Origin of the sequence: Leptospira tipperaryensis (assembly GCF_001729245.1) — a bacterium.
In the GTDB taxonomy this organism is placed as follows: Bacteria; Spirochaetota; Leptospiria; order Leptospirales; family Leptospiraceae; genus Leptospira; species Leptospira tipperaryensis.
On the sequence record NZ_CP015217.1, the window covers coordinates 2,732,501 to 2,790,171 of the forward strand.

Here is a 57,671-nt window from a genome sequence, read left to right on the forward strand (position 1 = left end):
GACTCATTCTCCAAAACAACGGTTCGGATTCCCTGTCTATTGTTTCGAATGGATCGTTTTCATTTTCCAATTCGTTAAACTCCGGCTCTTCCTACAATGTCACCGTGTTTCAAAATCCTTCGACTCCTTCGCAAATTTGCTCGGTCAGCAACGGGGCCGGTTTGATCGCCTCTTCTTCCATCTCTAATATATCTGTGGTCTGCTCAACGAATTCTTATTCTATCTCCGGAAATGTTACTGGGTTAGCCGGCGGAAGTCTCGTTTTGAAAAATAACGGAACGGACGATCTTGCAATTTCAGCTAACGGATCCTTCTCGTTTCCGACTCCGATCGCAAGCGGTTCTACCTACTCAGTCACCGTGGCGCAAAATCCGAATTCTCCTTCGCAGGTTTGCTCAGTGGGTAACGCTTCGGGAAGCGTGAGTGGTTCGAATATTACGAATATTGCAATTGCCTGCGTTGACAGCTATTCGATCGGAGGATCGGTCACAGTCGAAGGTGGTGTGTTAAATGGAAATATCGTTGTAACTAACTCTACGAACGGCGATTCAAAGACCGTATTAACGACTTCTTCTTTTCCTTATAATTTCACAATGTCGTCGTCTTTATCTTCCGGCTCGGCATACAATCTAAATGTATCCTCTCCTTCGGGTCAAACGTGCAGAATCTCCCTGTTTAAAGGAGCCGTCGTTTCTTCTAACATAAACAATATTAGAATTCATTGTTTGAACGGAAACAAGGGCGCTATCGTAGGAGGTCTTTCGATTCAAGGAAATATGTCCGGACTCACTGGAAATATGGAAGTCGCGGCTCCTTTTACAAATACGATTTTTGCCGGTGTCGTTTCCGGCAATCTTGGAATAGCCGGCGCCGCAGTGGACGGATCGGTCGGAAACTCAGCATATTTTGACGAACCCTACGGGATGGCTACGGACGGAAATTCTCTCTACGTCGCCGATTATCACAATCATCTCGTTCGAAAAATTGATATCGCGACAAGAACGACTCGAAACCTTTTCAGCGTGGAAAATGTTCAGGGCATTGCGACTGACGGTGTTTTTGTTTATGCTTCCGGCAAAGAAACCAACACGATCGTAAAATACGACTTAGGGACTTCCACGTTAACCGTCATCGCGCCGATGGTTTGGACCGGATCCAGTTACAGAAGCGGTTACGCGGACGGCCCGGCAGGAACGACTGCGAGGTTCAATTGCCCGATCGCACTTACAACGGACGGAGTCAATTTGTACATCGCCGATTCGGCAAATCATGTCATCCGAAAGATAGACTTGAATACGAATATAGTTTCCACCGTCGCCGGAATTGCAGGAAGTCCTCTGAGCGGGCCAAGCGATAATGCGATCGGAACTTTAGCACAATTCAACAACCCATCGGCCTTGATCCTTGATGCCGATGGAACCTCTCTGTACGTATCCGATACTTCCGCAAATAAAATCCGACTGATCGATCTTTCGATAAGCGGAAATCCGGTTACCACGATCGCGGGTTTCACTACGGGTGCAGCAGGCGCTTCTTCTTTGCCCCGTTCCGGCTTGAGCACAAAATTTCATGAACCCTTAGGAATTGTCTCGGACGGAAGTAATTATCTTTTTGTTTCGGACGCTTATAACAATCGAATCGTTAGAATCGCAAAAGCATTTCCGAATACCGTTACGTTTCTATCGGGAAGCGGAAGCTATAGCGTAACTTCGGGCGTCGCTACTGCCGCGGGATTTTACACTCCTTGGGGAATAGCCTTTGACGGACAAAACTTATTCATGACAAATATGGGGAATGTTGTTAGAAGAATGGAATGATTGTGATTTTGATTTGCTAAATTTTGGGAAATACTCCATCGATCGAAAATTTTTGGTCGATGGAAAAAATCAAGAAGAACGGTTTCGATTTTTATATTTTGAATCGATTTGAGTTTGTTGTAAAATTTCACCTCTGACGATTACAAAAATCGAAACCATAGACCGATCCTTATCCCTTTCTTTTCGTCATAAGAGACAAGAACGAAAGTAATCTTTTATTCGGATTATCTATTTGGTTTTTAAAAGTCAATGGAAAGCGAATGAAAAGACGGTCAGAGATTTTACAAACTTCCGCTCCATTTCCAAAAATCCAATAATCGGATTTTAAAGTTAAAACAAATTGAAGGTAAGCGAATGATCACTTTTTTTTTCTTTGCCGGGTGTTTTTCCCTGCTATTGGCCTTTGCACAAATTGTAAATTCTTTCGGTAAAAAGAATTGGATTCTTTTTGGAATTTTCTTTTCTATGAGCGCATTCCTTTTCAAGGGAGCGTTTCTACTTACAAATCAGTTCTTAGAATACTCACATTTCTTTTTGATCGAAATTGTGTTTATGTTTTTAATCGGGCCTCTTCTTTATTTTTATTTCAATTTACTCATCAACGATCTCTCGATCAAACGTAGCAAGGTATTTCTACATCTGTCTCCGCCGATTTTATTCGGAACCCTCTTAAGTTTGGATACGATCAGAATTTGGTTAACGGATTCTTCCTTTTCAGACCTCCAGGAAGATTATATAGGTAGATACGAATACGTATATCGTTTCGCGGCGGTCTTCCCCGCCGTTTATATCACCGTCCTTGCGAGAAAATACTATCTCATCTTTCACAATAGTTTTTTGAAGGACAAGTGGCCTCTTCACATTCAAATTATTTTTATACTTTCTATTGTCTCTAGTCTGATGAGCCTGCTGATGGATCTGCGGTTTTTGCTCGGGTTAGAGGATCATTTTGAAGCACTCTATAAAATTCTTCTTTTTACCCTGACCCTAATCGTCATTTACACTTTCTTTATCAGTCAAAAATATCCGAATACTTTCAACCTGATCTCGAATACGATCAAACAGATTCAATACGAAAAGAGTACATTAGTAAATATAAATATTTCAGCCGTAGACAAAAAAATAAACGAATTGATCGAAATTGAAAAAGTGTATTTGAATCCTAAGTTAAACCTCCGCAATTTCGCAAAAAAATTGGGAATCACTCCCCATCAATGTTCGGAATTTCTAAACGTCAGATTGAACGTAAATTTCAACACATTTGTGAACCGATTTAGAATCGAAGAATCCCAAAGACTTCTTTCGGAAAAAAAAGAATTGGGAATACTGGAAATCGCGTTTGCTTCCGGTTTCAACTCCCTTTCTTCTTTCAATGCCTGTTTCAAAAAAGAAGTAGGAATCTCGCCCAGATCGTTTCGACAAAAAAAGGCGATGAAGAGGAACGGAATCTAACGTCAAAAAAAAGTAAAATTCTCGTTCAGATTGAAAAATATAGGATATACTTGATTGATGAAATTCCGAGTTTCAAAAAGCTGAACGTATGAGTTCTTATTTTACACCCGGAGACGAATCTTTCAAAAGAGACAATCATCTCCTCCCGAAACCGGGGAAAAAATCCACTGCGCTTATCGTCGCGGGAGGCGGGATGAAAGGTTCTTTTGCCGGCGGAGTTCTCGCCGCTCTTCACCAATACATTCCTTCCACACATTTTGATCTTATCGTCGGAGTTTCCTCCGGTTCTTGTTCTGCTGCCTACTACGCTACCGGATACGAACAGAGTTATGAAGAATCTCTTAAGATCCTGGATATTTGGAAAAAAGAACTCATCGGAAATAAATTTATTTCTTTCTTTCATCCCTTCAAAGGCAAAACTCTCTTAGATCAGGAATATCTCATCGATTATATCTTTGGCGAAAAATACCGTCTTCCTTCGGAGAATTTTGACAAAAAGGAAGCCCCTCCACTTTACGTAGTCGTGACCAATCTCGCAAAACTTCAGGCCGAATATATAAAGACATCGGCGTCTAACGCACTCAATCTTCTCAAGGCTGCGACATCCCTTCCGATCGCAACCAGAGGTAAATGGAAATTGGACGGACAATTTTACGGGGACGGTGGAATCGCCGATCCGATTCCTCTTGAGAAGGTGATCGAAGCGGGTTATAAGGATATTACGGTTGTCTTAAATAACAGCCAGGATGAATTCTCAAATCCGATTTCAAAGCTGGAAGGTTGGCTCGCGTATCCTTCCAACAAAAGACTACACCACATGATCACCAAGGTTCATCATACGATGTACAACCGCGCGATGCAGATTATCAAACATCCGCCTAAAGACGTAAGAATCAAGGTGGTAGCCCCGACTTATCAGGAACTTACGATGGTTACGACGAGCGCGGAAAAACTCACTCGTTCCGTAAACCGAGGCATCGAAGCCGGATTCAAGGCGGTAGCTTCCATCAAAGAAGAATTCTCCCACTTTAAAACCAAACTCAAGGATAAGGGCTGGAGAATTTTATAATCTAAGATTTGAAGACCGTTTTTCAAACCGTTCTATTCCTAAAAAAGAATAGTAAATTATAAAATTCTAATTTAGAGACGATAGTTCGGGATTTACGGGATCGATTCCGATTTGAGAAAGCGCGATCGGTTTTCGTTTTTGTATATCCATAAGAAACCAATGTGCGATACAAACCGCCACGAGCTTTCCGTCGGAAAGACGATAAGCATACTGATCGTGAAATCCTTTTATTTTTCCTTCGAATCTAATTTTAGAATCGATACGGATCTTTTCCGGATACGTCAGTTCGTTTTTATACTCCAATTCGATTTTGGTGACTACCGGGCTGATATGTAGCTCTTTGAGTAAACGATTCATATCCACGCCGGATTGAGTCATAGCCCGGAACCTCGCTTCGTCGAAATATCCAAGAAACACGATGTTGTTTACGTGTTGGTTCTGATCGATTTCTTGCCAACGCACTTCGGTGAAATATTCCTGTGTTTGAAGAAGTCTCGATTCTATTTTAGAATTTTGCATGTTTTCCCGTTTGACGACCCACCTTTCTTCCAAATACAACAAACTCCCAAACCCTAGTTGCCTGCGATACAGAAAGCGGAAATGGATTTCATTCCCATATATTGGCGATTCGTTCCCTATTTTCTCGACGGATTTCTCTTGAGTTCAAACGGGATTCCATGGAATAAAAAAATCTGAATCCTATCGGAAATATATGACGGATTTAGGAGACTACTTTAGAAGGTCTGCATATTCTGTATCCATAAAATACTCTCACACAACGAATAACATTTTACCTCTTTCGAGGAAACGGAAATCTTCAACCTAGATAAGGAGGAGATTATATGAACAATAAAACAATCCGTTTGAGAAACGCATTCTCGATCGGAGCCGTGGCGGGAATTTTGGAGGGACTTCTTGTGGGATTTGCGGACCCGAACGTGGGAATTTGGATTTTAGTTCAATCCATTCTTTTTTGGTTTTCCTGCGGGGTAATCGTAAGTTTTGTGGAAACCGGATTTTCGAAATTTTGGAGCGCACTCATTCTTACCGAACTCATGAATCTTCCCTGGTTCATCTCGCTCGTAGTAATCCCCGGAAATTATTCTCACTTGATTCCTCTGATCGTTGCGAGTTTGATCTTCGGTTCAGTCATCGGAGGTTTGAACTTACTTTTGAAAACTCCGGAACTTGAAATTCGATAGAAGATTTTATTCTTCCGGCCCGAAAGTTTTATAGGCTATATAGAGGTGGTTCGTAATCATTCCACGGAGTTGCGAGAGAACCCCTCTTTTTTCCTTTTCGTCCATCATCGACGTTAGTCGCAACGCGCTCCCGATCGAATCGCAGATAAGAACGCAGAGTTCCATCAGTCTTTGTTTTTTCATCCTGGGAACAAAACACTCGATCGAACTAACGATGATTTCCGCATTCCTCTTTGTATCTTCCAGGTCCAATTCTCGAAGCGCCGGATAGGCTTGTGAGCCGCTCCAGACGATCTGAAAAACGGGATCGCTCGAATAGGCCTTTTCAAATAGTTCTAAGATTTTTTTGATCACTCTCTGAAACTGAATCTCGTCCGGATTTTTTTCCCGATACTGAGCGAGTTCGTTTTGAAGATCGGACCGAAGGCCCTCGAGATGAGACTGAGCGATGGCTCTCAAAATCGCGGGCTTTCCCGAATAATAACGATAGATCGTCCCGATCGGAGAACCGATATAATCGGCGATTTCTTGTAGAGTAAAACGGTCGGGACCAACCTTTAGAATCAATTCTCTGGCGGAATTCAAAATCGATTCCTGTTTTTCCCGTGCTCTTTTTTGGACCGGATTGGCCCTCGTAAGCAAAACTGACTCCCCTTCCATTCTGCCATCCTCTATTCTTTCTTTTTTCATTCAATCAAATCATTCTTGACAAAAAAATGAGCATCCCTCACAATTCGATTGAGCTAAAAAATGAGGATTGCTCACTTTTATTGTATGCAAGGGAAAGTTTAATGAAACAAAAAATTATCATCGCTCTGCTGTGCGTCATCGCCGGCTTTATTCTTATTCTTTGGAGGTCGTTGTCGTATCCTGTCATCGGAATTTATCCCAAAACCGATTTTGTTTTGGATCATGTGCGAGTTTTTGATCCGGATCGAAAAAGTTTTTCACGACTCAGTCTCGAATTTAGGAACAATCGAATTTTCAAAATCAGAAAAGGCAAACAAGAGAGCTCCGCGGAATTTTCCGGCATGACGGTCACTCCCGGAATCGTAGATATGCACGCTCATCTTCCTCCTCACAATCTACTGGATTTGATTCCTTATTTTTCTCTCCTCTATCTTTCGCACGGAGTTACGAGCATTCGAATCGCGGGCGACATCGACGGAACCGCGGTTCCCTACGCAAAGAAAGGAATCGAAGAAGGAACCTTTTTCGGGCCTAAGATCGTTTCCTGCGACGCATTTGTCACCTCCGGAGTTCCAAGATGGAAGAATTCGATCATCGTAAATTCCCCGGAAGAAGCCTCGGAAGCGGTTCGTGCCCTCAAAAAGAAAGGTGTCGATTGTATCAAATCCTATGAGAACCTGAGCGTCTCGATGATTCGCGCGTTAGTCGAAACTGCGAACAAAGAAGGTTTGCCTGTGATCGGCCACGTTCCCTACGGAATGACTTACGAAGAATCCAAGATCCCCGACGTTCAGCATTTTTTTGGAATTCCAAGGCCGCAGTCCTTAGAAAAAGACAGCGTTCTAAACCGAGGAGCGGACTGGGGCGACGTAAACGAAAAATTGTTAAACGACATCGTAAAATTTTCCATCGAAAACAAAATCGCAAACACGCCTACGTTAGTCGCCTCCGACAGACTTTTGCTTTTTTCGGATTACGAATCGGCCAAAAAGGATTCCGCCGTAGCTCTGATGCCCCGGTTTTACAGAGAAGTGGTCTGGAATCCGGAAATCGGAATTCCGGCCTATCGAGGTATCAAAAAAGAATATCTAAAAGATCACGTGCAGTCCGCAATTTTGAAAAAAAAATCTCTTCTAAGAAAACTTTTCTTAGCGGGAGCGACTCTTCATCTGGGCTCGGACGCTCAACAACCCTTCGTGGTTCCGGGAGCGAGCCTGTATCAAGAGATGAATCTCTTTCAAGAAGCCGGAATTCCGCCCTACGACGTTTGGAAGATGGCGACCGTAGACTCAAATCGTGCGATCGGCAACGAGGCTTCGTTTTCCATTCAAGAAGGAGCTTCTCCCGATCTTTTGATCTTTCGAGAAGATCCGACGACCGATCTTACAAAAACTTCAAGTCTCTACGCGGTGGTTTCTCAAGGGAAATTTTATCTAAAAAAAGATTTGGATTTTCTCGTGCAAGAATTCAGAGAACAACAATCAAAACTGCTATTCGAACAACTTTCTATGTTTCTCGGAAAATTAGCACTGGAAAAACAAACGAAGGAGTTTAAACACTGACCATGAAAAAGTATTTTATTCTTGCGTTATCCGTTCTTGCTCTCGTCCTCTTTCTTACGTTAGTTCGGACTTTTTTAGTAAAATCTTTTCAAACCAAGATAACGCCGGTTCCAAAAGAAAATCTTCAGCTCGAAGCCGCGCTACAACGGCTTTCGGCGGGAGTTCGTTTTAAAACGGTTTCCTCACTTTCGGATACAAACGCAAATTCGAATGAGTTTACGGCATTCAACGAACACATCCGTAAAAGTTATCCGTCCCTGGAATCCAAACTCAAAAAAACAAAAGTGAGTAACTTTTCTTTTTTTTACGAATGGGAAGGTAAAAATCCAAACTTAAAACCGATTCTTCTCTGTACACATTCCGACGTTGTGGACGTGGATCCGTCGACGATTTCCCTCTGGACGCACAAGCCGTTCGGAGGAGAAATTCGAGACGGTTTTGTCTGGGGAAGAGGAGCCTGGGACGATAAGAGCAGCGTTTTTGCTATATTAGAATCTGTTGAAATTCTTATAAAGAAAGGATATGTTCCGGAACGATCCATCTTTATCGCGATCGGACAAGACGAGGAAACGATCTACGGAAAACTCGGGGCCAAAGCGATCATGGAAATTTTTAAAAAAAGAAACATTCGATTTGAATATGTTTTAGACGAAGGTCAGATCATCGCGGAGGGATTGATTCCCGGTATCGAAAAGCCGATCGCATTGATCGGAATCGCGGGGAAAGGTTATCTTTCTCTCGAACTCGAAGTGGATCTCAAAGAAGGAGGACATTCTTCCATGCCTCCGAAAGAAACCGCGATCGGAATTCTAAGCTCGGGTCTTTCTCGAATGGAGGAAAATCCCTTTCCTCTTTCTCTGGGAGAAGTTCAAAGGACGACCTTTGAATGGCTCGCACCCGAGATGAATTTCGGATCGCGTTGGATCATGAGCAATCTCTGGCTCTTTGGTCCGATTCTGAAATCGCGTCTGAGTGAGAAGAATTCGACGAGGGCTCAGCTCCATACAACTTCGGCGGTGACAAAAATCTCCGGAGGTTTTAAGGACAACGTCCTTCCCGCGAGTGCGGAAGCAACGGTGAATTTTAGAATTCTTCAGGGAGATTCCCACAGAGGAGTTTTGAATCGAACCGAAAAGATTTTAAACGACGAAAGAATCCGTTTGATTCCTCCCGATACGATTTTCGAACCCTCTTCCGTTTCCAGCGTTCATTCCGTCGGGTTTGAAACGATTCGACGTTCGATCCAGGAAACGATTCCGGACGTTATAGTAGCTCCCGCGATCGTTTCCGCTTACACGGATTCTCTTCACTACGGCGCGGTTGCGGATAACGCGTATCGTTTTTTTCCAGTTCGAGTCAAACCCGACGACGTAAAAAGATTTCACGGAATCGACGAAAGGATTTCGATTTCGAACTACGAAGAGATGATTCGCTTTTATCTCAGGTTGATTTTGAATTCTTCCAATTGATAAACGAAGTCGATTAGGTAGTAAAAAATTCCACTTCGGATTTGAGTTTTCCGGCTTGTTCGTTTAATTTGACCGCGAGTTCGTCGATTTCGGAAACAACCTGATTTAAGAATTCGGTAGTCTCCGAAATGGCGACGATCGTTTTTGAAAACTCGGTCGATGTCTGAGCCTGTTCCTGCGTATGATTTCGAATTTCATCGGAAGAAATGGAAAGATCCGCAAACGCCGATTTCACCTGTTCACTCGCGACGAGTTGAGAATCCGAAAGTTGTGCGACTTCGGAAACGCGATCGAGAGTGATTCCCACCGTATCTCCGATTCTTTTAAAAACGGTTTGAGTCGATTCGATGACTTCTCTTCCGCTTTTGGTAGCGTTTAACGCTTCCGAAATTGCGGAGGTGATTCTTTTTGCGTTATCCTGAGTCTGTTCTCCCAACTTTGCGATCTCTTGAGCGACTACCGCAAATCCTTTTCCCGCTTCGCCCGCTCTTGCGGCTTCGATCGCTGCGTTTAACGAGAGTAAGCCGATCCGGTCCGTGATCTCTTTGATTACGTTTACAGTAGCTCCCATTTTAGAAGTGCTTTCTTCGATCGCTTCCATGGCTTTCTGAGTTCCTTGTAAAGCGTCTTCTCCACTTTTGGTTTCGGTTTTCATCCGATCCGCGTCGACCTTGGTTTCGAGAAGAGCCATGTGAACCTGGCGGATTCTTCCTTCGAGTTCTTCCAGAGAGGCTTGAGCTTTTTTAGCGATCTGAGTCTGCCCTTCCGCACGGGACGCCGTAGAATGAATCGAAGCCGCAATCTCTTCGACTCCGGAACTCATCTCTTCCGTAGAAGCGGCTTGATCCTGCATCTTTCTGGATAATTCTTTTGTGTTGTCTCCGAGAATTTTCGAACTTCCTGAAAGTTTCTCGGCTTCTCTTACGACGCTTTTTACGATGATACGAAGTCGTTTCACAAATTCGTTTAGAGCGCGGCTGTTGGAACCCAATTCGTCGCTCGAAACCATCGGAAGAATGTGGGTCAGATTTCCGTTGGACATTTCTCCAAAAATACGAATCATGTTTTCTGAATTTCTTCGGATCGTAAGTGAAAGTTGATAAGAAGCAACGACTACAGCGATGAGCATAAATACGAGAGTTAAGATCAGAGGAATGGTTACGTCGCCGAGTTTGATCCAACCGGAAGTTTCTTCGAATAAAAGATAACCGAGGATGATGACCGGTAAGATCGCGATCGCAATGATCGTACTAAAAATTCTCGCAAGAACTCCCACCATACGAATTCGATTGGAATCGGTTTGCACTTCGTTGAGACGATCCGATTCTAAGATTTCGACAAAGCTAGATTCCGTGAGAAAAAAATGAGAAACGCCTAAGATAGGATAGATGATGAAGGGAAGAAAGGTAAAGGGAAGCGATTCCAAAAACGTCGGATTAAAAAAGAAACACATGATCCACCAGGCGAAAGGAATTCCCAAACTCCATTGAATCAGATAAAAAATAGAATTGTAAACGGGAAAGTTTAGAATTGTGGTTTTTACTTCAATCCTTTCCTGAGTGTTGAGAGGAAACCAGTTCGTATCTTCCAGTTTTCGAAGAATTCTTCCGAGATAAAAAAAACGAACGGTAGGAACCATATAAGAAGTCAGGGTGGAGGTCGTCGCCGCGATAATCAAAGCAATGGCTTGATCAAAGTCATAACCTCCGGCCGAAATAATAAATAACACCGCTAAAGGAACCGCCAAAATTGTAGTGAGCAATTCCAGACCGACCGTTAATTTCCAGCGAAGTTTGCGTGATTCTGACTGATTCATTTCTTACTCTTTTTTAAAATTGGAACGCCCAACGTATAATAAGGATCGAACTCATCTACATTTTATCAGACGATACTATTTTTTTCTGCAAACAAGCGGGGTAAAATTCCTTTGAGAGAAACCGTTCCTGCTTAAAAAAGACAGGATTCTGACACAAAGTTTCTTGCCGGTCGAAAAAAAAGAAATCGGGGAAAGATTCGATTCTTACTTTCAATCTCTTATATCGGAAGGATCTTTTTCAAAATGAATTCTGTTTATAAGAATCATTCTAAATTAAACCACATCGGCTTGGGGCCCTGAAATCCCGTCCTGTTCCGAATCGATCCCGGCTCTTCTTAGGCTATGCATTGTTTGGTGATAAAGCCTTTTGATGACGTTTTCGCTCCATCCAAACCAGAAGGCGATTTCGAGGTGGGTATAAATCGTATCCGTTTTTAAAAGTTTTCTTTTGTATTTTTCTTTGAGCCGGGAGGAGATGAAGTTTGCGTCTTTTCGTTTCGTAAAGAGGATCTGATGTGAGGATTCTAATTTTTCCAAAAGGATGAGTTCTCGGTTTCGGGATCGAAAACGTTTTTCTTTTCTTTCTTTTAAGAATTCCGGAATCGATTTTCCGGAGACGAGAAGAATACTTTTGAGAAGGAGAATCTCGTTTCTTTCCAGATAAAGATTGTGTTTTAATTTAAAGATGAGAATTCCTCTTCGATCCCCATTCTCCAAAGCTTGCCGGAGATAGATTCGATCCGTGTCGATCGACGCTTCATAATCGGGTTCGAAGACTACGGATCCTTCCAAACGATCCGGATCCAAAAACGTAGCCTCTTTTTTTGAGAGTCTTTTTTCTTTTTTCCATTGATTGAATACGAGGTGTTTCCAAAAAACAAAAGCGAATGCCGGGAAATTTCGATACCCTTTTATCTCGTAAATTTTCGAGAAGGTTTCGATCCTTTGAATAAATTTGAGAAGAACTTCTGCCCTTCCATCCTCGTCCAGTAAATATTTACGAGTCGCAAATCTGCGAATCCAAAATTCCGCCTGGTTTAGCAAAACATCGGGTTTTCCCGTTTTTTTATATTCTAAATAAGAATTTACTAATATACGATCGATGTCCGTCTTTTGATTCATGGTCAAAAAAAGGAGGATCGGCGCGTTCTTTGTCTAAAACTTTTGTAATTTCGATATTCTACCTTTGATCAAAATCAATCTTTCTTTGGATAAAATTCTCCATTTTTTGATTGGAAAATGAACTCGGGGAAGATACACTCTTTGCAAAAGAGAAATAACATGCAAAGACTGATTAAAAAAATTTTGGTTCCTGTGGACGGTTCCGAGAGTTCCAAGAAGGCGTTGGAGATGGGAATCGCGCTCGCAAAAGCGTCCAGCGCGAGTTTGACGATCTTAGAAGTTGTAGAAGAATTCGGTCCTCTTCCCGGCTATTATGAGAAAGCGCCCGAGGGAAAGGATCGAGTCAAATGGATCAGCGAACAGAGATTTGAAAAAATTCATTCGACTTTGGACGAATCTCCGGAAATCAAATGGGATCGCCTGGTTCTGGAAGGATATCCTGCGGATACGATCGTAGAGACCGCCGCGAAAGGTAAATACGATATGATCGTAATCGGATCCAGAGGACTTTCCGCAGTAGGTAGATTTTTGGTGGGCTCCGTTTCGGATCGAATCGTACACCATGCGTCTTGTTCTGTGACCGTGGTAAGATAAGAATTAGAATACGTCGCGTCGTAATAAAGGGAATCGTTGGAGTTCCTACAAAGTTGTGCGAGAGAATTTTACTTGCGAAAAGTAGAATTTTCTGATAGAGGAAAGTCTTGCGACTTTTTCCCGCGGACCCGCCTCCTCCACCCAATCAGGGCGGGGGCGCGACTTTCACGGAAAAATTGTTGGAGTTCCTACAAAGTTGTGCGAGAGAATTTTACTTGCGAAAAGTAGGTTTTTCTGATAGAGGAAAGTCTTGCGACTTATTCCCGCGGACCCGCCTCCTCCACCCAATCAGGGCGGGGGCGCGACTTTCACGGAAAAATCGTCGGAACTACGACAAAGCCCCCCCTTTCTTCTATCGAAAAGATCTTTGCTTCGGGGGAGAATTCGACTTCTTACGGCTCGGAGAAGAATTAAATCTCTGTGGAGGTCTTCCACCCGAATTTGATTTCGGTTTAATCCTTCCGGTAAAGTGCATTACGTTTTCCGAATGGAAGGGTTGTTGTTGATTGACTGGAATCTTCTGACCGATCACTCTTTCAATATCTCTAACAAAAGCCCTTTCTTCCATGTCGCATAACGAAATCGCGACCCCTTGTGTTCCCGCTCTCGCGGTTCTCCCGATTCTATGAACGTAACTCTCCGGAATATTCGGAATCTCGTAATTGATCACGTGAGAAATTTCGTCGATGTCGATTCCTCTTGCGGCGATATCGGTCGCAATAAGAGAGCGGATTTTTCCGGCTCTAAAATCTTCTAAAGCCCTTTGTCTCGCGGACTGAGATTTGTTTCCGTGAATGACGTCCACGGAGATTCCGCTCTTTCCCAAAAGTTCGGAAACACGATTGGCTCCGTGTTTTGTCTTTGTAAAAACGATCACACGTTTGAGTTCCGGATTCTTAAAAAGATGTTTTAAAAGATCTTTTTTCTTATCCGAATCCACAAACATTACGGATTGCTGAATTAGTTCCACCGTGGAAGAAACCGGAGTCACTTCGATACGAACCGGTTTGACGAGCATTGTCCCCGCGAGCTTCTCGATATCGGGAGGCATGGTCGCTGAGAAGAAAAGATTGTGACGTTTTTTTGGTAACATCGCGATGATCTTTCTGATCGAATGAATAAAACCCATATCGAGCATACGATCCGCTTCGTCTAAAACGAAAACTTCAAGTTCGCTTAAGCTTAAGAATCTCTGATCAATCAGATCCACAAGCCTTCCCGGCGTAGCAACCAGAACGTCCACGCCCGAAGAAAGACTTTTTACCTGAGGACTCTGACCGACTCCGCCGAAAATCACTGCCGATTTTAATTTCAGATGTTGACCGTAGACTTTAAAACTATCGTGAACTTGGATCGCGAGTTCTCTCGTCGGAGTGAGAACTAAAACTCGAGTTTGTTTCGGAGCCGCTTTTCTTGGATTTGTAAAGAGTCTATGAAGAATCGGGAGCGCAAAAGCTGCGGTCTTTCCCGTACCGGTTTGGGCGCAGCCCAAAAGGTCCTTCCCCTCGAGTAAGGGAGGAATCGCCTGAATTTGGATCGGCGTCGGTTTAGAATATCCAACGTCTTTGATGGCTTGTTGGATGAGAGGAGCTAAAGGAAGATTCGAAAAATTTTCTATTGGATTGTGCAATGGGAACCGGCTTGTTTCATCCAGATTTTGAGAGATCCCTAAAGAGAATAGAAGAATAAGTTTCCATTTTTAAGCCGGCATCACGTCCGGACCGAATTCAGCACCTGGAAGCAAAGTAACGCCGGGAAGATTCCTCCAATCCGGGTGATCACCGATATGTCGGTAACGATGTTCCCAGACGATACGGTCCTTTACAACGAGAAAGGCTCCGGGCATCTGCAGAGGATTCCTTCCGGGAATCCCATAAAAAAGACCTTTGAGAGTGGCCCTTGCCGTACCCAACAAAACTTCCGGACCGGCCAGTTGAACCAGACTTGCATTTTTTAATCCGAGCTCCTGATAGAACTGAGTTTTAGAATCGGCGACGACAACGGCGTCTTCCCAAACTCCGTCAAAAAATTCTTTCGCCTCCTCCACATCTCCCGGAAAGAAAAAAAGAATCGGGGGAAAGGAAAGACAAGTCTCCGAAATTTCTCTCAGATCTTGCACTGCTTCCTTACTAAAAATACAACCGGAATGTCTTAAAAAAACCAAAAGGCTCAAGCGAGGAGGAAGACAAGGAAGAATCGTCTGGGCACGCAGATGAATTCCATTCACCTCTTTGGTTCGAAAAACTTCCGGAAGAAATTCCATACTTCCAGTATGACCTCTTAAATTTCCTTGTAAATCGATTGATTTCTTCGTTTTCGAAAAATTAACTGCATTTGCATGGAATTCCTAACTCCCGATAAGATCATCGCAATACTTACCTTAACCTTGATGGAAATCGTCCTCGGAATCGATAACATCGTATTTCTTTCCATCGTCGCCGGAAAACTTCCCAAAAATCAACAAGCCAAGGCGAGAAACTTAGGACTTACCCTCGCCCTCGGTTTTAGAATCGGACTTCTCTTTGCGGTCACTTGGATCGCTTCTCTTACAAACGCGCTTTTTACCGTATTTGATTTTGCGATTTCCGGAAGAGATCTCATCATGTTGGGTGGAGGACTTTTTCTCATTGCAAAGAGCACGAGCGAAATTCACGGAAAGATCGAAGGAGCGGAAGAAGGGAATTCCGGATCTCAGAAAGAAAAAATTTCCTTCTGGGGAGTCATCGTACAACTCATCCTTTTGGACATCATCTTTTCGGTGGACTCCATCGTGACCGCGGTCGGACTTTCCGGACATTTCGAAGTCATGGTAATCGCCGTGATTCTTTCGATGATTGTAATGTTGATCTTTTCCGGGGCGGTAAGCGATTTTATCAACGAACACCCGACGATGAAAATTCTCGCGCTTTCCTTTTTGATCATGATCGGAGCGATGTTGTTTGCGGACGGACTTCACTTCCACATTCCGAAAGGATACGTCTATTTCTCGATGGCCTTCTCTCTCGGCGTAGAACTCATCAATTTAAGAATTCGGAAATCCAGTTCTAAGAGACGCTGATTCCGGCCTTCTGATTCCAGGAAGACCATTGCAAATTGTAAAACGGAGCAAAGGCCTTCTTGGGACGTTTTTTCTTTAATTCGTTTAACAAATTCGCGTTCCAGAAACGATATTCCTGAAGAGCGACCCTCGCCGCCTTTTCGCTCAAAAGATCGATCTCTTTGGAAGGATTGGAATTTTTTTCCAATTTGGAAAGTTCATGGAACCATTCTTCTTCCAGAGAAGCGATTCTCGGTTCGATCAACTTTTTAGCGTCCGGATAAAAACGTTGAATCTCTCTGTAAAATTTTTCGTGGGTCCACCAGAGAGAAGTATCCAGGGTCGCACCCGGTTGTTCGAAATTCTTCTCTAAAAAACTAGTCCCGGAAAAACCGGCGGGAAGAAAAAGAGAAATCGAAGGAATCGCGGTTCCCGTAAACCAGAAACGATTTTTAGAAACTTCATTCCTAAGCTCCGCGACAAAGGAACCCGTAGTACCGTTAGGCGTAATAGGTCCCGTCGCGTGAAGACAAACCGAACCCATATCGGAAGAAGAAGGATAAAAGGAATGAAGACTTTTCGGTTCCCCTTCTTGTCTGAGAATTTGCATCGCGCCCCGCGGATCCAAACTTCCCTTTTTAGATTCTCCCATAGAACCGGTTCTTGCCCGGCGCACCTTACACTTACTAAAAAAGGTAAAGAAAGAATCCGAGAATGCTTTACGAAACGAAAAGGATTCTCCTTTTTTCAGCCAACCTTCTTTCAGAGCAAACTCGATCGCGCGGGGATGAATCGTGTCGTAGTCTTCTTCGAGGGTAAGACCGTTCGAGATCGAATAGAAACCTTCGATTCTTTTCCAAGCCCAGAACTTACCTGCGGTTTCGAGAACAAAAGCGTTCTGAGAATCGGCGATCAAAAAACTATTGTGATAGTAAAAGGAAGAATTAGAATAACCGCCGCAAGCGTCCTGACCAAACTGTTCCAAAAGTTGAAGAATGGTTTCTCTTGCGGTCTCCGCATTCTTACTTCTTTCCAGAGCCAGACGAAGAAGATCCATTCCCGTAAGACCCTGATTCTTTTTTTCAAAAGGAATCTTTGTAAAAACGGCTTCGTTTCCGATCACAACACCCGAAGCGTTAGCGCCCATCTCCGCGCCCCACATCTGAAAGGGTTTGGACAAAATGACTTCCTGCGTTTCTTTGACGCTCGGAACTTTGATATAAGTGCACTTCGTTTCTTTTTCACCCGAACGCGAAGGGACACGAAGGAGCGCTTGTGCCTCGTTCGGCTCTCGATCCGAATTCTTTCCAAAGATCATAGAACCGTTTCCGGTAAAAGAAGGAGTCGCTAGAAATGTATCACACATGACGAAAGAAACTCTCCGTTTTGCGGAGCTTAGCAAGTCTTTTTAAACTGCGTCCACGGAGCAAAAATCAAGAAGGGTTCCTAAGTTATAAGAATTCCTACGCGGCTTTTTAGGATCTTCTCCCCCTTTCGGAAGCGGAAAATCCCCAATCTTTCAAAAAAGGCGACCTCTTGGGGAGAATTTTGGATTGACAGAATACTTCAAGTTTAAACTATTAGACATTAAAGCAAATACTTCAAACGTAAAGTATTGAAGGTTGCAAAAAGGAGAATCATTATGTTAGAAACACTTTTTTCCACAAGTTCCGACCTGGGGCCTTTCGTCTTGAGAGTTGTATTGGGAATCGTAATCTTTCCACACGGAGCTCAAAAACTCCTCGGATGGTTTGGAGGTTACGGCTTCAAAGGGACCATGGGATACTTTACGGGAACAGCAGGCCTGCCCGCAATCGTAGCATTTCTCGTGATCATTGGAGAATCGCTCGGATCCGTCGCGCTCGTGTTCGGACTTTTCACACGTTTTACCGCGTTGAGCATCGCGATCATTATGCTCGGGGCTACCCTTTTGGTTCACAGAGAACACGGATTTTTTATCAACTGGTTTGGAGCGCAAAAAGGAGAAGGTTATGAATTTCATCTTCTTGCGATCGGAGCCGCATTGGCTTTGGTCTTTACCGGCGCAGGGGCTTATTCTCTGGACACTTGGATCTTAAGCCTACTTTAGAATTCCATTGTATAAAAATCACGTAATGTGAACAAGTTTTAGGAAATTCTAAGAAGAGTGTCCGTTTTTTTAGGACACTCTCCGAATTTTTTAGGTTTGTTTTAGGAAGACAAAATTTTAAAAAAAAGTTCTTCCGGTTTTCTGGAGAAATGAGTATTCAAATTATTATCTTACAAAGACTAAAAATAAGAATCGAGTCCGCTTCCAAAAGAAACATCGTTTCAACGTCTTAGATTCTTCCGCGCAAAAGCGTCTCACCCTTTCTCCAATTTGATATAAGAATCCATCATCTTAAAAAGAGTAAAAATTTTTTGAGGAATTTATTTCTTAATCTCCCAAAAATTCTTTCTTCTCAAAGGGATCGAACTTTCCGTTTTGAAATCAGAAAATTCAATCCGCTTTTTAAGATCAAGTTAGGTTTGTCCTTGGAAAAAAAGAGTCTTGTAGACTTCCGGAAGTTGTGTCGGTTTTTGAGTAGCAAAGTTGAACCAGAGAAATTCTCCCTTTGCGGTCGCCACACATTCTCCTTCTTGATTCCACATCGTGCAAGAAATGTGAAAGGAGCGAGAGGTTACCGAATCTACTTGTAAGGTGATCTCTAAGATCTCCGGATAACGGACCTGTTTTCGATAATCGACTTCGATATGAGTGATCACGGGTCCGCCTGTCGATGGACGATCCGGTGAATCCCAGAGTTTCAAATCGGAAAAATAATTGGCCCTCGCATTTTCAAAATACTTGGCATATACAACGTGATTGACGTGCCCGAAGGCGTCCATGTCTCCCCAAGCGACTTTCTGGGAGTAACTGTATTGATAACGAATCGGTTTTGGCATTCTTTCTATTCTTCCTAAGAGTGATCGTTGATAAGATCCAAACTCATTCTTTGATTCTAAGCTCTTAAAACACGCGATAAACAACTTCAAAATTTTTTGCGTTTAGGCGAGGTTCATTTAAACGTGCGAATTACTCTAAAAGACAAACTCCCGTTTAGGCGAGGTTCGTATAAACGCGAGACTTCCACTGAAATACAAACCCCCATTTACACGAAGTTCGTATAAACGCAAGACTTCCTCCAAAAGACAAACTCCGATTTAGGCGAAGTTCGTATAAACGCGAGACTTCCTCCAAAAGACAATCTCCGATTTAGGCGAGGTTCGTATAAACGCGAGACTTCCTCAAAAAGACAATCTCCCATTTACGCGAAGTTCGTATAAACGCGAGACTTCCTCCAAAAGACAATCTCCGATTTAGGCGAGGTTCGTATAAACGCGAGAATTCCTCCAAAAGACAATCTCCGATTTAGGTGAAGTTCGTATAAACGCGAGACTTCCACTGAAAGACAAACCCCCATTTACGCGAAGTTCGTATAAACGCGAGACTTCCTCCAAAAGACAAACTCCGATTTAGGCGAAGTTCGTATAAACGCGAGACTTCCTCAAAAAGACAAACTCTGATTTAGGCGAAGTTCGTATAAACGCGAGACTTCCTCCAAAAGACAATCTCCGATTTAGGCGAAGTTCGTATAAACGCCGATAAATTTCCCAAAAACAAAATCATCCCGCCGAAGTCGCTTCGCTCCTCCAGCCAAAAGTTTAAATTCTAATCTACATTCCATTCTTACCCGCAGCGCCCTTCACGACTGCAGGCAGAAGTTTCATTCTTCATTCAAAAGTATTTCTGCGCATTCTGCCTGTAAGCCGGATTCTGTCCTCTCCGAAGAGATGGATGGCCATTTATCTTGCTCCGAAAGTTACCGATCGGAGTCCTTGCTCTCTACCCGCAACCCCGCAGAAACAGCTAAAGGTTGCCTATTTGAGATTGCACCCGGGAGGGTTTACCGTTCCCGACTTCTTTCGAACTCGGAGGTGGGCTCTTACCCCGCCATTTCACCCTTACCTCTACCGAATCGCTTCTGTAGAGGCGGTATTCTTTCTGTTGCACTGTCCATACCCTAACCTCGGAGATTCCTCTCCAGGGTTAAAATTCCGGGAATTACCCGGTCCCGTGTTTCCTGGTGTCCGGACTTTCCTCACCCTTCTTCGAAAGCGAAGAAGCAGCGCGACCATCCGGCAGAATGCTTGGATTAGACAATTTTAGAAGCCCTTCCCAAAACCAGAAAAAAAAGAAAGAATCCGAGCTTCTCAGAGAAAATTGGCACGGCACTTGCATATATCTATACAGATGACGGATTTAGGGGTGATAAGATGAACAAGTTTATAACAGTTGCTCTCTTTTTAAGCATTTTCACTGGACTTTATGCAATGCCAGAGGCCCAAAAGGTCGAGGAAGAGCTTATTAAGTTTACACCAGAGAATGAAATCCAACTTGCAAACAAGCTGAGCGCTCTCGGAAGTCTCAAACAAAAAGTAAGAGATTACAGCTCTGCCATCGAACTTTATAACCAATCCCTCACCGTTCGTGAGAAAATGGGAGAAAGAGAATCTTCTGGATACGCTCTGGTTCTCTATCTCAAATCCATCTCTGAGTTTCGCCAAGGAAAATCCTGCCAAGCTCTTGAGAATATCAAAAGTGTAATTTCAATTTATCAAAAAATCGGGGATATCGACGCGGCCCTCAATGCGGAAGAAGAAGCCTATAAAAAATACCAAGAAGCTTGTTCCATCCACACGGAGAATGTTGCGAACGCACAATAACTCAAGTGACTTGAGCCCATTAATTCATCCCATCTCTAGTTCTAACTGACTTGGCCCGCCCGAAAGGGCGGGATTTTTTTTGATTTGACTCTTCTCCTTTCAAGACTAACCTGAAATTCCGGATCTTGGCGTTTTCTGACTCCTCTCTTCGTCTAAATTGGTCCGGTAGAAAAAAAAATTCGGAGCAGCCTATGAAAATAAATTATAATTGGAAGAATGTAGATCATTCGAAAGCAGCCGAAGAATATGCAGATAGTAAATTGGATCGTGTTTCAAAATATCTCCATTCCGTTCAGTCGTTCGAGATCTCTTTCGAAATGATTCACGGAGAAGTGAGCGCGAATCTGAATCTGCACGGAGATGGAAACAAGTTCAACGCACAAAATTCTAACAAGGATATCTACGCTTGTATAGACGGCTTGGAAGATAAGATCGTAAAACAAGTCAGCAAACATCACGATAAAAAAGCCACTCACTGATCCTATTTCGAAAGTTGTCACAACCATCCGGTGGATCTCCGCCGGATTCCAATCCAAAGAATAATTCTCAATGTCCTTTTCCAGAAAATTAGAAGAAGCGAATCAATACCTTTCAGACGGAGATTTTGAAAAGGCAAAGAAGAATTTTGATTCTCTCTTAAACGAAGATCCCGAACATCCGGAAGTAATCGCCGGATTCTTCATAGCCTCTTATTGGGACAATCGACTCGATCGGATTCACAACGCAAAGGAAGGAAGAGAAAGAAGTCATCTCCTCGTTCAGTATTTTTCCGATTTTCAAAACGCATTCGAACTCAAAAAATTTACGGGAACTTCTTCGTTTCGTTGTATCTCGGAATCGGTTTTATCCGAAGCGGTGGATCAATTGAAAATTTCGGTGCAGAGAGAAGGTTTGCATTTTCAAGATCCATCCGCGCTCTTGGGACTCATCCGCGAACTGATTCGTTTTCGAGATTATAGAAACGCACTTGAGATTTTGAACTACGCTTCTTCGGTGGAAAGAAATTCTCCGGAGTTTCTCTATCTTCGCGCGGAATCCCTTTTTCAAACCGGAGAAGAAAGAAGAGCTCTCATTTTATTCCGCGAAGCCTTCCTCAAAGATCCGACCGCCGCCCCGCTCTCCGTCTTAAAATCGGAACCCATTCTTTCCTGGATTGAAACTCTGAAAAGCTCCTACCAAGAAGAATCGGACCTCAAAGAAGTGCTCCCCGTCGTTCTCGCGGAAAGAGGAATTTTCGAGGAAACCAGAAATTATTCCGAAAAAGAACTCTTAGAATATTATAAAAATTTAATCCGTCTCAAAGACACTCTGAACTCCCGAAAAGATCTCTACGATTTTAAGATTCGCTGTAGGATTCTTCAGCACGCGTGTTTGATTTTGGACGTCTGCAGAGGAATGCAATACAGCGAAATCTATCAGGAATCCAAGAGAATTTTGGATACGGTAGATCCCGGATTCTTTCAAAGACGCCAAGACGGAATTCGAAAATAGAATTTCGAAAGTGTGAGTTCCTACATTTCTTTACAAAGTAGATTTCACTCTTCGAAAGTGTGAGTTCCTACATTCTAAATACCACGATAGACCGGATCAAAACCGAGATTCTCGATTCTTAAAAAATAAACGGGTGGAAAGAAGGTTTTGAGGAAATTTGCCGTTCCTAAAAAAGAACGGCAAATGTATCGAGGGAGAAGGAAAAGGCTAAAGGGGATTTATTTTCCTTGAGTTATCTCAAGAATTTTTCCCAATTCTTCAGCAGTTCTTAGATCACCTTTTTCGGAAAAATATCTCTGAAGAGAATCCAAAGTTTTCTTAGCTTCTGCGTTTCCTGGGATTTGTTTGAGAAGGGCTTCGTCCATCGGAGATTGAAAGGAACCGGAAGAAGGAATGTCCTTAAAGTTTCCCGTTTCATTCTGACCAAAAACGGTTCCGGATCTTTCGGTTAAAACCGGAGAAGACGAAGACTGGAAACGATTGTAAGATACGAATACGATTGCTAATGCCAGAACGGCAGAGAAGGAAAGTTGCAAACCTCGGTTGGAAAGGACGTTCTCTCGAATTCTTTCCCATCCTCTTTCGGGTTCGGGTTGTATTTGTTGAAGTTGATTTTTCAATCGAAGGGAGAATTCTTCACTCAACATAATGGAGCTGAGTTCTTTTTTTCTGAGTTCGGACATCGTCTTTACGAGAGAATTCTCAATCTTGAGTAAATCCCCGTCCTCTTTCCTTAAAAAGAGCGGAACCTTGAATTTTGAATGTAAACTTTTCATCTTTTTCTACCTGAAGTATCCTTCGCCCTTGCCGTCTTGTAAAATCAAATGTTTCAAAAATTCTTTTGCCTTAAAGAGCCTGCTCTTTACGGTTCCTACGTTCGTTCCCAGAACTTCCGCGATTTCGGCGTAGGACATTTCTTCGAAATATCTGAGTTCGATTACCTCTTTGTAGAGATCTTCCAACTCGTTGATTTTGCTAATTAGATAGTTGGACTCGTCACTAAGTTCAATTTTTTTTTCGAATCCGACTCTCTCATCAGTTACCTGGTATTCCTTATCATCCATGGAATTCTCTTTAGCTCGTTTCCGTTTCGCTAACAAGTCCTTGGATTTGTTGACGACGATTCGATACAACCAGGTGTAAACGCCGGATTCGGCTCTAAAATTACGAATGGAACGATATCCCGAAATCAATGCGTCTTGAACGATATCTTCCGCATCATCCCCGTCTTTTACCATGGAGATGGCCTTTCGATAGAGTCTCTCCCGGAATGGATTTACGAGCTGAATATAGGCTTCGTCATCCCCTTCCTTAATCTTCTTAAGAAGGCCGATTTCGATTTCCCGCAGGGTCGGTTTTTTTGGAGTGATTTGTTTTTGGTCCATGCTTGTAGAAGTTGAATCCTGAATTCAAGGATCCTTGAGTAAGCGGATATGGCAATCCGGAAAATAAGAAGTAAGAAGAATGGTTTATGGATCTTGCAAGGAGAGATTGATCAAAACTAGAGTTTCAGTCAGAATCATAGGCGATCGAAAACGAAGTCCATATACGTATCGTAACTTGTGATCGATCGTCTCCTGTCCGAACCATACGATATCGCCTTCAAATTCCAAACGTCTGGCGGTTTTTTTTTCTATTACGGATCCGTAAACGGGTTCCGTTGGTTCCAGATCTTCCCCGTTAAAAATCAAACAAATGCCGGTTTCGGAGATGTTCCCGAGTTTTGCGTGGAGCGTGATTAAACCAAATTCGATTTGTATGATATAGTCTGCGTAGATACCCGGATAGTATCGATGGCTCCTCGGTTGTTGATCAGGGTTTCCGGACATCCAGATCAGAGTTACAGTGGAATGAATGTTTGTCGAGAAGGATTTTACTTCTGGGATTCTTTGGCGATTCTATGGCAATCCACCACCAAACTACGTTCATAAACGAAGAAGTTTTGTTAGCCGAAGTCGCTTCTTAAATGATCAAAATTGAAAGTAGATAAACGCCTTTTCTAAATCCGGAGTCAAAAGCGCGAGTAGGACGGCGATTACCGGATACGAAGCAAACTCAAACCAGACGGGGGGCTCCCAGTGTTTCTTTTTTTCGAAGATCAAATAGCCGAACCAGTTTCCGAGAATGATAGTAATGATCACAGGGATTCCTGTCTTGAACATATAAGGACGCAAACCGCCTTCGGTATATACGAACATCCTTTTCAACATAATCCATTCCTGACTCAAGGATTCGACTCGAAAGCAGGTTCCCACAAGGATCGCCAAAAAATTTACGATAAAAATCTGCAAAGGGATCGCAAGTTTTTCAGGAAGAAGTCTGAAGTTCGGAAAACGATCCTCTTTTAACTTTCTATAAACGGCCTCGATCAAAAGAAGACTACCCTGCGCGCTTCCCCAAACAACGAACGTCCAATTTGCTCCGTGCCAAAAACCCGCGACGAGCATCGTAAACCAGAGATTGAATCTATGTCGAAACAATCCCGCGCGATTCCCGCCTAACGAGATATAGATGTAATCCCGAAGCCAAGTAGAAAGAGTGATATGCCATCTTCTCCAATACTCGGTTACGCTCCTTGCTATAAACGGCATCCTGAAGTTTTCGGGAAGTTCGTATCCAAGCAGCAAGGCGGCGGAGTAAGCCATATCCGTATAACCGCTAAAATCGCAATAGATCTGGATAAAAAATAAAGTTGCAGCCAGCCAGAGCGCGGCAGTTCCGAAGTCTTGAGGATTCGCGTAAATCAATTCTGTGATCGGGGAAACGTTATCCGAAAGTACAACTTTCTTAATATAACCGAGAATAAAAAAGCGGATCGCTTTTCGAAACGGAATTTCCGTCAGATTTTTGATCGTATTCATCTGAGGAAGAAAGGTTCTCGCGGTTACGATCGGACCCGCTACGAGCTGAGGGAAGAAGGAAACAAAAAGTGCAAATCTCAAAAAACTCTTCTCGGGGAAAATCTGTCCCCGATATACGTCGATCGTATAACTCAAAGATTGAAACGTATAAAACGAAATTCCGACCGGAAGAATAATATTCAAGATCGGAAGAGAATTTCCAACCCCGAAAGTTCCCAGAAATAAATTGATCGAGTTTGCAAAGAAATTATAATATTTAAAAAAGCCGAGGATAAAAACCAGATTGAGAACCAAGCTGATCGTGATGAGGACGAACCTTGTTTCCTTGTTATCGGTGGCGTGAATTCTATCGGCCAAAACAAAATCGATCACGGTGGAAAGAAGAATCAGTCCTCCGAATCTCCAATCCCAGCTCATATAAAAATAATAGCTTACGACGAGAAGAAAACTATGGGTGATGGTGAGGGCTTTCGCGTCCTTCCCGAAGAAATAGGGAATTACATACCAGTAGATCAGGAATACGAAGACAAAAAATACAAAAAATTCTAAAGTAGGAAAAAGCAAACTTCTACTCCCGATGTTCCTCTCATGTTTTTCCGAACCTGGATCCGGTCAAGGAATTATGATCGTTCTCCCTTTCCTCTCGCGCTCGAATTTCTCTCTTTTGAAAAAAGAAAAATCTTGCATAATTTTCGATTCAAGGATTCAATTCTCAGAAATCTGACCAAGGAGTTGTTTTTCATGCAACAAAATAAGTTTCGTAAGTCTCTCGTCGTTCTCCTCATTCCGATGATCACCCTGCTCTCTTTTGCAAATTGTTTTGGTAAGTTTGCCATCGTTAAAAAAGTGTATGACGTGAACGAAGGATTTAACATCGGAAGCGGACTACTCGCAAAGATCATCAAAACTCTCGTAATGTATTTTCCTTTTAGCATTCTCTACGCAGTGGGCTTTTTCTTTGACATCATTCTTTTTAACCTGATCGAGTTCTGGTCCGGAAGTAATCCAGTCGGTTACAACGAATATGATAAAGATGGAAAATACGTAAAAACATTCGAAGACCAAGGTGAGAAACTGACTCTGACTTATTCTAATTTCGGAAGCAGATTGGATCTTCAGGTTGAAAAAGAAGGAAAATCACAATTCCTTTCCACTCTTCGTTCCGAGCCTGGAAAGTTTTTCGTTGAAAAGAACGGAAAGCTGGAAGAAATCGCCGTGAGCGCTGAAACCATCGGTTCTAAGACCATTCTTAAAATGGCGGAACAAGGTAAACTGAAGTCCACAAAAGTGATCGAAACCAAAACGTTAAACGAATTGGAAGAAAAGCTGACCGCAGAAGCTCTTTAAGAATTTTAAAAGTAATCAGGGAATTCTTCCCTGATTACTGAACCGCCTTTACTCGATCCGGAATTTTTAAAACTCCGAACTTGCCGATTTTTCTTTTTGCGAACCACCCTTGATTGACTTCCAGCGCGTACAAAGCCTTTTCACTCGAATGATAGAGTTCCTTCGTTTGATTCGGTTTCATATCGTGAATGTCCGTGATTCTTTTATCTCGATTGAAATACGCAATGCTCAGAGGAATCCAAGTATTCTTCATCCAAAAACTCAAATAGTCAGGTTCTGAAAAAACAAAAAGCATACCTTCGTTTTCACCCATTGACTTTCGATACATCAAACCGCGGGCTCGATCCCTCGGCGTGTTTACGATTTCGACGAGAAGAGGATGTTCGTCCACGTAGATCGTGATTTTTTCAATGTCCCTCGCGTTTACGTTGTATGAAACCGCAAAGAGAAAAAGGAGAATGGGTAGGAGTTTAGATCGAAGTTGGAACATATTTTCGTTTATTTCTTTGAATTACACCGCTGATAACGACGAACACAATCGGATTCTTGATTCTTCTTTTGTGAGTTGTCGGAGTTCCGACGACTCACTCTTAGGGAAATTTATCGTTGCAGAAAATGCGATTCTGTGATAGAAGAAATTTCCCGATTTTTCCCGCCGCCTCTCCCCTCCACCCGATTCAGGGCGGGGGCCGCGAGCGTTTTCACAGTGAACGTCGGAACTACGACAAACGTAGCGCCTTCGATCTTTTTTTCGCGATTTCCGGACGACTAAAAGTTTGCCGGTCTTTTTTCTAAGAACGCGGTCATTCCTTCCTTGGATTGACCACCGTCAAAACAAGCACCGAAGGCTTTTTCTTCCAGAGCGATTCCCTCTTTGAGAGAAAGATCCAGACCTTCTTGGATCGTTTTTTTCACTCTCTCGATCGCCTCCGGTCCTTTTTTAAGAATGGAATTCGCAATCATTTTACAAACTCCTAATAGATCATCCCCTTCCTTCACGAGCTTGTTGAGAATTCCGATTCTATATCCTTCTTCCGCGGTGATCATATCTCCGGTTAAGACGAGTTCGATCGCTCTTCCGTATCCGATCAGTCTCGCGAGTCTCTGGGTTCCGCCGAATCCGGGGATTAGTCCGAGAGAAACTTCGGGCAAACCTAATTTCGCTTTCTCCGATCCGATTCTTAGATCGCAAGCGAGAGTCAGCTCCATGCCTCCGCCCAACGCGAATCCGTTGATCGCAGCGATGGAAACGATTTTAGATTGATGCAGTTTTTGGAATACTCCATTGCCGAGTTTGGAAAAGTTTTCTCCTTCCGCGATCCCGAGTTCTTTCATCTCGGCGATATCGGCTCCGGCTACGAAGGCCTTTCCTTCTCCGGTAAAAATCATCACTCGGATGTTTTTATCTTTTTCCAAAGAATCGATTTCCTGACCGATTTGAGTAAGGACTTCTTTGTTTAACGCGTTGAGCGCAGACGGTCTTTGGATTGTAAGAATTGCGATTTGCCCTTCTTTAGTTACGTTGATTAATTTTTCACTCATTCTTATATTTACTCCACTTCCACGATGAGAAAGAGGGTGTCGTCCTCCAGTGTTACGTTTCCAAAAAACTTCTCAACCGCCTTCTGCACGTTGGCCTTAAAGACGATCAGATCTTTTTCGGATCGATTCTCATTCAATATTTCTAAGAGGCCTTCCGTTCCAAGCTGTTTTCCTTCTTCATTTTTGTTTTCTATCAACCCATCGGTATATAAGAAGAATCGATCATCTTCAACGAGCGGAAGTTTGATTTGTTCCGCGATCGGTTTTTTGATTCCGAAGCCGAGAATCGCACCTTCGGTTTCGATTTCTTGAAATTCTTTTTTAAAAGATCCGTGGATCAGATAAGGATGTCCCGCGTTGGAAAACGTAATCTCCTTTGAAATAAAATCCATAAACATATAGATCGCGGACGCGTGATAGGATTGAAATTGTTTTTGCAAAGATTCGTCTATGTAATCCATCAAACGAGAAGGATGCACTTTTAAAATATAAGGCATCGTCGAAACCATAATTTTCACCATGGAAGCAACGAGAGCCGACGCGATTCCGTGCCCCGCGATATCGGTTAAAAAGATTCCCGTGTTTCCTTCCCGCAATTGAACGAAATCAAAAAAATCCCCTCCGATATGATTCGGAGTGATCCTCATCACTTCGTAACGGATCCCTTTGATGCTAAGACGTCCCGGAAAAAGATTCTCCTGTACCTGTTTTGCGACCGTAAGATCTTGTTGGATGTATTTGTATTCCAGATCCAATTCGGAAGAGATCGAAATCAGTCGCTTAACAATAATTACCGAAGAAGTTCCGATGACGATACAAAGCCCGTAGACTACGTCGGGAACAAAAAGAATTCTCGGAAAATCATCCAGACCGAGTTCGATTCTTTTTATGGAAACAAAAAAGATATGAAGAGCAATCGCAATGACCCCGGTCAAAAAACAGGATCCTTTTTTCAGACGAAACATCTGAAAGATCACGATGAGAGAAATGAGCAAAAAGTAATTATTATAAATCTGTAGGCTTTCCAAATCCTGAAAACTGTAAAAGGATTCGTGAAAAAGATTCATCATCAAAAAGATGATCGCTACGTTCGATATTTGAATCACGGAGGAAAGAAATTTCTCCTGAAAGGAAAGAACCAAACTCATCACGTTGATCAAAAAGATGATTCCCAAATAAAGAACTCCCCTTTCCGAGTTTCGAACCTCCGGAATCGCAAGGGTAGGATACATCGTGAAGTGAAGAAGGAACGCGAGACGGATAAAGGACTGATCGATGCGAGTTTGATCCTTCCAAGCTTCGGCTTCGCTGTAGTTGAATTCCCTATCAAAAAAAGTAAAGGGATTCAGAAAGCCGGATCGAAATTTACTGAATCGTTTTATCCAAGTCATAACGAGTGATTTCCGATCCCGAAAGATAAATTTTTATGTTCCAACCCGACTCCAAATACTTGTCTAGTTTTTCCGAAATTTCCAACGCTTCCTTTTCCGTATTCACACGAATAAAAAAAGAACCGGAAGTCGATTTATAGTTATAAGGAAAGCGTTCGCTTAACAAAAGTGTGACTCTTAAATGGTCTCTCCGGGTTTCGATCACGATATGTGAAACGTGTTTTCGGTTGATGATTCTTTCATTGATAGGAAGGCTCCATGGATTCGTTTCCGCACTGGAAGATAGAGCCATAAAAAAAAACGCAGGCAAAAGGGAATAAAACTTCATCGTTTCCAAATTTCCCTAGCCTGGGAACTTTGAGTCCAAATTTACAAGGCTCCTGGAATTGCGCAAACCATTCCGTTTACTACCTCCTTTTTTTTCGGAATAAATATGATTCCGGTTTCGGGTTTACTTTTTTCCGGGACTTTGGAAAAATCTTTCCTATGCATTTATTTCCCAGCTATGTCTTGGAAAAACATTTACGAATGTTATGGATAGGATCCGTCTTTTTGGGGTTTTTCTTTTGCAAGCCCTCCCCGCACTCAATGGGAAATAATCCTTACGCAGAACTCTTCTCAAATCATAAAATAACAAGAGTTGAGCGTTATACGCTCTACAAAGGATGGGAGAATAGAGTTTTCAGTTTGGATCCTGACGAACAAAACTTCATCCAGGAGATGAATCGAATCGACGGATTTCAAGATTCTCCCGAGCCGGATTCAAATCTGTCTCTATGGAAGAATCGCTTGCGCGCTGTTAGAAAAAATCTTCCGGATTCCGTAAATTCGATCTTAGACGATTCTCTTTATCGAGTGATCCTTTGTAAGAATTTAGGCGGCACGGGGCTTACCGGTTTTGTCTATGACTCTCATGGTCCGGCCGGAGGAGTGATCTTTTTGGATACGGAAATGCTGACTCAGACCGCAAACGAATGGATCACCAAAAAGGAGAATTCTCCGTTTCGTTCCCCAAACACACAAATCGCCGTTCAAATCGAATCGGAGTTAGGTGATAGTATTGAAAGTGCGACGGAATACATTCTTTTACACGAAGTGGGTCATCTCGTTTCCGTTCGGGAAAAGATCGTCCCCGACTTTCGTGAAATTAAAAGAGACTTTAGTACTTTTGAATTTTCTAATGGAATTTGGTCGAGTGAACTGGAGAGTTCCTTCGATTCCCGCTTTCCCCTGCGGAAAAAAGTTCGTTTTTACACAAACGATCCGATGGATCTCGAAACTCATTGGAACGAAATCTATCCGGTCTTAAAAACAACACCGTTTCCCACCCTTTACTCCGCGAACAACGGAGACGATTTTTTTGCCGATTCCTTTGTCTCGTATGTGCATACGGAGTTACAAAAAAAGGTATGGCGTTTGGAAATTCTTCAAAACAAAAAAAAGGTTTTTGAAATGAAGAATGGAATTCAGGAAGAACGTTGTCTCAAACAAAAAAAATTCTTGGATGGTTTGTTTCAAAAGAAACGTTAGGAGTCGTTTACTCTGAATTTTAGAGACTAAACGTTCGATATCCGGCTGCGATCCTTGTCTTTTTTATTGAAACTACCAATCTAAAGAAAGGTTTGTCACAAAACGAGTCCATTCAGTCGTGAATGCGGCATGGTTTTAGAATCGCCGAAGTATCATAAATTCTCCCGGATTACAAATTTTTCAACAACCAAACGTTTTCTTTTGCGGGACATTTCCCTTTCATTCCGCCCGGAACTTCTCTGGTTTCCATTAAATTCAAATGATAATGATTGGAATAGTGCTTTCTTACTTCGTCGTTCTGGATCGAAAAAGGAGGACCGTTTATCATACTTTGATCATATTCGTAACAAACTAACAATTGGGGTGCGTTTTTTGTGATCTGGATCAAGTGAGTTGTATACCGATCGCGCATTTCTTGCGGTAACGCTACCAAGGCCGCTCTGTCGTAAATCCCGTCGACCGTACCAAGAATCTCATTCGATAAATGGAATATATCACCGACAAAAATGTCAATATTATCCGCGCTGTATCGGTCCAACTCGCCCACACGCTCTATTTTTGGCTTCACTCCAAGTTCCGAAAATAATTGTTCGATTGCAATTTGACTTAGCTCTGCACCGGCGACCCGATAGCCGTTTGAAAGCAACCAAGGTATATCCAGGGTTTTCCCGCATAACGGTACAAATACTCGGCTTCCCTTTGCCAAAGACAGATCTTTGAAATAGCCGATTAAATATGGATTCGCCTTACCTTCGTGAAAAGCGATCTCATTCTTACTCCATCTCTGATGCCAAAAATTCGCGTCCATAACAACCTCTCTGTCAGTTGATTTGAAGAGAACTTCGAATTTTGTCACTCTTAAAGCGGATTATCGACGAGGAAATTCGAACACGAAGGTGGTCGTTACCCTATTTTGACATTTCATTCGCAATCGCTAATTTAGAATGAACACAATGGAGATCTTTTGATAACAAGTAGAACTTGCGCCGTCTATTTTACAAGGCTTGTAGGAAGCGGTATTCAACATCATTCCTGCGGATTCGTTAAAATCGGAGTGATCGCAGCTATTTGCTGATAGACAATAATTTTCTAATATACCATCCGTATTGACGATTACATACGTATCGATCACGCATCTCTTGATATTTTTTTTAATCGCCGAACGTGGATAAGAGTCAATCGTCATAGGAGCCAACACCTGTACGATCGGATATTCAAAAGTGGCGTCGGCGAGAGGAAATTTTTTCTCGATCAATTCTTGGCAAGAAATTCGATTTTTACTGATACCGTAAATAAAACCGATATCGGAAAGTTTTGATTTCTCTTTACGAACGGCAAACAACATACTTCCGAAGAAAAAAACTACAATCAATCCGATTTTAAAAAATTTCAAAGTATTCGATCCTAATTATCGAATACAACAAGTGAAAGAAGAATTTGAGGCTCATCTTTCACTAGTTAGACGATTAAAATCAGATTTCTTTCGTTTCTGAAATTTTGAACTTATCAATCAAACGAAGTAGTCCTTCGGATTGAGTATGCATATTTCCGGAAAAGCCCGTGAGATCGTCCGCGCCGCTCGCAATTTCTTGAGTTCCGTCCGAAATGCTTACGATCGTCTTCGTAATTTCTTCGGACGCGCGTTTTTGTTCTTGGACGGCTTCTTCGATCTGAAGACTAAAACTCATAAGAGAACTTGCGCTCTGGTGGATCTTCTCCGTATTCTTTTCCTGAGTGTTGACCGATTCCAAAACGTTCTTTGCGGAAACGCCGAACATATCCACCGAACTTCTTAACTTAGCGAGAATTCCGGACGCTTCTTTTACCTTGCTTGTTCCGTTCATCACTGCGCGGTTTGTGGAATCGACGAGTTGACCGATTTCCTGGACGCTATTGGAAGTCTGAGAGGCGAGTTTGGAAATTTCTTCCGCGACGACTGCGAAACCCTTTCCTGCTTCTCCGGCTCGGGCTGCTTCGATCGCTGCGTTTAACGCGAGTAAGTTGGTCTTTTCAGAAATGTCAGTGATGATGGAAAGAATTTCGTTGATCCTCGAAGCGCTGTCTCCGATTTCATCCATCGCTTTTGTGGATTGATTCATCGAACTTTCACCCGTAGTCGCTTGTTGTTGAGATTCTCCCGCGAGAGAAGCTAAGGATTGCATCTCGGTATTGATTCTTGCGATTTGTTCTTTGAGAAGAATCACGTTTCCATCGATATCCTTCATGTGAGAAATCGCCTTCACCATCGAATTTCCCACGTTTTCGGCCGAAGCGGCGAGTTCTTCGATGGCCGCTGAAGATTCTTCCGATGCCGAAGCTTGTTCCTGCGCTACGTCGTAAAAATTCTTGGACGACTCGGCCATCTTATCCGAAGTCGAATTCAAGGATTCGGAGGAACCCTTGATTTCAAAAATGATTCCCTTGATATTATTCTTCATCCGATCCAAGGATTGAAGCAATTTTCCGATTTCATCGGTCCTTTCATAGCTGTTGTTTACGACGAGATTACCCGAAGCGATCTCTTCCGAAAAGGAAATGGCGCTGTTGATTCCTTTTGTAATCAATTTTTGGAATATTAGATTTAATACGATTACGATGATGATCATCGTGATCAAGGAAGAAGCGACGGTTTCCAGAATGATTCTTCCTAAATTTTTCCAAAAAACATTGTCGGGAACGCTGACTTCCAAGATCCATCTCTTATCATAATTCCCCAAAAAGAACGCATAGAAAAAATGAGTAGCTCCATCTTTTTTGAAAATCTGAAGATCCTGTTTCTCGCTTCCTTCCAAAATCTTTTTCTTCCATTCAGGATCTTGAATGTCTTTACCGACCAACCCGGGCTCTTGACCGTTTGCGGCGTAAAAACCGCCGGGTGAAATCAAACTGAGATATCCTTCTCCTTGAAACGGACGAATCGGAGAGAGCATCTTCTGCATGTTCTCCATTGTGATATCCATTCCCACCACGCCGACGACCTTCCCACCTCTTCGAACCGGTTTTACGACCGAGATCATCAGAATCTCCTTCCCGGAAACCGGATACGCAAAAGGGTCCGCTATAAAATCCCTTCCCGTTTTTTTGGGAACGTTGTAGAAGTAACCGCTCGCATCCTGATTTTCGTAATAGATAACGGGTTCGAGAACCAAAGGTTTATCGGGACCCGCGGCCTTGTTGATATAAGGAATGAATCTTCCCGTGGCGTCATAACCTTGTTTGTTTACATACTGCACGTCTTTAGAATCAAACTGTCCCGGTTCGAATACGGACCAAGCTCCGAAATAATTAGGATCCGTCTTCGCGAGATCCTTTAAGGTTTCGATCGTTTCTTCTCGGCTCGGTCTTGCGTGGGAAAGTTGAAATTCCAATCCCCTCAAACCTCCTAGGGCCTTATCAAAAAAGTCCTGAATTTCAAAAGCATACCTCGACGCGATCAAAGAAGAAGAATTCTTTATATCTTCCGTAAGTTTAAAATAGGTAGTAATCGTGTTGATCGTCGTGATCGCAAGACTACCAGACAATAAAATAAGAGAAAGATATAACGAAATTCTAAACCGTATGCTCATGATGTTCCTGGACTTTTTTGTTTCTTTTTGTATATTTTATTTAAAAGCTGTGTGAAAACCCAATACTAAACCAAAACAAATGCGCCGGAATTTTCTGCAGTAGATACGATTCCCTTATAGCCTGTCTGAGCGAACCGTCTCCCGCGTCCGGTATCAAAGGACTATTTGCGATTTGATCCAGTAGAAATTGATTGATCGGGCCGTTGACTTTGGACGGATCCACGATCAAACCGTCTTTTGTATTTCGGTTAACGTAACCGCCGGTCGCACCGTAGTAATTATCAGTATCATACATATACAGATTGGGTCTGTAAACGTGATTCCCCTTGATAAAAAATTTTCCAAAATAGAATGTCAAACTGCTCGTGATATCTTGAATCCCGTTTCGGTTGTCCACGATATTGTTCGACATTTCGTAACCGATGTTAACCGCAGGAGTGATCCGAAAAAACTTTTCGCTGAAGTATTCGTGACTCATATAGAGAGAGAGATAATTCTTTCCGGCGGCAAGTCCCGCATTCTCCTGACTCATCTGAGTGTAAAAAGAAAGTGTCGGTGTGATATAGGAAAGAAAAGGAAGTTGCCAAAAGATATAATATTCCTGCCAAGCGAGTCGAGTGATCTGATTGGAAGTATTGTTAGAACTCGTAACTCCTTGTGCCGCGAGAGAATTGTATCCTCCCAAAGGAGCGGAAACATAACCCGGGTTTTTGTTAAACGTATTGTAAAACCAGGTTCCTACGGTGAACTTACCCCAACTCGTCTTTTCAAACGTATAATAAAAAGCGTAAAATAAACCGTCAGCGCGTTTCATACCGTTCTGTTCCTTATAAGGACGAGGCGTCAAACCGCCGCAAGTCGGTCCCGTTGCAAAGTTTCCGCTCATCACATTACTCTGCGTATCGTAGACACAACCTTGATTTGCCAAGTCGGGATTAGGAGCGGTAAAAGGATTTCCTTGACCGGGATACGCAGGGCCCGCCCCGCCGGGCGAAAGTTGAAAACGTCCGTCGCTGTCTCGGTCGTTTCTTTCGTTCAATTGAAAGTTTCCCCAGAATTGTATCATAAAACCTTTGAGAGGAGTGTTGATATTGATCGTAGGTTGATAGGAAGGAACAAACGTAGTGGCGGCGTAACTATCGTTTCTTCTTCGGTTGGCCATCTCACCGGAGAAACTCAAACCCCGCCAGATAAAGTCCGAAACGATCTCGTGAGTCACGTCTATCGTAGTATCGTTGCCTTGAGTTCCTGCATGAGGCGGTTCCCTTTCGATCGGCGCCGCAATTCCCGCATACGGATTGGTATGAGTCGTCTCGCTTTTGGAAGGAGTCGAAGGTTTATCGGAAGAGATCGCATTCTTCCCCTTATCCTGAGGTTTTTCGTAAGTCACGCTGACTACGTTATCTTTATTGATATAACGAATGAAGTCTTCGTTTTCAGCCAGAAGAACTTTCTCATCGTCTTCCAAAATTACCTTTCCTCTATAGATGAGTCCATTTTTCAACCGAACGATATCGGCGGCGACGAGCGCGGAACCAAAGAAGAAAAAAACAAAAAACAAAACAAAAGCATTTGGCCTCATAAAACTCCCAACCTTATCAATTTTTTATTTCCAATTTTTCAAATTATCAAGCAGAAATGAATCCCAAATCCAAGACCTTTGTTTCGATAACAACCCGGGAAGAATAACAGAAACAGAAAGCAAAGACAAGAATCAACTAGGAAAAAACTTTTTCTTTCGACGAATAACAATAAGGTGATCTTTCAAAGTTCAAAGATTCTCGCTTCCAAGAAGGCAAACGAATTGAGACAAAACTGCGTCTTTTTTAAGTAAAATTTACTAAAAATTCAATGCTCGAAACAAGGAGGGGTTATAATTTTAGAAATCATCAGTTCTTTGAAAAGGAGTCCCGAAAATCGAGCCCGCAAGCGTGCTATAACCGGGAATTAACGTCAGATTGTAGAAAGAATCGGAAATTATAAAACTGAACGGATATCGAATTCGAAAAAAGAAATTAGATAGATTGAATTTTGAAAGTGATTTTAATCTGAGAATCTCAACTGGATCTTTCTTTCGAATCAAAAATTGATTATGAAATTACATTTAAGACATAAACAGGAAGTCGGAATTTCTTCTAAAAAGAAGCTTAGATCCTTGTCCGAACGGATTTCATTCTTAAAACAAGCCATAACAAACGCAGTTTACTTGTTAAATTCAGTTCCGGAATTTTTTCTTCGGTTAACGAACCCCAGCAAATCAAATCCATTAGAAATTTATAATTTTATAATATATTTTTGCTCCATTGATTTTAACAACGGAAAAAATCGATATGAGCAATAAAGGCGATTCTTTCGAAAATTTAAAAAAGGAATTAGAAGAATCCCGACTTCGAATTCAATCTCTGGAGAATCAGATTCGTGAAAACGAATCCTTAAAGGATTCTCTTCGAAAGGCCGAAAAAAGAATAACTCAGATCATAGAAAATTCTCCGGACGCGATCGTAATTCTAAATATGGAGACCGGAAAATTTCAATCGGTCAATCAGAGGGCTTCCGCTCTTTTCGGATATTCCATAGAAGAATTTCAAACGCTCGGTCCGATCGAAATCAGTCCCCCTTTTCAAGAAGACGGAAGGTCGAGCGAAGAAGCTGCCCTCGGATATCTCAAAAGAGCGAGTCAAGGCGAGTTAGTCACCTTTGAATGGCTTCACAAATCCAAATCCGATGAAATCATCTCCTGCGAAGTGAGATTGATTTCTCTTCCCGGAGAAAGCCTTCTCGTCCGAGGAAGTATTCTCGATATCCGAGATCAAAAAAAGATCCAGGACGAACTCAAAAAAAATCAAAAACGGTTGGAGTCCGCGATTTACGGAGGGGAGCTGGGTCTCTGGGAATGGGATATTCCGACTAACGGAAATACGTTTAACGAATACTGGGCTGAAATGTTAGGTTACAAATTGAGCGAACTCCGTCCGCACATGGACACTTGGAAGTCCTTGCTCCATCCCGAAGATCTTCCGTTAGCCGAGCAAGCCTTGCAAAAATATATGTCCGGAGAAAGTCCCGTCTACGAATGCGAGTTTCGTATGAAGTGTAAGGACGGTTCTTGGAAGTGGATCTTAACCGTCGGCAAACTTCAGGACTACGATTCAAACGGACAACCGCTCAAGATGTACGGAATTCACGCAGATATCAACCGTCGAAAAAAAGTGGAACAAAAACTAAAAGAAAAGGAAGCAGCGCTTTCTCGTTCTCAAAAATTGGCGGGGCTCGGTTCCTGGGAATACGAACTTGCAAACGATACGATGTCAGTCTCGGAACATCTTGGAAAAATTTACGAACTGGAAAATTCCTCTTCCAAGGGAATCTACGGTCTCGAACTCATTCATCCGGACGATAAAACCCGAGTTCAAAATTATTTCATAAACGCGATCTCCAACGGATATATTCGTGAAATTGAATATAGAATTTTTACGACTTCCGGAAAATTAAAGACGATTCTCAATCAGAGCGAATTGATCTCGAACGAAAAGGGAGAACTCATAAAGATCATCGGTTCTATTTTGGACGTCAGCGAAAAAAGAAAAAACGAAAGACTTCTCCAATATCGTCTCGGTTTTGAAACGCTGACTACAAAAGTTTCGAGCGAAATCATCAATCTTCCTTCCCACGAAATCCCGGAAACCATACGATCCGGTTTGGAAAAATTAGCCCTCTTTTTGAACATGCAAAGGGGAACCATCGTCCTCTATAACTCCGATTACACGACGAGACGAGTGATCTACGAATGGATTCATCCGAAGGCAAAAATACAAAAGGAAAATCTAAATCAAATAGAAACGATCGATCCGAACAGCTTTATCACGGGCGAAATGAAAGGCGGAAGAATCGCAAAGATTGAAAGTAAAGAAGATCTTCCCCTCGATTCCGATCGCGAACTGTTGACCCGAAACGGATTCTTATCGTATCTCGCGATTCCACTGATGATCGGCGGGAACTTAAAAGGAAGACTCGGTTTCGGTTCGGAAAGTTTAGGAATCAAAAAAGAACCAGATCTCGATCAACTGGAAAATCAACTCTTAAGAAACTTTGCAGAGATTATCATCAACGCCTTGGAAAGAAAAAGAGTCGAAGAGGAATTGAAACAGGAAAGAGATCTTCTTTCCTCCATCACCGAAAACAGCGCGACTTCTATCACGGTCCTCAGTCCGGAAGGTAAAATTCTCTACGCAAATAAAAGTTCGGAACACGTTTTAGGAATTCAAAGTTCGGATATCACTTCTCGCTCTTACAATTCTCCTCAATGGGAAGCCATGTCTCTCGACGGGGGAGAATGGAAAGAAGAAGACCAACCCTTTACTCTGGTGATGAAAACCGGCGCGCCTGTCTACGATATACGACACGCGATCGTAACCTCAAACAAAGAAATCAAATATTTATCAGTAAACGGATCTCCCGTAAAAAACGACAAAGGGGAAATTCTATCCCTCGTATTTTTAGTTACCGATATCACCGAAAGTGTCTTAAAGGAACGAGCTCTCAAAGCGAACGAGGAACGATACAGAACCGTCGCGGAACAAACCGGAAGTATCGTCTACGACTACGACGTCTCCACCGGGAATGTGACCTGGGCCGGAGCCGTTTTTTCACTGACCGGATTTAAACTAGAAGAATTCCAAAACTTTAATATAGATAAATGGACTGAATTTATTCATCCGATGGATCTGGATCGAGTTTTACACGACTTGGAAGAATCCATGACCAAACGAACCAAGTTTCGTTCCACGTATCGTTTTCGAACCAAATACGGAGGTTATATTTTGGTCGAAGACAGAGGAGTTGTTCTCTACGACGGAGAAAATAAAGCCTTTCGTATGATGGGAGCGATGATAGATATCGCCGAAAAGAAAAAAGCGGAAGAGATGCTCAAGGATAGCGAAGAAAGACTTCGTCTCGCGCTCAACGCCGCCAATATGGGAAACTGGAGTTGGGAAATCAGCGAGGACAAAATCAACTGGTCCGAAAAAGCGTTTCAGATTTTTAGAACTGAACCTTCCCTTTTCAAGGCCAATCTAAAAGCCGTTTCCGATCTGACTCATCCCGAAGACAAACCCCTCTTTGAAAAAACGATTCAGAATCTCCTCGCTGGAAAAACCGCCGGAGACGAGTATTACTTTCAACATAGATTGCTTCTTCCTAACGACGATCTCGCTTGGATCGAAGCCAAAGGAAAACTCTACAGAGATCGAAATTCTCAACCGGTTCGTTTGGTCGGAACCGTAACCGATATCACCGAAAGAAAAAAAGCCGAAGAAGAACTCAAAACTTCCGAGATGAGGTTTCAGACTTTCTATCAATTTTCAAACGAAGCGATCATTTTATTAGAAAAAGGGAATATTCGAATCGAAGACTCCAATCCCGCGTTCCAAAAACTTTTCGGATATTCGGCGAATGAGGCCGCGGGTCTCAATCTCATCCGTCTTCTTTCAAGAGGTTCCTTACGTGAGTTGAGAAAAAGAAACTTTTCATTCGGGGGAAAAGATTCCGTCGAAATCATAGCCAAAAAGAAAAACGGAAATTTCTTTCCCGCGATCGTAAGCCTGAGAACCTTCATCAACAAGGGAACGGTTTTTTACTCCGTCAACGTCATCGATACGACTCCGTTTAAGGAAGCCGAAGAACTCAGGATCGTAAATAACGAAATTCGGGTCCGAAATAAACTCATCGAAATCCAAAAAAACGAATTGGAAAACACGTTGGAAAATCTAAAAAAAACCCAGTCCCAACTGATCCAATCCGAAAAAATGGCCGCGCTCGGACAACTGATGGCCGGCATCGCTCACGAAATCAACAACCCGATCGGGGCCGTACAAGCCTCCAATCAAAACATTCAAGAATGTCTCAATCGATTTCGTTCTCTTTTACCGGACGTTCAGATCGCGATGGGATCCCTCAACGCGGAACTGAGAGAGTTGTTCGCGGAATTTATAGAAAGAGCCATTTCGAGCAACGAACACTTCACCGGAATGGAACAAAGAAATCGCAAAAAAACGATCGCAAGCATATTAGAATCTCGTAAAATACCCACCCGCCTAGCGGTCGCCTACGCGGATACGTTAGTCGACATGGGGATCGGAGAACTGCCCGAAAAGTTTATTCCTCTTCTATTATTGGAACAGTCCGAAATGATCTTGGAATATTCTTCCTTAGAATCCTTCTTTTTTAGAAATACAAAAACGATTCAAGTGGCAGTGGATCGGATTTCCAAAATTCTTTACGCGCTCAAAAATTTCTCACACTTCGATATCGCGGGAGAAAGAATCCTCGCTTCGGTCAAGGATACGATCGAAACCGTTCTTACGATCTATCATAACCAGTTAAAAAAAGGAGTGGAACTGCAAAAAGATTTTGAAGAGGTTCCTCCGATTTTATGTTTTCCGGACGACCTGCTCCATATCTGGACCAATCTTATCTACAATTCTTTGCAAGCGATGCAGTTTAAGGGATCCATTACGATTCGTCTGAGAAAAAAAGAAAGCGAGTTGATGGTGGAAGTAAAAGACAACGGGCCCGGAATCCCAGGTGAAATTCAGGAAAGAATTTTTGAACCCTTCTTTACGACAAAGGCTCCGGGTGAAGGAAGCGGGCTCGGACTGGATATCGTGAAAAAGATCGTGGAGAAACACGAGGGAAAGATCGAATTGGAAAGTTTTCCCGGAATGACTTCCTTTAAGATCTATCTTCCGATTCTTACGGAACGGGTATGATCGATATTTAATATTCTCTGAAAATGAAAACGGGGAAGACGGATCTAAAATCGCACGAAACAAATCGCAGGAGCCGAAAGAATTTTATCCTTCCAAAGCCGTAGTAATCGTAGAAACCAACTCCCTTTCATCCCAAGGTTTTTTGAGATAAGAGCGAAGATTGATTTCTTTTTTCAAAGCTTCAATCGAAGAATCATCCGCGTGACCTGTAACTATCACTTTTTGGATGTCTGGATATTTGCTGTGAACCTGTCTTAAAAATTCATCCCCTTTCACGTTAGGCATCAACCAATCGGAAATGATAATAAGAATTCTAACGTCTTCGTGAACCAACTCTTCGATGATCTGCCAAGCCTCTCCGGCGTCTAAAGCCGTTTCGTACCTGTACCCGTCCCCGAGGTGACGTTTCACCTGAGATTTCATGCTCATTAGTATCAGAGCTTCATCGTCTACAAAAAGAATTGCCTTATCCAACTGAGGTACTCACCTATTTAATTCGACTCGCCTAATAGTAAAAAAACGCAAGGCGTTACACTATTTGGAAAAAAAATAATGGCAAGTCAATTTTGGAAAAAAATGACAAACCCCTTTTAAAGTGAAACCTGAGGGATGGGAAGAATCTCCGGAGAAGGCTCCATGATATAGTAACCCTGACAATATTCCACCCCTAATGTACGAACCGTGTCAAATTCTTCTTTCCCGGCTACGAATTCCGCGATGACCTTGGCACCGATTCGATGCGCCATTTCCGTCATTGCAGAGGTAAGAAGAAAAGGAGTCTGACTGAGGTGAATTCCTTTGATAAACTTTCCGTCGATTTTGATATAGTCGGGATCGATCTCCATCAATCTTTCGAAATTGGATTGATCCACTCCGAAGTCGTCGATCGCAATCTTACAACCGCACTCCTTGAGTTCTTTGATCGTTTCCAAACCTCGATCTCCTCCGGCGAGCCGATCGGTTTCCAAAATTTCAAGAGTCAATCTTTCCGGAAGAATTCCATAGTGTTGCAGACGACTTACGACCCAAAGGACAAACCCTTTTTTTTCTAGATCGGATTCCGAAATGTTTACGGAAAAAGAATATTCGGGATGTTTTGAAAAATAACGAAGCGATTTTTCGATCATGATCGGAGTCAGAAGTCGAATGATCCCGGTCGATCTTGCGATCGAGATAAAACTCGCGGGTGAATAGACTTGATCTCCTTCTTGGATTCTCGCAAGACATTCAAATTTTGTAATTCTTTCGAGTTTGTTGTCGTAGATTCCCTGAAAATAAGGAATCACGTTGCCCGCGTTGATCGCGTCGTTCAACTTTCTTCCGAGGATCAGGTTGATCTGATACTGATCCCCTTCCTCCATCGAATTGGAATACTGCATGAGTTCGAGTTCTCGGTTTTGAGCCGCGTTCATCATAGCAATTCTCGCCTTATAGTATAACGCCGTATAGTCGGTCGCGACTCCGATGGAAACGTTTACACGAAAAGAAATTCCGTCGGCTTCCAGATATTCCGATCTTAGAAGAATCCGAAATGCCACAAGAAGAGAATGGAATTTGCTTTCTTCGAGATCGGAAAGGACAGCGACCTCGTCTTGATAGAGGTGAAACAACCTTCCGGACTTTCCCAAAAACGTAGAAAGAGAATTTAAGAATTGGCTAAGGACCTTGTGATAGACTCCGACTCCGAAATGATGGGTCGTAGAAGTGGAGGATTCGATTCGGATAACGGAAAGTGTGGAAGGAATTTTCAGGACTTCCCTTTCGTCCAGAGACCTTCGTAAACTCTCCAGATTCGGGAGTTCAGTTTCTCTGTCATAGAGAAGGGTCTTTTCCAATTTCTGATTGAGATCCAAAAGAGAGACGTCCTTAAAATAGGATTTGAGCGCCTCTCGAATCGTAAGAATCAAGTCGTTGGAATCCCAGGGTTTGGAAAGATATCGGTATAAGTTTGCGTGGTTCAACGCGTTTCCCACCGCGTCGGCGGACGCTTGCCCCGTCAGCATGATCTTTCGGATATCCGGATTTCGATTGTGGATTCGGATTAGGAGTTCGTCTCCTTTAACTCCGGGCATTACCTGATCACAGATGATGACCGGAATATCGATCCCGCTCGCCATATATTCTTCCAGAATTTCCCAGGCCGACTCCGCGTCTTCCGCGGTTTCAATATCGTATTCTTTACCGAATGCGAGTTTGAGTTGTTCTTTGAGTCCCCTCAGGATGATCAATTCGTCGTCGACTAAGAGTATGACGGGTTTAGAATCTCCGCTTTCTTTCTTAGAAATTTCGTTTCCGTTCATTCATAATCCTAAAACAGTGTTTCATTTAACATTATACGATAGGCGGAACGATTTGTGATTGGAAATTTATTTCCAAAAAAGTAATTTTAATCTTTCGCCGATTGTAATTTTAGAAAATCGGAAGAATTCATTCTTCCAACTTTCGTTCCCAAATTCACGTTAGTTTTTTCTAATGCCGAATGCCCAAATCGAACAGTCAAAGTTCTTATATTTGACAACCGGGTCTGTAATTATACTCTTCCCCGTAGAACGCCAATTATTTTTTTATATTCCCATTAAATCTGGAAGGTTTTGATGCTCCTTGTTAATTTTGAGAACGAAAGAGAAATTAGTTTACCCGAAAATTCCACTCCTCAGAGCCTGTTAGAAATTAGCTTAGCCAATGGAATCCCTCACACACACGCTTGTGGAGGAAATGCAAGATGTTCCACATGCCGTGTCTTAGTTTTGGAAAATCCTTCCAATTTATCGGAGCCTCAACAAAAAGAAAAGGATCTGTCACAAAAGAAAGGCTTTCCTGAGTCCGTTCGACTCGCGTGTCAGGCAAAAGTGTTAGGAGACGTTCGAGTTCGAAGAATCGTTTTAGACGACGAGGACTACAATCTTACTATTCCAGGATCGGCTACGATCTCCGGAGAAGAAAAAGAAATCGCGATCCTATTTAGTGACATTCGTGACTTTACTAGTTTTTCGGAATCACATCTTCCTTACGACGTGATCCATATTCTCAACCGTTATTTTTACAAGATGGGTGATATCGTTTTAAAACACGGCGGGAAGATCGACAAATATATCGGAGACGGACTTATGGCCCTCTTCGGAGTAGACGGAGGTTCCGCGGAAGAAGTTTGTATCAGCGCTTTGCGTGCTGCAAAAGAGATGGAACTCGAACTCTATTCTCTCAACGAATATCTAAAATCTCATTTTCATATCTCGTTTCGAATCGGAGTCGGGGTACATTATGGAAGTTGCATATTAGGACAACTCGGACATCCGGCTAACATGTCTTTTACGGCGATCGGAGATTCCGTAAACATGGCGAGTAGAATCGAGTCCAAAACAAAAAAGGCGGGAGCGACCGTTCTCGTCTCGGAATCGTTATACGAACAGGTTCGCGGTCGAGTTCGTAAAGGAAGAACCTTTTCCACAAAACTCAAGGGAAAAACCGGAGATTACAAACTCTACGAGATCCAAGAGATTCTTAAAAAAGCGAGTCTCAATACTTGGGAAGAAGCCAGAAACTATCTCAGAAAGATCATCCTCGTTCGGGAAACCGGAAGTTGGTTAAAACTCGTCTATCATATCGCTTGTCTCTTTGACGAAAAAGAAAACTGGCTTGGACTCGGCGCGGCCGCCCACTTTCAAAACTTCAGAACTCTTTCCGAAAACCAAGACCTCGTCGCAAATCTGGATCGGATCATCGAAGCAAAAGAAACCTTCTCTCAAAAAAGCGAAACCTCGTATTCACTCGCGGACTTCTTGGCGCTAGCAGGCGCGGTCGCTCTCGAAAAATCAGGCGGCCCAAGAATCAACGTCGAATCTGGAAGACAAGACAAATCATTTGATTCCATACGACAAATTCTTCCTCTCGGAATGTTGACTCAAAAAGATCAGTTGCCTTGTCTTGGAAAGATGAATCTCAACGTGCAGGATTTAGTTACGATCTCGGGCGCACGAACGATCGGATGGTTGGGCGCGGAATCTTTTACCGCCAATCCGTATTATTTCGACAACAGCTATTTTCATGTTCTCTTAAAAGCCGGGCTCGAAGGACCGCTTCTCATTCCGAACGACCGGGAACTTTTGAAAAACGACGAATCACGAGCCCTCGTTTTGGAATACGCCCTCAATCAAAATAAATTCTTCGAGGATTTTACTCGGACTTATTTGAAACTAACGACTTAAAAGAATTCTTTGTAATTTTTTTCTTGAACGAATCGGAATCCTCTCTAACTTGATCGATCGACCCTTTCCCGATTCTTTTATACATACAATTTCAGGAGTTATAAATGCAAAATGAAAATCAAAAATTCTCGATCGATGCAAAAGGGGAAGATCTATTCCTCATCTATCTAAAGAACGTCTTTTTTACCTTCATCACCTTCGGCGTTTATTATTTCTGGGCAAAGGTAAACACTCAAAAATTTGTTCACAGACACGTTCTATTTCAAGGTCAACGGTTTGATTATCACGGAACGGGTAAGGAAAATTTTATCGGTTTTATAAAAGCTCTCGGAATCATCGTTTTAGGATCCCTTTTCGCCGCAGGAATTTACTACGTCGCCTCTCTCCTCGGAACCTGGGCAAGGGCGCTCGTTACCATCGCTCTTTATATCGGAATTTTATGCGTCATTCCCTACGTCATCATCGGTTCCAAAAGATATTTTTTAAGTCGTACTTCGTTTAACAATATTCGATTTCGTTTTAGCGGAAAAGTGGACGAATTGATCAAAATTTTTATTCCGAACGCGCTTCTGTCAGTCGTCACTCTTGGAATTTATTCCCCATGGTTTATCAATCTTCTGGAAAAATTTCGAATCGAAAAATCCCATTTAGGAAACGCGGACTTTCAATACGACGGAAACGGTAAGGATTTATTTTTTATCTATCTCAAAGGAATCTTTTTCACGCCGTTTACCGCGGGAATTTACTTCTTCTGGTTTCACGCCAATGTTCACAACTACGTCTGGAATCACACAAAGTTTCAAGGAATCTCTTTTCGTTCCGAACTCAGAGGCGGAACGGTTTTTGTAAACTCGCTTATCGCAATCGTCTTAGTATTCTTCACTCTTGGAATCGGAGTTCCTTGGGCTTATCTCCGAGGTTTAAGAATCGTGATTCAATCCTTAACCTTGGATTCCGCTCCCGATCTATCGTCCATTCAGAGCGTGAGAGATCCGAACGCGAGCGCGTTGGCGGACGGAATATCCGAAGCAAGCGAGGCGATCGGTAGCATCTTCGGCAATTAAAAAGAATGCCCGATCTTTATTACGACGGCAAATCAGCCATTCCGGTTCCGGGAAATCTAATTTCCAAGGAGACCGGTTTGGTTTTCGAATCCTCGGCTTCGACTCCAAAAACATTCCATTTTTCTTATAAACAAATTCAATCCCTCGAAAAACTGGGAAACGAATACAGACTGGAACTAAAAAGCCAGAACGAAGAAGAATCCGATCCGATTCTTACCTTTGAATCCAAAGACAAAGCGGAGCAGATCAAAAAAAACAGAAGTAAGACGTTTGGAGACGGTTTTGGAGGTTTGATCTCTCGATTCTTACAACTTCCAAATTTGTATCAGATCCTCATCGCGGGAATTTTGGCGTTTGGAATCGGTTATCTTCTTTTTACAAAACTCGATCGACTCTATATTTTTGTTCCTGAATCCGCAGACAAATCTCTGGGAAATCTGATCGGGGAAAGGTTCGAAGCGAACTATTCCGAATGCAAAAATCGAAAACTAAGATACAGCATAGAAAAAATTACTAGAACAATTCTTCCTAAAAAAAGAAAAGATCAATATTCGATCCATGTCTTACGAAGCGCCGATATCAACGCGTTTGCGCTTCCGGGCGGAAAGATCTACATTCTTTCCGGACTGATTCAAGAATCAAAAACCCCGGAAGAGATCGCCGCGATTCTCGCTCACGAAATTTCTCATGTGGACGAAAGACACGGAATTCGACAGTTGATTCGTTTATTAGGAATTTCGATTGTAATCAAACTCGCGATCGGACTCGGGTTTGACGATATCGGTTCTTTGGAAACGATCACGGAGATCGTCAATACTCTCACGATCTTAAGATACTCGAGAGAATTTGAAGAGGAAGCCGACACAAACGCGTTTGAGATTCTTAAAAAATCGGGGGTCGGAGTGAAGGGCTTTATCGATTTTTTCGAAAGGGAAGAAGCAAAACTTGTCTCGGACAAAAAACCGCAGAGCAAAAAAAATACCAAAAAAGAAGAGAAGGATTGGGATCCGGCAAAAATCTTAGATTGGTTCAGCACACATCCTGATAATCAAACTAGAATTCAGAAGGCGAAGGAATTTTCAAAGGGTATTAGAACTCGAAAGAGAGAAATTCAAATAGAGAATTGGGAAACGATTCGGGAATCCTGCTCCGAATCTATTTGATTTCCTCCCAAGGAAAAAGCTCATGCACGGTGTTGCCTAACGCACGATCGAAACTTTCAAAGGACTTTAAAATTTCCTGAAGCAAGGCTTCACCGCTATTCGGATCACAGGCTTGTGCCTGATTGTTCTCGAGAAGATTCGATTCTAACTGCGTATCTTTCATTTTTTTTCCAGAGTCTTTTTTTATCATAATACATAAAGATTAGAGGGAAAAAACCGACAAAACCAACGAGACAAAATCTTTTTTCTAAGACAAGACGGGAAATTATTCTTAAATCGATTCCCAAATTTTTTCACACTCAAAAGTATGGGAGAAGATGGTCCAGTTTCAGCCGATACTCAATTCTCTCAAAAGTTACGAAGCGGGCAAACCGATCGAACTCGTGGTTCGCGAATTCGGAATCGATCCGGAAAAGGTGATCAAACTCGGATCCAATGAAAATCCCTTCGGCTGTTCTCCGGCGGTCGTAAAAGCGGTGCAAGACTTCGCACCGAAGATGTCCTACTACCCCGATGATTCTTATCTCGATCTCAAAAATTCTCTCGCTCAAAAATTCGACGTAACTCCGGATCGGATCATTCCCGGAAACGGAAGCGATCAGGTTTTAGACTTTGCGTGCAGATGTGTCTTGGCTCCGGGAGATTCGGTTCTTATCAATCGAATCACGTTTGCGATGTATCGGATCTACGCCCTCCAGTGCGGCGCAAAAGTCCACTCGACCGAAACGGTTCCGCACGACCTAAGCGCATTCTTAGATTTAGCAAAGGTCGTAAAACCTAAGATTTTGTTTTTATGCACCCCCTCCAACCCGGTCGGAGACGCGCTTTCCAAAGCGGACGTCTACGAGTTTTTAAGACAACTTTCCCCCGATACGTTAGTCGTCATTGACGCTGCTTATATGGAATTCGGAAAACAAAAGGATCCGGCAAAATTCATTCCCGCAAAGGAAGTTACGGATCTTTTTCCAAACGTCTTTTATACGGGAACTTTTTCGAAGGTCTACGGTCTCGGTGGAATGAGAATCGGCTATGGAATCGGGAATGCAGAGTTGATCAAAAATATTTATAAGATGCGTCCGCCCTTTAGCGTCGCCAATCTTTCCGCGCTCGCGGCAACGGAAGCCTTAAAAAACGAAGGTCACGTTGAAAATTATCTTAGAACCAATTTAGAAGAAATGAAACGTTACGAAAAATTTGCAACCGAACAGAGTATAGAATTTATCGATTCTTATGCGAACTTCATTACGTTGTTTGCGAGAAAACACGGAAAGTCCTCAACGGAAGTCGCCCAGTCGCTTTTACGAAAAGGGATAATTCTAAGAGATCTAAAAAGTTATGAACTCAATGCGATTCGAATCACAATCGGAAGACCGGAACAGAACGAAAAAGTCTTCGAAGCCTTAAAGGAAGAATTCCTATAAGAATTTTATAATTTTAGAATACGATTTTGCGCGAGTCCGAAAGTCTCACACCCGAGTTCGCGAAACCTTACCGAAAATGTAAATTAGATCTCAGAAAAAATCCGTCGGAACAACGACGAACCTCCGTGAAAGTCGCGCGCCCCGCCCTGATCTTGGGTGGAGGGGTGAGGTGGCGGGAAAAACTCGGGCCAAACTTTCCTCTATCAGAAAATCAAACTTCTTGCAAGTAAAAAGTCTTCCCTTTTCTTTCGTCGGAACTCCGACAAAAATTCTCATTGGGATCCAAATTGCATCTCAAACTAGCGAGTGAGGATAAAACAAGATCCCTAAAATTAAAAGACGGGTCTGCGTCGACGAACACAACGAATTTGTAACCGAAACGCAATTCTCCCTTTAAAAAAAGGGTTTAGAATTTTCTAAAAATACACGAAACGAATACTAAGCCTGAGAGGTCTTATCTTCGAAAGGAGGAAACATGTTCAACTCGGAAGCAAAACAAAAACAAACGAACTCGGCGATCAAAAGAAGTTCCAAACATTGGAATGCTGAATTTCAAACACAGAAAAACGAAAAAGAAACCAAAGATAATTTTTTAGAAACTACAAGTAAACAGTTTAGAATTCGCCCCGAACTCTACGACAAATAATCAGCGTCCCTTCTTCCAAGGCGTTTTTTCCCAAACCTTCTCCAGATATTCTTTGAGTTTTAACTCCATCCCGTTGCCGGTCGGAAAGTAAAAACGCGGAGGTTGTTCCGCTATCTCATCCGGGAAATAATTTTGTTCCTTAAAACCACCGAAATCGTGCGGATACACGTATCCTTGCGAGGCGCCTTCCTTCTTATGAAGAAAGGTGGGAGCGTTTCTGAGACGATTCGGAATTTTGATTCCGGTTCCATGTTCCCTTACAAAAGAAAGCGCCGCTCCGATCCCTTGATAACTCGCGTTCGACTTTGGACAAGAAGCAAGAAACGTAGTCACGTGTGCGAGAATCAATCTTCCTTCGGGCATACCGATCGCTTCGAGCGCGTGCAAACCGGAAACTGCAAGAGGCAGACCGTTGACCGAAGCGTTTCCGATATCCTCGCTCGCGAGAATGATCAGTCTTCGCATAATAAAAAGCGGATCCTCTCCGCCTTCGAGTAAAACGGCAAGATAGTATAACGCGGCGTCGGGATCGCTTCCTCTTACGGATTTGATAAACGCTGAGATAACGTCGTAGTGGGATTCTCCGCTCTTATCGTATTCGATCACTCGACTTTCCAAATATTCTTCGATATCGGTTTTTGAAATTTCGGACTCGGGAGGAAAACTAAAACTGATTCCTTCTAAGTTGGAAAGAAGTTTTCTTCCATCCCCTCCGGAGAATCGAATGAGAGTTTCTTTCGCTTCGTCGCTGAGTTTGATCGGAGGTGAAAGATTGGAAAGGCCTCTTTCCAAAAGAGAGGATTGTTCTTCCAAACTCAAGGGTTCGATTTTAAGAATTTGACATCTCGATAAAAGAGGTCTTGTGATTCGAAACGCAGGATTTTCGGTCGTGGCTCCGATAAGCACGAGGTGACCGGTTTCCACACCTTTCAAAAGACTATCTTGTTGCGAAGCGCTGAAACGATGGATCTCGTCCAAAAATAGTAAAATTGTTCCTTCTCTTTCCGCTCTTTCCAATAATTTTTTGATCTCGGCGACTCCGGTCGAAACTGCGTTGTATTCGACATACGGAAGATTCCATTTCCTGCATAGAATGCCGGCTAACGTGGATTTTCCCGTCCCCGGAGGACCGTAAAGAATGATCGAAACGGGAGAACGATAGTTTACAAGTTGTTTAGTAGCACGGGATTGGCCGATCACTTCCTCAAAAGAAGAAGGACGAATCTTATGAGCCAAGGGAGGAATCGGCTTTTTTGTAAAGAGATCGCTCAAGCGGATTCCAATTCGTTTCGAATCTTACGAAGACAGGTTCTAATCGTTGCGTTGCAGACGTCGCAGGCGCTGTGACAACAAACCAGAGATTGTTCTCGGATGTTTCCTTGCAGAATGTTTTCGATCAGCGCCGAAATCCGAATCGGAAGATCGAATAGATCCAAGTTCTCGCGGATGACCTCTTCTCTTGTTTTAGGAAATAAATTAGGCTGATTGGTTTCCAAAAATTCGACCTTGATTACAATCCATTCTTCTTATCATAAGACTGCGACAAAACGCAGAAGGTTTACATTCCGCCTCCGACCCAACCGAATTGGATCAGATAATAGAATACTATAAACCGAGGAATTCGAAAAAGACAACCCTGAAAAAAAAGAACATATCTCATTTTCATCGCTCCCGCCGCGAGAGAAACCCATGAATACGGAAGCGGGGTCAGAGCCGCCAAAACCACGGCCCAAAATCCGTAACGATGCAGGTAGTGTTCGAGTTTTTGTTCGTGCTTTTTTACAAAACTCGCAACACCTTCGATTTTAGGCAGAAGAATTCTTCCGGTTAAATACGAGATCGTTCCTCCGATCAGACTTCCGATCGAAGCCGAAACGATGACAAGAATGGAATTCAATTTTCCGGCGACCGCGATCATCAAAAAAACGTCGGGTGGAATAAAAACGTGCAAAGAATCCGCGAGAAGAATTCCGATCCCAACTCCGAAAACACCTGTGATTTCGATAAACTTCTGCGAAACCGCAAGGACCGGTTCGGGAAAAACTCTCGCGAGGAACACAACTCCCAAAACGAGAATTACGATTCCGACTAACGTTTGGCGAAATAATTTACGAACGACTCGATCCGGCTCTTTATCCGGAACTTCTTCATTTTCTGTGGAACATTCTTTCGAGGTCATCTCTGCTCAACTTAACTAAGGTAGGTCTTCCGTGCGGACAACGGGAGGGATTTTCACAATAACTCAATCGGTTTAAAATTTCAGCGAGGATCGGATCGGAAAGATGATCCCCCTTTTTGATCGCGGACCGGCAAGCCACACATTTCGCCATAAGATCGTATAACTCGGGTTCGCTGGATTCTTTTCCTTCGGTTCGGTTTAAAAAATCGAGAATGATTTCTTTTTCCTGGCCCGGCTCCATATAAGCGGGAATTTCCCTTAACACGACGCTGTCCTCTCCTAAAGCGTCTAAGAATATTCCAACTTCCTCATATTCTTTTCTTCGATTTAAAATGTCTTCTTGTTCTTGTTTGGAAACGTCGATTCGAATCGGAGTCAAGAGCGGCTGAATCCCGTAATTCTTCTTTTCGAGTTTTCTCAAAACTTCTTCGTAACGAATCCGTTCGTGCGCAGTATGTTGATCGATGATATAAAAACCGTCTTCCGCTTCCGCGAGAATAAAAGTCTCAAACAAAACGCCGAAATGTTTTTTAGGAATAAAAGAAGAATGTTTTACAACGTTATCCGTCAGAGCGTTCAAAGAAGCTCCCGGTCCCATCTGATCCAGATTAAAACCTTCCTGACGAGGAACGTCCGCAAACATATCTCGGCTCAAAAGAGGGCTTTGTCCGTTTCCGGCAGGAGAATGCGCCTGATAAAGAGAACTGCTTTTAAACGCCTCCGGCATCGGTCTTAAGAGACGTTTCTTGAGTTCTAAAAAACTGACCGGCGTGCTCGAACGAAGTTCCTTTTGAATGAGAGTCAAAAAGAATCCGTTGAACCCTTCTTCGTCTAAAAAACGAATTTCTTTCTTAGCGGGATGAACGTTGACGTCCACTCGGGAAGGATCGATTTCAAAAAATAAAAAACAATACGGATGTCCGTTCGGAGGAAGGAGCTCGTCATAGGCTTTTTTTAAGAGCACGGAACTATATTTGATTTCGATAGGACGCCCGTTGATAAATAAAAACTGACCGGTTCGATTGGACTTATAAAAATCGGGATCGCTGATATAACCGAAGGCCTTGATTCCTCCGCGTTCTAAACTCACTTCCAAAAGATGATCTCGGAAGTTTTCACCAAAAAGATCGATGATTCTATCTTTTTTATTCTCCCTCGCCGGAAGCACATAAACTTCCTTTCCGTCTTGGAACAAACGAAAACGAATGTCCTCTCTCGCCAAAGCTTGAGTCGTAACACGGTCTCGAATTTTTTTATCTTCGGAACGAATCGATTTTAAGAATTTTCTACGAACCGGAGTATTGAAAAACAATTCTTCCACGAGAATTTTAGTTCCCGTAAAACCGGGAATTTCTTCTTTCTCTGAAATTTTACCGCCGATCGACTGAATCTTCCAAGCGGTCTTTTGATCCTTTGTTCCGCTTTCTAACGTTAGGCGAGAGACCGAGGCGATCGAAGCCAGCGCTTCCCCACGGAATCCGTAACTCAAAACGGTTTCCAGGTCCCTATAATCTTTGATCTTACTCGTCGCGTGTCTTTTCAGAGCCGGTTCTAAATCCTCGGGATCGATTCCGAAACCGTTGTCTGTGATTCTTAAAAGAGAAAGTCCGCCATCCTTGGATTCGATGTCGACTTGAGTAGCGCCGGCGTCCATAGAATTTTCAATGAGTTCTTTGACGACTGAGTGAGCCGATTCGATGACTTCACCCGCAGCGATTTGATTGATGAGTTCGGGGCTGAGTTCCCTGATTTTTCCCATGGACTTGATTCCAGTCTCGGGAGCCCGAGCGTCACTGTCAAGGACGGGAACCCTGGAATTCTACATTTTTCCGACATCTTCTATCGGAAACCCAAACTTCCATTCTTATCCGGAATCAAATTCTCAGTCGAAATTTACGTGTAACTCGAAAGAGATCGTGGGCTCTAAAACTTCAAGTTACAAACTGCTATAAATCAAAAATGAAAGCAAAATAGTTTTTTTCAAAGTGATAATTACGATCCATTCTTGTTATAAGAATCCCTAATTTATTTAACTACATTATATAATGTAGATATAATCTTTTTCATTTAAGTCTTGTAACAAAAAGAGATTCGAATTCTTTTTCGTAAGGATTGTTTTTCAAAGAACGTCCATTGCAAAGAAAGGTTGTTTTAGAATTCTTATGTTCGAATTTCCAATTCTCCGTGAAAAATATTTACTGAAATTAATAAATGAAATTCATAAAACCAGAGATCCATCCAAATCATCTGATTCAAATCAAAACCTTCCGGCATCGGCGCAAGAATCTATTGGAGAATTCGAAAAATCAAAATGAACTTCCGGAAAGAATATAATCTTGAAAACTTTGTAAGACTTTCTTTGGATCTGATCTCGATTCAAAGATTGGACGGAACCGTCCTCCAAGTAAATCCTTCCTTTGAAAGAATCCTCGGATGGACCGAGCAGGATCTCCTCGGGAAAAATCCGTTTGATCTTTTGCATCCCGAAGATCTTGAATCCACACTCAAAGAAATCTCGAAATTGAACCAGGGAGTTCCGACCATTTCCTTTCAAAATCGATACCGATGCGCGGACGGAAAGTATAAATATTTTGAGTGGTCTTCCTTTCCGGATCTAAAGGCCGGATTGTTGTACACCTCCGGCCGCGACATCACCGAGCTTGTCGAATCCAATCGAAAAATCAGTCAACTCGCCGCAGAGCTCAAGGAAGCAAACGATCGTTTGTTCGAACAAGCCTCGACCGATCCTCTGACAAAGATTAAAAATAGAAGGGCTTTCAGCGAAGATTTGCATTATCTCATTCATCTTACGCAAAGACAAGAAGGCCAAATTTCACTGATGATGATCGACGCAGATCATTTCAAAGAATACAACGATCAATTCGGTCATCCGGAAGGAGATCAGGTTTTGGTTCAACTTGCGGGTCTACTTCTAAAAACGACGAGAGAAAGTGATATCGTCGCGCGTTACGGAGGGGAAGAATTCATAATTGCTCTTCCGAACACATCGGTGGAAGAAGCCATTCCAATCGCGGAAACATTGGCCAAAACGATTCGAGAGTATTCTTGGGAAAAAAAGGGAATCACGATCAGCGTCGGAATTTCGACGATTCAGTTTCATTCTTCCCTGATTGCTGAAAAAATGGATTTCCCGAAATTTCTAATAGAGAACGCGGACAAGGCCTTATATCATTCAAAAGTCAACGGAAGAAATCAAGTAACTCATCACTCACTCATTCCTCCGGACAGTTTGCTTCCTTGTTCTCGTTCAAAGTTCGATTTTACGAATTCGGATTGACTCTTTCAGATTTAAGGATTTTGAAGATGGCTTATAAGAATGAATACAATCTTGAGAAATTTTACAATTACTCCCTGGACTTATTTTCTATTCAGAGAATGGATGGGACCGTCATTTCGGTCAACCCGTCCTTTAAAAGAATTTTAGGTTGGTCCGAAGAAGAACTCCTTGGCAAAAGTCCTTTCGACCTTTTACATCCGGAGGACATTGAAGAATCGGTTCGAGAATTTTCCAAACTGGACAAGGGAATTCCAAAGGCTGCCATTCAAAACCGAGTTCGGTGCTTAAACGGAAATTATAAATATCTTTCCTGGACCGGCTTTCCTGATCTCGAATCCGGTTTGATCTATATCACAGGTCGTGATATCACCGAACTCGTCGAATCTAACCAAAAGATCAGCCAACTCGCGATCGAACTCAAAGAAGCAAACGATCGATTGTTTGAACAAGCTTCAACCGACCCTCTGACAAAGCTTAAGAATAGAAGAGCCTTCAACGAAGAACTAGAATGTCTAATCCATCTCTCAAAAAAACAGAAAGGTCAAATTTCGCTGATGATGATCGACGCCGATCATTTCAAAGCCTTTAACGATCAATTCGGTCATCCTGCGGGAGACCAAGTTTTAGTTCAATTGGCCTCTCTTCTTTCCAAAACATTGAGCAAAGGTGATATCGTTGCGCGTTATGGTGGTGAAGAATTTGTCGTAATTCTGCCTAAAACATCCGAAAGCGAAGCGATCAAAGTCGCAGACAATCTAACAAAGACCATTCAAGATTTTCCCTGGGAAAAAAGAAAAATAACCGTAAGCATTGGAATTGCAACAATCCGGTTCGACTTTTCTTTTTCCCAGACGAAAGATTATTCAAAATATATAATAGACTATGCAGATCGGGCCCTTTATCAATCTAAAATGAAAGGCAAGAATTGTGCGACCCATTCCTCCTCTATTATTTTCTAAAATTGGAATTTCGATCGTTTTTTAAATCGAAAAAACAATAGAATTATCATCAGACATTCTTCTTTTTTTATCAGTTTATGATTTTAATTCTTCTTTGAACGCTTCCTTTAAACAAAGGAGCGACTTCAATCGCGTTCTTAAACTTTCTATTCAGTTTAAAATAGAATAAAAAAGTTTTAGCTAGGAAATCATAAAGATTCTCAGACGATATTTTCAAATTATAATCGAACATGTTTTTAAAATCAAAATTTGAAAAATCTAAAACGACATCGGTTTAAGACTTCCAAAAGATCGTTCGTTTCTTTTTGAAAAAGTTTCCACTCACTTTTTGAAATCGGAAATAGACGGCGTTTAAAAAAAGGAAAACCACCATGTCACGAAAAATTTTTCTTACAATTCCCATCGGAATTGTATTCTTAACCGTGTTCTATTGCACGAAACCAAAGGATTCCAGCAACGAGGACTTATTCGATCTAATCGTTGCCTCCAATCAGATTAGCTCGAGTTCCACAAACGTTTCTTGTCAGAACTCAACGTTTTGTAGAACCTTTATCGCAACAAACAACGGCGCCGGTTACACCGGTAACTTGGGAGGAATCACGGGAGCCGATTTAAAATGTGCTACGGAAAGACCTTCAGGATTGACCGGAACCTACAAAGCTTTCTTAGTTTCCACTGGAACCAGAACGATCTCGCCGGCAAAAATAGATTGGGTTTTGTATGCGAATAAAGAATACAGGAGAAAGGACGGAACTACGGTCACCTTCACGACTAACGCACAGGCTATCGTGAGCGGCAACTTTACAAACGGAATCGACGGAGGAACTCAAACTTTTTTCTGGGACGGACTCTCCGACGCAACTTGGAATGTGGGAAATACCTGTCAGGGTTGGACTTCCTCTTTGGCAGGCGACGGAGGACAAGCCGGAAACACGACCGATACCGCCGCGTTCGGTGCCGGTGCAGGCGGAGCATTTGCCGTAGATACTTGGAATTGCAACTTAGCGCAAAGATTACTCTGCGTAGAACAGTAAATCAAAACTCCGGCATTCGAGTCTTCGCGTGCCGGAGTTCATTCTCCGAAAGGACGGATGATTTTTTGACCAAAAACCGAGTCCTATTTAAAATAGAAAACTAATACATACCAATCTTTGAATATTCTTATTAAAGAATATATTTTTTATTAGATTCTATTCCGGCGTAAACTTGAAACCTGGATCCAGATTCATTTTCGCGTGGAAGAAAATTCAAAAAAAAGTATAAGAATGAAACCCCAACTTGAAAGCGAAACGGACTCCAATTATTCAATCCGGTTTTTTTAGGGAAAGAAAGTTTGTCGGAACAATTTTACGGATTAAAATAGAATGGACTTTTCAAAAGCAATTCTACTCAACCTTCCTTCCCTTGCGTTGCAATAAACGGTTCTTTCGGAGAAAGAAAATAACCGCTCAGACTTGCGATGAGCACGGGAGTAAAACTATACAAACCGGTAAGCTCAGACAAAAGAATCGTGGTCGAAATCGGAGTTTTTGTAACGGAAGAATTGACTGCCGCCATCAAACAGATCATCAAAAATGATTCGTTCTCGGTCGGTAAAATTCCAAAAAGAAATTTGCCCGCGCAGGCTCCGAGAAAAAAAAGGGGAATGATCACTCCCCCTCTCCA

51 protein-coding genes and 1 other RNA gene (2 of these 52 running past the window's edge) are annotated in these 57,671 nt (G+C 42.5%); 23 read left to right on the forward strand and 29 right to left on the reverse strand.

What is annotated here, in order from left to right; translation table 11 throughout:
• The 3 genes from A0128_RS12885 to A0128_RS12895 form a co-directional block, all read left to right on the forward strand.
• Window positions 1–1,817, forward strand: the 3' portion of a protein-coding gene (locus tag A0128_RS12885) for an NHL repeat-containing protein (protein WP_156781834.1). Its footprint begins 112 nt before the window's first position; only the last 1,817 of its 1,929 coding nucleotides appear in the window; its start codon lies beyond the left edge, outside the window; it ends in the stop codon at window positions 1,815–1,817.
• Window positions 1,818–2,282: 465 nt separating this feature from the next.
• Entirely contained in the window at window positions 2,283–3,269 is a 987-nt protein-coding gene (locus tag A0128_RS12890; RefSeq protein ID WP_162274106.1) for an AraC family transcriptional regulator, read from the forward strand.
• Window positions 3,270–3,357: 88 nt separating this feature from the next.
• Window positions 3,358–4,338, forward strand: coding sequence for a patatin-like phospholipase family protein (locus tag A0128_RS12895; protein WP_069607898.1), 981 nt, complete (start codon window positions 3,358–3,360; stop codon window positions 4,336–4,338).
• Window positions 4,339–4,404: 66 nt separating this feature from the next.
• On the opposite strand, the gene A0128_RS12900 is transcribed toward A0128_RS12895, so the two are convergent.
• Window positions 4,405–4,857: an acyl-CoA thioesterase gene (locus A0128_RS12900; RefSeq protein ID WP_069607899.1), complete on the reverse strand. Its 453-nt coding sequence runs from the start codon at window positions 4,855–4,857 to the stop codon at window positions 4,405–4,407.
• Between the two features lie 323 nt (window positions 4,858–5,180).
• Between A0128_RS12900 and A0128_RS12905 the strand changes: the two genes are divergently transcribed.
• On the forward strand, window positions 5,181–5,540 hold the full coding sequence (locus A0128_RS12905) for a hypothetical protein (protein ID WP_069607900.1): 360 nt from the start codon (window positions 5,181–5,183) through the stop codon (window positions 5,538–5,540).
• A gap of 6 nt (window positions 5,541–5,546) precedes the next feature.
• On the opposite strand, the gene A0128_RS12910 is transcribed toward A0128_RS12905, so the two are convergent.
• Window positions 5,547–6,200, reverse strand: a complete 654-nt coding sequence (locus A0128_RS12910; protein ID WP_162274107.1) for a TetR/AcrR family transcriptional regulator — start codon at window positions 6,198–6,200, stop codon at window positions 5,547–5,549.
• Window positions 6,201–6,331: 131 nt separating this feature from the next.
• On the opposite strand from A0128_RS12910, the gene A0128_RS12915 reads away from it, so the two are divergent.
• A complete protein-coding gene (locus tag A0128_RS12915; protein WP_069607902.1) occupies window positions 6,332–7,792 on the forward strand; it encodes an amidohydrolase family protein in 1,461 nt (486 codons plus the stop codon).
• 2 nt (window positions 7,793–7,794) lie between these two features.
• Window positions 7,795–9,261 (forward strand): M20 family peptidase, encoded by a 1,467-nt coding sequence (locus A0128_RS12920; RefSeq protein ID WP_069607903.1) that lies wholly within the window; start codon window positions 7,795–7,797, stop codon window positions 9,259–9,261.
• A gap of 13 nt (window positions 9,262–9,274) precedes the next feature.
• Here A0128_RS12920 and A0128_RS12925 read toward each other — a convergent pair whose 3' ends face one another.
• Window positions 9,275–11,077 (reverse strand): methyl-accepting chemotaxis protein, encoded by a 1,803-nt coding sequence (locus tag A0128_RS12925; protein WP_069607904.1) that lies wholly within the window; start codon window positions 11,075–11,077, stop codon window positions 9,275–9,277.
• 273 nt (window positions 11,078–11,350) lie between these two features.
• Window positions 11,351–12,199: a hypothetical protein gene (locus A0128_RS12930; RefSeq protein WP_069607905.1), complete on the reverse strand. Its 849-nt coding sequence runs from the start codon at window positions 12,197–12,199 to the stop codon at window positions 11,351–11,353.
• 159 nt (window positions 12,200–12,358) lie between these two features.
• Between A0128_RS12930 and A0128_RS12935 the strand changes: the two genes are divergently transcribed.
• Window positions 12,359–12,793, forward strand: a complete 435-nt coding sequence (locus tag A0128_RS12935; protein WP_069607906.1) for a universal stress protein — start codon at window positions 12,359–12,361, stop codon at window positions 12,791–12,793.
• Window positions 12,794–13,145: 352 nt separating this feature from the next.
• Here A0128_RS12935 and A0128_RS12940 read toward each other — a convergent pair whose 3' ends face one another.
• Window positions 13,146–14,423 carry a DEAD/DEAH box helicase gene (locus tag A0128_RS12940; protein ID WP_156781835.1) on the reverse strand — a complete coding sequence of 426 codons (1,278 nt, stop codon included), beginning with the start codon at window positions 14,421–14,423 and terminating at the stop codon, window positions 13,146–13,148.
• Between the two features lie 69 nt (window positions 14,424–14,492).
• The gene (locus A0128_RS12945; RefSeq protein WP_069607907.1) at window positions 14,493–15,056 is read right to left on the reverse strand and encodes a SelL-related redox protein; all 564 of its coding nucleotides are present in this window, start codon (window positions 15,054–15,056) and stop codon (window positions 14,493–14,495) included.
• A 75-nt stretch (window positions 15,057–15,131) separates the two neighbouring features.
• On the opposite strand from A0128_RS12945, the gene A0128_RS12950 reads away from it, so the two are divergent.
• Window positions 15,132–15,851, forward strand: coding sequence for a TerC family protein (locus A0128_RS12950; protein WP_069607908.1), 720 nt, complete (start codon window positions 15,132–15,134; stop codon window positions 15,849–15,851).
• Here A0128_RS12950 and A0128_RS12955 read toward each other — a convergent pair.
• Entirely contained in the window at window positions 15,838–17,196 is a 1,359-nt protein-coding gene (locus A0128_RS12955; RefSeq protein ID WP_069607909.1) for an Ntn hydrolase family protein, read from the reverse strand. The two genes, A0128_RS12950 and A0128_RS12955, sit on opposite strands and share 14 nt — an antisense overlap.
• Window positions 17,197–17,472: 276 nt before the next feature.
• Here A0128_RS12955 and A0128_RS12960 point away from each other — a divergent pair, with 276 nt between their 5' ends.
• Window positions 17,473–17,919 (forward strand): DoxX family protein, encoded by a 447-nt coding sequence (locus A0128_RS12960; RefSeq protein ID WP_069607910.1) that lies wholly within the window; start codon window positions 17,473–17,475, stop codon window positions 17,917–17,919.
• A 413-nt stretch (window positions 17,920–18,332) separates the two neighbouring features.
• Here the strand turns inward: A0128_RS12960 and A0128_RS12965 are convergent, their stop codons facing one another.
• Together A0128_RS12965 and rnpB are read right to left on the reverse strand one after the other, a co-directional pair.
• Window positions 18,333–18,755: an acyl-CoA thioesterase gene (locus A0128_RS12965; protein ID WP_069607911.1), complete on the reverse strand. Its 423-nt coding sequence runs from the start codon at window positions 18,753–18,755 to the stop codon at window positions 18,333–18,335.
• A gap of 844 nt (window positions 18,756–19,599) precedes the next feature.
• An RNA gene (rnpB, locus tag A0128_RS12970) (RNase P RNA component class A) lies at window positions 19,600–20,000 on the reverse strand.
• Window positions 20,001–20,126: 126 nt separating this feature from the next.
• On the opposite strand from rnpB, the gene A0128_RS12975 reads away from it, so the two are divergent.
• The 3 genes from A0128_RS12975 (at window position 20,127) to A0128_RS12985 (ending at window position 22,067) form a co-directional block, all read left to right on the forward strand.
• Window positions 20,127–20,576, forward strand: coding sequence for a tetratricopeptide repeat protein (locus tag A0128_RS12975; protein ID WP_069607912.1), 450 nt, complete (start codon window positions 20,127–20,129; stop codon window positions 20,574–20,576).
• Window positions 20,577–20,767: 191 nt separating this feature from the next.
• Window positions 20,768–21,055: a ribosome hibernation-promoting factor, HPF/YfiA family gene (hpf, locus tag A0128_RS12980; RefSeq protein ID WP_069609281.1), complete on the forward strand. Its 288-nt coding sequence runs from the start codon at window positions 20,768–20,770 to the stop codon at window positions 21,053–21,055.
• 70 nt (window positions 21,056–21,125) lie between these two features.
• Entirely contained in the window at window positions 21,126–22,067 is a 942-nt protein-coding gene (locus A0128_RS12985; protein WP_069607913.1) for a tetratricopeptide repeat protein, read from the forward strand.
• A gap of 218 nt (window positions 22,068–22,285) precedes the next feature.
• On the opposite strand, the gene A0128_RS12990 is transcribed toward A0128_RS12985, so the two are convergent.
• The 4 genes from A0128_RS12990 to A0128_RS13005 form a co-directional block, all read right to left on the reverse strand.
• Window positions 22,286–22,843, reverse strand: coding sequence for an LIMLP_12425 family protein (locus tag A0128_RS12990; RefSeq protein ID WP_069607914.1), 558 nt, complete (start codon window positions 22,841–22,843; stop codon window positions 22,286–22,288).
• Window positions 22,844–22,849: 6 nt separating this feature from the next.
• On the reverse strand, window positions 22,850–23,452 hold the full coding sequence (locus tag A0128_RS12995) for an RNA polymerase sigma factor (RefSeq protein ID WP_069607915.1): 603 nt from the start codon (window positions 23,450–23,452) through the stop codon (window positions 22,850–22,852).
• A gap of 84 nt (window positions 23,453–23,536) precedes the next feature.
• On the reverse strand, window positions 23,537–23,896 hold the full coding sequence (locus A0128_RS13000; protein WP_069607916.1) for a PilZ domain-containing protein: 360 nt from the start codon (window positions 23,894–23,896) through the stop codon (window positions 23,537–23,539).
• Between the two features lie 141 nt (window positions 23,897–24,037).
• The gene (locus tag A0128_RS13005) at window positions 24,038–25,492 is read right to left on the reverse strand and encodes an MBOAT family O-acyltransferase (protein ID WP_069607917.1); all 1,455 of its coding nucleotides are present in this window, start codon (window positions 25,490–25,492) and stop codon (window positions 24,038–24,040) included.
• A gap of 177 nt (window positions 25,493–25,669) precedes the next feature.
• On the opposite strand from A0128_RS13005, the gene A0128_RS13010 reads away from it, so the two are divergent.
• Window positions 25,670–26,275, forward strand: coding sequence for a DUF3332 domain-containing protein (locus tag A0128_RS13010; RefSeq protein ID WP_069609282.1), 606 nt, complete (start codon window positions 25,670–25,672; stop codon window positions 26,273–26,275).
• 34 nt (window positions 26,276–26,309) lie between these two features.
• Here A0128_RS13010 and A0128_RS13015 read toward each other — a convergent pair whose 3' ends face one another.
• From A0128_RS13015 to A0128_RS13030, 4 genes are all read right to left on the reverse strand, one after another.
• The gene (locus A0128_RS13015; RefSeq protein WP_069607918.1) at window positions 26,310–26,765 is read right to left on the reverse strand and encodes a DUF192 domain-containing protein; all 456 of its coding nucleotides are present in this window, start codon (window positions 26,763–26,765) and stop codon (window positions 26,310–26,312) included.
• A 278-nt stretch (window positions 26,766–27,043) separates the two neighbouring features.
• The gene (locus tag A0128_RS13020) at window positions 27,044–27,817 is read right to left on the reverse strand and encodes an enoyl-CoA hydratase/isomerase family protein (protein ID WP_069607919.1); all 774 of its coding nucleotides are present in this window, start codon (window positions 27,815–27,817) and stop codon (window positions 27,044–27,046) included.
• A gap of 8 nt (window positions 27,818–27,825) precedes the next feature.
• The gene (locus tag A0128_RS13025; protein WP_069607920.1) at window positions 27,826–29,208 is read right to left on the reverse strand and encodes a PP2C family protein-serine/threonine phosphatase; all 1,383 of its coding nucleotides are present in this window, start codon (window positions 29,206–29,208) and stop codon (window positions 27,826–27,828) included.
• Window positions 29,183–29,536: a hypothetical protein gene (locus A0128_RS13030; RefSeq protein WP_069607921.1), complete on the reverse strand. Its 354-nt coding sequence runs from the start codon at window positions 29,534–29,536 to the stop codon at window positions 29,183–29,185. The genes A0128_RS13025 and A0128_RS13030 overlap by 26 nt, the downstream gene beginning before the upstream one ends.
• Before the next feature lie 158 nt (window positions 29,537–29,694).
• On the opposite strand from A0128_RS13030, the gene A0128_RS13035 reads away from it, so the two are divergent.
• Window positions 29,695–30,738: a hypothetical protein gene (locus A0128_RS13035; RefSeq protein ID WP_069607922.1), complete on the forward strand. Its 1,044-nt coding sequence runs from the start codon at window positions 29,695–29,697 to the stop codon at window positions 30,736–30,738.
• 169 nt (window positions 30,739–30,907) lie between these two features.
• Here A0128_RS13035 and tmpT read toward each other — a convergent pair whose 3' ends face one another.
• The 4 genes from tmpT to A0128_RS13055 form a co-directional block, all read right to left on the reverse strand.
• Window positions 30,908–31,546, reverse strand: coding sequence for a thiopurine S-methyltransferase (gene tmpT / locus A0128_RS13040; RefSeq protein WP_069607923.1), 639 nt, complete (start codon window positions 31,544–31,546; stop codon window positions 30,908–30,910).
• Between the two features lie 126 nt (window positions 31,547–31,672).
• Complete coding sequence (locus A0128_RS13045) at window positions 31,673–32,131, reverse strand: energy transducer TonB (protein WP_069607924.1); 459 nt, start codon at window positions 32,129–32,131, stop codon at window positions 31,673–31,675.
• Between the two features lie 79 nt (window positions 32,132–32,210).
• Window positions 32,211–34,304 (reverse strand): methyl-accepting chemotaxis protein, encoded by a 2,094-nt coding sequence (locus A0128_RS13050; RefSeq protein ID WP_069607925.1) that lies wholly within the window; start codon window positions 34,302–34,304, stop codon window positions 32,211–32,213.
• Between the two features lie 40 nt (window positions 34,305–34,344).
• On the reverse strand, window positions 34,345–35,886 hold the full coding sequence (locus A0128_RS13055) for an LA_0442/LA_0875 N-terminal domain-containing protein (RefSeq protein WP_069607926.1): 1,542 nt from the start codon (window positions 35,884–35,886) through the stop codon (window positions 34,345–34,347).
• A gap of 748 nt (window positions 35,887–36,634) precedes the next feature.
• Here A0128_RS13055 and A0128_RS21835 point away from each other — a divergent pair.
• The gene (locus tag A0128_RS21835; RefSeq protein ID WP_156781836.1) at window positions 36,635–41,071 is read left to right on the forward strand and encodes a PAS domain-containing protein; all 4,437 of its coding nucleotides are present in this window, start codon (window positions 36,635–36,637) and stop codon (window positions 41,069–41,071) included.
• 84 nt (window positions 41,072–41,155) lie between these two features.
• Here the strand turns inward: A0128_RS21835 and A0128_RS13070 are convergent, their stop codons facing one another.
• Both A0128_RS13070 and A0128_RS13075 read right to left on the reverse strand, forming a co-directional pair.
• The gene (locus A0128_RS13070) at window positions 41,156–41,545 is read right to left on the reverse strand and encodes a response regulator (RefSeq protein ID WP_069607928.1); all 390 of its coding nucleotides are present in this window, start codon (window positions 41,543–41,545) and stop codon (window positions 41,156–41,158) included.
• Window positions 41,546–41,661: 116 nt separating this feature from the next.
• Entirely contained in the window at window positions 41,662–43,371 is a 1,710-nt protein-coding gene (locus A0128_RS13075; protein WP_069607929.1) for an EAL domain-containing response regulator, read from the reverse strand.
• A gap of 294 nt (window positions 43,372–43,665) precedes the next feature.
• Here A0128_RS13075 and A0128_RS13080 point away from each other — a divergent pair, with 294 nt between their 5' ends.
• The 3 genes from A0128_RS13080 (at window position 43,666) to A0128_RS13090 (ending at window position 47,503) form a co-directional block, all read left to right on the forward strand.
• Window positions 43,666–45,276, forward strand: a complete 1,611-nt coding sequence (locus A0128_RS13080; RefSeq protein WP_069607930.1) for a peroxidase family protein — start codon at window positions 43,666–43,668, stop codon at window positions 45,274–45,276.
• A 104-nt stretch (window positions 45,277–45,380) separates the two neighbouring features.
• A complete protein-coding gene (locus A0128_RS13085; RefSeq protein ID WP_069607931.1) occupies window positions 45,381–46,340 on the forward strand; it encodes a YjgN family protein in 960 nt (319 codons plus the stop codon).
• Window positions 46,341–46,345: 5 nt separating this feature from the next.
• Window positions 46,346–47,503 (forward strand): M48 family metallopeptidase, encoded by a 1,158-nt coding sequence (locus A0128_RS13090; protein ID WP_069607932.1) that lies wholly within the window; start codon window positions 46,346–46,348, stop codon window positions 47,501–47,503.
• Here A0128_RS13090 and A0128_RS22270 read toward each other — a convergent pair.
• Window positions 47,496–47,666: a hypothetical protein gene (locus A0128_RS22270; RefSeq protein WP_173662772.1), complete on the reverse strand. Its 171-nt coding sequence runs from the start codon at window positions 47,664–47,666 to the stop codon at window positions 47,496–47,498. The genes A0128_RS13090 and A0128_RS22270 overlap by 8 nt on opposite strands.
• Window positions 47,667–47,820: 154 nt before the next feature.
• Between A0128_RS22270 and hisC the strand changes: the two genes are divergently transcribed.
• Window positions 47,821–48,924, forward strand: coding sequence for a histidinol-phosphate transaminase (gene hisC, locus A0128_RS13095; RefSeq protein WP_069607933.1), 1,104 nt, complete (start codon window positions 47,821–47,823; stop codon window positions 48,922–48,924).
• A 475-nt stretch (window positions 48,925–49,399) separates the two neighbouring features.
• Window positions 49,400–49,570, forward strand: coding sequence for a hypothetical protein (locus A0128_RS22130; protein ID WP_156781837.1), 171 nt, complete (start codon window positions 49,400–49,402; stop codon window positions 49,568–49,570).
• Here the strand turns inward: A0128_RS22130 and A0128_RS13100 are convergent, their stop codons facing one another.
• The 4 genes from A0128_RS13100 to mutL form a co-directional block, all read right to left on the reverse strand.
• Window positions 49,571–50,842 carry a replication-associated recombination protein A gene (locus A0128_RS13100; protein WP_069607934.1) on the reverse strand — a complete coding sequence of 424 codons (1,272 nt, stop codon included), beginning with the start codon at window positions 50,840–50,842 and terminating at the stop codon, window positions 49,571–49,573. It abuts the gene before it with no gap.
• Window positions 50,839–51,066, reverse strand: a complete 228-nt coding sequence (locus A0128_RS13105; RefSeq protein WP_069607935.1) for a hypothetical protein — start codon at window positions 51,064–51,066, stop codon at window positions 50,839–50,841. The genes A0128_RS13100 and A0128_RS13105 overlap by 4 nt, the downstream gene beginning before the upstream one ends.
• Window positions 51,067–51,128: 62 nt before the next feature.
• Window positions 51,129–51,749 (reverse strand): YqaA family protein, encoded by a 621-nt coding sequence (locus tag A0128_RS13110; RefSeq protein ID WP_069607936.1) that lies wholly within the window; start codon window positions 51,747–51,749, stop codon window positions 51,129–51,131.
• Window positions 51,718–53,508 carry a DNA mismatch repair endonuclease MutL gene (mutL, locus tag A0128_RS13115; protein WP_069607937.1) on the reverse strand — a complete coding sequence of 597 codons (1,791 nt, stop codon included), beginning with the start codon at window positions 53,506–53,508 and terminating at the stop codon, window positions 51,718–51,720. The genes A0128_RS13110 and mutL overlap by 32 nt, the downstream gene beginning before the upstream one ends.
• 552 nt (window positions 53,509–54,060) lie before the next feature.
• Between mutL and A0128_RS13120 the strand changes: the two genes are divergently transcribed.
• From A0128_RS13120 to A0128_RS13130, 3 genes are all read left to right on the forward strand, one after another.
• Entirely contained in the window at window positions 54,061–55,047 is a 987-nt protein-coding gene (locus A0128_RS13120) for a sensor domain-containing diguanylate cyclase (RefSeq protein ID WP_069607938.1), read from the forward strand.
• Window positions 55,048–55,073: 26 nt separating this feature from the next.
• Window positions 55,074–56,006 carry a sensor domain-containing diguanylate cyclase gene (locus A0128_RS13125; protein WP_069609284.1) on the forward strand — a complete coding sequence of 311 codons (933 nt, stop codon included), beginning with the start codon at window positions 55,074–55,076 and terminating at the stop codon, window positions 56,004–56,006.
• A 371-nt stretch (window positions 56,007–56,377) separates the two neighbouring features.
• Window positions 56,378–57,040 (forward strand): DUF1554 domain-containing protein, encoded by a 663-nt coding sequence (locus tag A0128_RS13130; protein ID WP_069607939.1) that lies wholly within the window; start codon window positions 56,378–56,380, stop codon window positions 57,038–57,040.
• A 355-nt stretch (window positions 57,041–57,395) separates the two neighbouring features.
• Here A0128_RS13130 and A0128_RS13135 read toward each other — a convergent pair whose 3' ends face one another.
• Window positions 57,396–57,671, reverse strand: partial view of a chloride channel protein gene (locus tag A0128_RS13135; RefSeq protein ID WP_427854350.1) — the 3' end only. The gene runs 918 nt beyond the window's last position; only the last 276 of its 1,194 coding nucleotides appear in the window; its start codon lies beyond the right edge, outside the window; it ends in the stop codon at window positions 57,396–57,398.

Excerpts from the sequence above, each read along its gene's own strand:
- A0128_RS12995 (WP_069607915.1), bottom strand. The coding sequence starts at position 23,452 with ATGGACCAAAAACAAATCACTCCAAAAAAACCGACCCTGCGGGAAATC.
- A0128_RS12890 (WP_162274106.1), top strand. The coding sequence starts at position 2,283 with ATGAGCGCATTCCTTTTCAAGGGAGCGTTTCTACTTACAAATCAGTTC.
- A0128_RS12915 (WP_069607902.1), top strand. The coding sequence starts at position 6,332 with ATGAAACAAAAAATTATCATCGCTCTGCTGTGCGTCATCGCCGGCTTT.
- A0128_RS12925 (WP_069607904.1), bottom strand. The coding sequence starts at position 11,077 with ATGAATCAGTCAGAATCACGCAAACTTCGCTGGAAATTAACGGTCGGT.
- A0128_RS13050 (WP_069607925.1), bottom strand. The coding sequence starts at position 34,304 with ATGAGCATACGGTTTAGAATTTCGTTATATCTTTCTCTTATTTTATTG.
- A0128_RS13055 (WP_069607926.1), bottom strand. The coding sequence starts at position 35,886 with ATGAGGCCAAATGCTTTTGTTTTGTTTTTTGTTTTTTTCTTCTTTGGT.
- A0128_RS12975 (WP_069607912.1), top strand. The coding sequence starts at position 20,127 with ATGAACAAGTTTATAACAGTTGCTCTCTTTTTAAGCATTTTCACTGGA.
- A0128_RS13085 (WP_069607931.1), top strand. The coding sequence starts at position 45,381 with ATGCAAAATGAAAATCAAAAATTCTCGATCGATGCAAAAGGGGAAGAT.
- hisC (WP_069607933.1), top strand. The coding sequence starts at position 47,821 with ATGGTCCAGTTTCAGCCGATACTCAATTCTCTCAAAAGTTACGAAGCG.
- A0128_RS12950 (WP_069607908.1), top strand. The coding sequence starts at position 15,132 with ATGGAATTCCTAACTCCCGATAAGATCATCGCAATACTTACCTTAACC.
- A0128_RS12930 (WP_069607905.1), bottom strand. The coding sequence starts at position 12,199 with ATGAATCAAAAGACGGACATCGATCGTATATTAGTAAATTCTTATTTA.
- hpf (WP_069609281.1), top strand. The coding sequence starts at position 20,768 with ATGAAAATAAATTATAATTGGAAGAATGTAGATCATTCGAAAGCAGCC.
- A0128_RS22130 (WP_156781837.1), top strand. The coding sequence starts at position 49,400 with ATGTTCAACTCGGAAGCAAAACAAAAACAAACGAACTCGGCGATCAAA.
- A0128_RS13090 (WP_069607932.1), top strand. The coding sequence starts at position 46,346 with ATGCCCGATCTTTATTACGACGGCAAATCAGCCATTCCGGTTCCGGGA.
- A0128_RS12910 (WP_162274107.1), bottom strand. The coding sequence starts at position 6,200 with ATGGAAGGGGAGTCAGTTTTGCTTACGAGGGCCAATCCGGTCCAAAAA.
- A0128_RS12955 (WP_069607909.1), bottom strand. The coding sequence starts at position 17,196 with ATGTGTGATACATTTCTAGCGACTCCTTCTTTTACCGGAAACGGTTCT.
- A0128_RS12945 (WP_069607907.1), bottom strand. The coding sequence starts at position 15,056 with ATGGAATTTCTTCCGGAAGTTTTTCGAACCAAAGAGGTGAATGGAATT.
- A0128_RS13025 (WP_069607920.1), bottom strand. The coding sequence starts at position 29,208 with ATGACTTGGATAAAACGATTCAGTAAATTTCGATCCGGCTTTCTGAAT.
- A0128_RS21835 (WP_156781836.1), top strand. The coding sequence starts at position 36,635 with ATGAGCAATAAAGGCGATTCTTTCGAAAATTTAAAAAAGGAATTAGAA.
- A0128_RS13030 (WP_069607921.1), bottom strand. The coding sequence starts at position 29,536 with ATGAAGTTTTATTCCCTTTTGCCTGCGTTTTTTTTTATGGCTCTATCT.
- A0128_RS12905 (WP_069607900.1), top strand. The coding sequence starts at position 5,181 with ATGAACAATAAAACAATCCGTTTGAGAAACGCATTCTCGATCGGAGCC.
- A0128_RS13125 (WP_069609284.1), top strand. The coding sequence starts at position 55,074 with ATGGCTTATAAGAATGAATACAATCTTGAGAAATTTTACAATTACTCC.
- A0128_RS22270 (WP_173662772.1), bottom strand. The coding sequence starts at position 47,666 with ATGAAAGATACGCAGTTAGAATCGAATCTTCTCGAGAACAATCAGGCA.
- A0128_RS12965 (WP_069607911.1), bottom strand. The coding sequence starts at position 18,755 with ATGCCAAAACCGATTCGTTATCAATACAGTTACTCCCAGAAAGTCGCT.
- mutL (WP_069607937.1), bottom strand. The coding sequence starts at position 53,508 with ATGGGAAAAATCAGGGAACTCAGCCCCGAACTCATCAATCAAATCGCT.
- A0128_RS12990 (WP_069607914.1), bottom strand. The coding sequence starts at position 22,843 with ATGAAAAGTTTACATTCAAAATTCAAGGTTCCGCTCTTTTTAAGGAAA.
- A0128_RS13000 (WP_069607916.1), bottom strand. The coding sequence starts at position 23,896 with ATGTCCGGAAACCCTGATCAACAACCGAGGAGCCATCGATACTATCCG.
- A0128_RS13120 (WP_069607938.1), top strand. The coding sequence starts at position 54,061 with ATGAACTTCCGGAAAGAATATAATCTTGAAAACTTTGTAAGACTTTCT.
- A0128_RS13110 (WP_069607936.1), bottom strand. The coding sequence starts at position 51,749 with ATGACCTCGAAAGAATGTTCCACAGAAAATGAAGAAGTTCCGGATAAA.
- A0128_RS12985 (WP_069607913.1), top strand. The coding sequence starts at position 21,126 with ATGTCCTTTTCCAGAAAATTAGAAGAAGCGAATCAATACCTTTCAGAC.
- A0128_RS12960 (WP_069607910.1), top strand. The coding sequence starts at position 17,473 with ATGTTAGAAACACTTTTTTCCACAAGTTCCGACCTGGGGCCTTTCGTC.
- A0128_RS13020 (WP_069607919.1), bottom strand. The coding sequence starts at position 27,817 with ATGAGTGAAAAATTAATCAACGTAACTAAAGAAGGGCAAATCGCAATT.
- A0128_RS12935 (WP_069607906.1), top strand. The coding sequence starts at position 12,359 with ATGCAAAGACTGATTAAAAAAATTTTGGTTCCTGTGGACGGTTCCGAG.
- A0128_RS13010 (WP_069609282.1), top strand. The coding sequence starts at position 25,670 with ATGCAACAAAATAAGTTTCGTAAGTCTCTCGTCGTTCTCCTCATTCCG.
- tmpT (WP_069607923.1), bottom strand. The coding sequence starts at position 31,546 with ATGGACGCGAATTTTTGGCATCAGAGATGGAGTAAGAATGAGATCGCT.
- A0128_RS12900 (WP_069607899.1), bottom strand. The coding sequence starts at position 4,857 with ATGCAAAATTCTAAAATAGAATCGAGACTTCTTCAAACACAGGAATAT.
- A0128_RS13130 (WP_069607939.1), top strand. The coding sequence starts at position 56,378 with ATGTCACGAAAAATTTTTCTTACAATTCCCATCGGAATTGTATTCTTA.
- A0128_RS12895 (WP_069607898.1), top strand. The coding sequence starts at position 3,358 with ATGAGTTCTTATTTTACACCCGGAGACGAATCTTTCAAAAGAGACAAT.
- A0128_RS12920 (WP_069607903.1), top strand. The coding sequence starts at position 7,795 with ATGAAAAAGTATTTTATTCTTGCGTTATCCGTTCTTGCTCTCGTCCTC.
- A0128_RS13015 (WP_069607918.1), bottom strand. The coding sequence starts at position 26,765 with ATGTTCCAACTTCGATCTAAACTCCTACCCATTCTCCTTTTTCTCTTT.
- A0128_RS13035 (WP_069607922.1), top strand. The coding sequence starts at position 29,695 with ATGCATTTATTTCCCAGCTATGTCTTGGAAAAACATTTACGAATGTTA.
- A0128_RS13080 (WP_069607930.1), top strand. The coding sequence starts at position 43,666 with ATGCTCCTTGTTAATTTTGAGAACGAAAGAGAAATTAGTTTACCCGAA.
- A0128_RS13075 (WP_069607929.1), bottom strand. The coding sequence starts at position 43,371 with ATGAACGGAAACGAAATTTCTAAGAAAGAAAGCGGAGATTCTAAACCC.